General features: G+C 75.1%; 43 protein-coding genes, 3 tRNA genes and 1 other RNA gene (2 of these 47 cut by a window edge). 13 read left to right on the plus strand and 34 right to left on the minus strand.

The window, feature by feature from the left end; genetic code table 11:
* The 3 genes in view from ACR9E3_RS12225 to clpS are tightly spaced (at most 29 nt apart) and all read right to left on the minus strand, a layout consistent with a single transcriptional unit that may run on beyond the window.
* Positions 1-358 carry the 5' portion of a M67 family metallopeptidase gene (locus ACR9E3_RS12225; RefSeq protein WP_460380557.1) on the minus strand. 149 nt of this gene lie to the left of the window's left edge, so only the first 358 of its 507 coding nucleotides appear in the window; its start codon is at positions 356-358; the stop codon falls past the left edge of the window.
* A gap of 29 nt (positions 359-387) precedes the next feature.
* Positions 388-945: a DUF2017 domain-containing protein gene (locus ACR9E3_RS12230; RefSeq protein WP_460380558.1), complete on the minus strand. Its 558-nt coding sequence runs from the start codon at positions 943-945 to the stop codon at positions 388-390.
* A complete protein-coding gene (gene clpS, locus ACR9E3_RS12235) occupies positions 942-1,256 on the minus strand; it encodes an ATP-dependent Clp protease adapter ClpS (protein ID WP_460380559.1) in 315 nt (104 codons plus the stop codon). Before clpS ends, ACR9E3_RS12230 begins: the two co-directional genes overlap by 4 nt.
* A gap of 62 nt (positions 1,257-1,318) precedes the next feature.
* Here clpS and ACR9E3_RS12240 point away from each other — a divergent pair, with 62 nt between their 5' ends.
* Entirely contained in the window at positions 1,319-2,608 is a 1,290-nt protein-coding gene (locus ACR9E3_RS12240; RefSeq protein WP_460380733.1) for a nicotinate phosphoribosyltransferase, read from the plus strand.
* Positions 2,609-2,760: 152 nt separating this feature from the next.
* On the opposite strand, the gene ACR9E3_RS12245 is transcribed toward ACR9E3_RS12240, so the two are convergent.
* The 4 genes from ACR9E3_RS12245 to ACR9E3_RS12260 are packed head-to-tail and all read right to left on the minus strand — an operon-like array spanning position 2,761 to position 16,551.
* Positions 2,761-4,005 carry a lysozyme family protein gene (locus ACR9E3_RS12245; RefSeq protein ID WP_460380560.1) on the minus strand — a complete coding sequence of 415 codons (1,245 nt, stop codon included), beginning with the start codon at positions 4,003-4,005 and terminating at the stop codon, positions 2,761-2,763.
* Between the two features lie 4 nt (positions 4,006-4,009).
* Entirely contained in the window at positions 4,010-4,165 is a 156-nt protein-coding gene (locus ACR9E3_RS12250; protein ID WP_460380561.1) for a hypothetical protein, read from the minus strand.
* Between the two features lie 9 nt (positions 4,166-4,174).
* On the minus strand, positions 4,175-5,005 hold the full coding sequence (locus ACR9E3_RS12255) for a class E sortase (protein ID WP_460380562.1): 831 nt from the start codon (positions 5,003-5,005) through the stop codon (positions 4,175-4,177).
* On the minus strand, positions 5,002-16,551 hold the full coding sequence (locus ACR9E3_RS12260) for a hypothetical protein (RefSeq protein ID WP_460380563.1): 11,550 nt from the start codon (positions 16,549-16,551) through the stop codon (positions 5,002-5,004). The genes ACR9E3_RS12255 and ACR9E3_RS12260 overlap by 4 nt, the downstream gene beginning before the upstream one ends.
* 360 nt (positions 16,552-16,911) lie before the next feature.
* Between ACR9E3_RS12260 and ACR9E3_RS12265 the strand changes: the two genes are divergently transcribed.
* Together ACR9E3_RS12265 and ACR9E3_RS12270 are read left to right on the plus strand one after the other, a co-directional pair.
* Positions 16,912-17,481, plus strand: a complete 570-nt coding sequence (locus tag ACR9E3_RS12265) for an isochorismatase family protein (protein WP_460380564.1) — start codon at positions 16,912-16,914, stop codon at positions 17,479-17,481.
* 49 nt (positions 17,482-17,530) lie between these two features.
* Positions 17,531-19,573: an ATP-dependent DNA helicase gene (locus ACR9E3_RS12270; protein ID WP_460380565.1), complete on the plus strand. Its 2,043-nt coding sequence runs from the start codon at positions 17,531-17,533 to the stop codon at positions 19,571-19,573.
* On the opposite strand, the gene ACR9E3_RS12275 is transcribed toward ACR9E3_RS12270, so the two are convergent.
* A complete protein-coding gene (locus tag ACR9E3_RS12275) occupies positions 19,574-20,374 on the minus strand; it encodes a MerR family transcriptional regulator (RefSeq protein ID WP_460380566.1) in 801 nt (266 codons plus the stop codon).
* Positions 20,375-20,422: 48 nt separating this feature from the next.
* Here ACR9E3_RS12275 and ACR9E3_RS12280 point away from each other — a divergent pair, with 48 nt between their 5' ends.
* The gene (locus ACR9E3_RS12280; protein ID WP_460380567.1) at positions 20,423-20,710 is read left to right on the plus strand and encodes a nuclear transport factor 2 family protein; all 288 of its coding nucleotides are present in this window, start codon (positions 20,423-20,425) and stop codon (positions 20,708-20,710) included.
* 76 nt (positions 20,711-20,786) lie between these two features.
* Here ACR9E3_RS12280 and ACR9E3_RS12285 read toward each other — a convergent pair whose 3' ends face one another.
* The 4 genes from ACR9E3_RS12285 to ctaD all read right to left on the minus strand — a co-directional run bounded on the left by ACR9E3_RS12285 (position 20,787) and on the right by ctaD (position 25,445).
* A complete protein-coding gene (locus ACR9E3_RS12285; RefSeq protein ID WP_460380568.1) occupies positions 20,787-21,611 on the minus strand; it encodes an ATP-grasp domain-containing protein in 825 nt (274 codons plus the stop codon).
* An 8-nt stretch (positions 21,612-21,619) separates the two neighbouring features.
* A complete protein-coding gene (locus ACR9E3_RS12290; RefSeq protein ID WP_460380569.1) occupies positions 21,620-22,387 on the minus strand; it encodes a peptidyl-tRNA hydrolase in 768 nt (255 codons plus the stop codon).
* Positions 22,384-23,616, minus strand: coding sequence for a phosphoserine phosphatase SerB (gene serB, locus ACR9E3_RS12295; RefSeq protein ID WP_460380734.1), 1,233 nt, complete (start codon positions 23,614-23,616; stop codon positions 22,384-22,386). Before serB ends, ACR9E3_RS12290 begins: the two co-directional genes overlap by 4 nt.
* Positions 23,617-23,687: 71 nt before the next feature.
* Positions 23,688-25,445: an aa3-type cytochrome oxidase subunit I gene (gene ctaD, locus ACR9E3_RS12300; protein ID WP_460380570.1), complete on the minus strand. Its 1,758-nt coding sequence runs from the start codon at positions 25,443-25,445 to the stop codon at positions 23,688-23,690.
* A 297-nt stretch (positions 25,446-25,742) separates the two neighbouring features.
* Between ctaD and ACR9E3_RS12305 the strand changes: the two genes are divergently transcribed.
* Positions 25,743-27,014, plus strand: coding sequence for a carboxylate--amine ligase (locus tag ACR9E3_RS12305; RefSeq protein ID WP_460380571.1), 1,272 nt, complete (start codon positions 25,743-25,745; stop codon positions 27,012-27,014).
* Positions 27,015-27,480: 466 nt separating this feature from the next.
* On the opposite strand, the gene ACR9E3_RS12310 is transcribed toward ACR9E3_RS12305, so the two are convergent.
* From ACR9E3_RS12310 to prfB, 10 genes are all read right to left on the minus strand, one after another.
* A tRNA-Ala gene (locus ACR9E3_RS12310) sits at positions 27,481-27,556 on the minus strand.
* Between the two features lie 108 nt (positions 27,557-27,664).
* Complete coding sequence (locus ACR9E3_RS12315) at positions 27,665-29,266, minus strand: cryptochrome/photolyase family protein (RefSeq protein WP_460380572.1); 1,602 nt, start codon at positions 29,264-29,266, stop codon at positions 27,665-27,667.
* Positions 29,263-30,546, minus strand: a complete 1,284-nt coding sequence (locus ACR9E3_RS12320; protein WP_460380573.1) for an MFS transporter — start codon at positions 30,544-30,546, stop codon at positions 29,263-29,265. The genes ACR9E3_RS12315 and ACR9E3_RS12320 overlap by 4 nt, the downstream gene beginning before the upstream one ends.
* Before the next feature lie 277 nt (positions 30,547-30,823).
* The gene (locus ACR9E3_RS12325) at positions 30,824-32,329 is read right to left on the minus strand and encodes a protein kinase family protein (RefSeq protein WP_460380574.1); all 1,506 of its coding nucleotides are present in this window, start codon (positions 32,327-32,329) and stop codon (positions 30,824-30,826) included.
* Between the two features lie 135 nt (positions 32,330-32,464).
* Positions 32,465-32,841, minus strand: a transfer-messenger RNA (tmRNA) gene (gene ssrA / locus ACR9E3_RS12330).
* Between the two features lie 71 nt (positions 32,842-32,912).
* A complete protein-coding gene (locus ACR9E3_RS12335; protein WP_460380735.1) occupies positions 32,913-33,836 on the minus strand; it encodes an amidohydrolase family protein in 924 nt (307 codons plus the stop codon).
* On the minus strand, positions 33,833-34,339 hold the full coding sequence (gene smpB / locus ACR9E3_RS12340) for an SsrA-binding protein SmpB (protein ID WP_460380575.1): 507 nt from the start codon (positions 34,337-34,339) through the stop codon (positions 33,833-33,835). The genes ACR9E3_RS12335 and smpB overlap by 4 nt, the downstream gene beginning before the upstream one ends.
* 11 nt (positions 34,340-34,350) lie before the next feature.
* Positions 34,351-35,247, minus strand: coding sequence for a permease-like cell division protein FtsX (ftsX, locus tag ACR9E3_RS12345; RefSeq protein WP_460380576.1), 897 nt, complete (start codon positions 35,245-35,247; stop codon positions 34,351-34,353).
* A complete protein-coding gene (gene ftsE / locus ACR9E3_RS12350) occupies positions 35,248-35,937 on the minus strand; it encodes a cell division ATP-binding protein FtsE (protein WP_460380577.1) in 690 nt (229 codons plus the stop codon). It abuts the gene before it with no gap.
* Positions 35,938-35,998: 61 nt separating this feature from the next.
* Positions 35,999-37,114 carry a peptide chain release factor 2 gene (prfB, locus tag ACR9E3_RS12355; RefSeq protein WP_285655207.1) on the minus strand — a complete coding sequence of 372 codons (1,116 nt, stop codon included), beginning with the start codon at positions 37,112-37,114 and terminating at the stop codon, positions 35,999-36,001.
* A gap of 156 nt (positions 37,115-37,270) precedes the next feature.
* On the opposite strand from prfB, the gene ACR9E3_RS12360 reads away from it, so the two are divergent.
* Positions 37,271-38,128, plus strand: a complete 858-nt coding sequence (locus ACR9E3_RS12360; protein WP_460380578.1) for an NmrA family NAD(P)-binding protein — start codon at positions 37,271-37,273, stop codon at positions 38,126-38,128.
* 3 nt (positions 38,129-38,131) lie between these two features.
* Here ACR9E3_RS12360 and ACR9E3_RS12365 read toward each other — a convergent pair whose 3' ends face one another.
* The 5 genes from ACR9E3_RS12365 to ACR9E3_RS12385 all read right to left on the minus strand — a co-directional run bounded on the left by ACR9E3_RS12365 (position 38,132) and on the right by ACR9E3_RS12385 (position 45,420).
* Positions 38,132-39,466: an MFS transporter gene (locus ACR9E3_RS12365; RefSeq protein ID WP_460380579.1), complete on the minus strand. Its 1,335-nt coding sequence runs from the start codon at positions 39,464-39,466 to the stop codon at positions 38,132-38,134.
* A 64-nt stretch (positions 39,467-39,530) separates the two neighbouring features.
* Positions 39,531-41,690, minus strand: a complete 2,160-nt coding sequence (locus tag ACR9E3_RS12370; protein ID WP_460380580.1) for an elongation factor G — start codon at positions 41,688-41,690, stop codon at positions 39,531-39,533.
* Positions 41,691-41,844: 154 nt separating this feature from the next.
* Positions 41,845-42,954, minus strand: coding sequence for an acyl-CoA dehydrogenase family protein (locus ACR9E3_RS12375; RefSeq protein WP_460380581.1), 1,110 nt, complete (start codon positions 42,952-42,954; stop codon positions 41,845-41,847).
* Positions 42,955-42,973: 19 nt separating this feature from the next.
* Positions 42,974-44,146: an acyl-CoA dehydrogenase family protein gene (locus tag ACR9E3_RS12380; RefSeq protein ID WP_460380582.1), complete on the minus strand. Its 1,173-nt coding sequence runs from the start codon at positions 44,144-44,146 to the stop codon at positions 42,974-42,976.
* Between the two features lie 62 nt (positions 44,147-44,208).
* Entirely contained in the window at positions 44,209-45,420 is a 1,212-nt protein-coding gene (locus tag ACR9E3_RS12385) for a glycoside hydrolase family 3 N-terminal domain-containing protein (protein ID WP_460380583.1), read from the minus strand.
* A 39-nt stretch (positions 45,421-45,459) separates the two neighbouring features.
* Here ACR9E3_RS12385 and ACR9E3_RS12390 point away from each other — a divergent pair, with 39 nt between their 5' ends.
* Positions 45,460-46,404, plus strand: a complete 945-nt coding sequence (locus ACR9E3_RS12390; RefSeq protein WP_460380584.1) for an alpha/beta fold hydrolase — start codon at positions 45,460-45,462, stop codon at positions 46,402-46,404.
* Between the two features lie 3 nt (positions 46,405-46,407).
* Here the strand turns inward: ACR9E3_RS12390 and ACR9E3_RS12395 are convergent, their stop codons facing one another.
* Both ACR9E3_RS12395 and ACR9E3_RS12400 read right to left on the minus strand, forming a co-directional pair.
* On the minus strand, positions 46,408-47,004 hold the full coding sequence (locus ACR9E3_RS12395) for a class I SAM-dependent methyltransferase (RefSeq protein ID WP_460380585.1): 597 nt from the start codon (positions 47,002-47,004) through the stop codon (positions 46,408-46,410).
* 89 nt (positions 47,005-47,093) lie between these two features.
* Complete coding sequence (locus ACR9E3_RS12400) at positions 47,094-47,402, minus strand: YggT family protein (protein ID WP_285655188.1); 309 nt, start codon at positions 47,400-47,402, stop codon at positions 47,094-47,096.
* A gap of 184 nt (positions 47,403-47,586) precedes the next feature.
* On the opposite strand from ACR9E3_RS12400, the gene ACR9E3_RS12405 reads away from it, so the two are divergent.
* Both ACR9E3_RS12405 and ACR9E3_RS12410 read left to right on the plus strand, forming a co-directional pair.
* Complete coding sequence (locus tag ACR9E3_RS12405) at positions 47,587-48,102, plus strand: GNAT family N-acetyltransferase (protein ID WP_460380586.1); 516 nt, start codon at positions 47,587-47,589, stop codon at positions 48,100-48,102.
* A gap of 4 nt (positions 48,103-48,106) precedes the next feature.
* Positions 48,107-48,481, plus strand: coding sequence for a DUF952 domain-containing protein (locus ACR9E3_RS12410; protein WP_460380587.1), 375 nt, complete (start codon positions 48,107-48,109; stop codon positions 48,479-48,481).
* Positions 48,482-48,527: 46 nt separating this feature from the next.
* Here the strand turns inward: ACR9E3_RS12410 and ACR9E3_RS12415 are convergent.
* The 4 genes from ACR9E3_RS12415 to ACR9E3_RS12430 all read right to left on the minus strand — a co-directional run bounded on the left by ACR9E3_RS12415 (position 48,528) and on the right by ACR9E3_RS12430 (position 53,082).
* A tRNA-Met gene (locus ACR9E3_RS12415) sits at positions 48,528-48,601 on the minus strand.
* A 64-nt stretch (positions 48,602-48,665) separates the two neighbouring features.
* Positions 48,666-48,739 (minus strand) — tRNA-Met (locus ACR9E3_RS12420).
* A 93-nt stretch (positions 48,740-48,832) separates the two neighbouring features.
* Positions 48,833-51,865, minus strand: a complete 3,033-nt coding sequence (locus tag ACR9E3_RS12425) for a UPF0182 family membrane protein (protein ID WP_460380588.1) — start codon at positions 51,863-51,865, stop codon at positions 48,833-48,835.
* A 173-nt stretch (positions 51,866-52,038) separates the two neighbouring features.
* A complete protein-coding gene (locus tag ACR9E3_RS12430; protein ID WP_460380589.1) occupies positions 52,039-53,082 on the minus strand; it encodes a YlbL family protein in 1,044 nt (347 codons plus the stop codon).
* A gap of 139 nt (positions 53,083-53,221) precedes the next feature.
* Here ACR9E3_RS12430 and ACR9E3_RS12435 point away from each other — a divergent pair, with 139 nt between their 5' ends.
* The gene (locus tag ACR9E3_RS12435) at positions 53,222-54,688 is read left to right on the plus strand and encodes a zinc-dependent metalloprotease (RefSeq protein WP_460380590.1); all 1,467 of its coding nucleotides are present in this window, start codon (positions 53,222-53,224) and stop codon (positions 54,686-54,688) included.
* A 3-nt stretch (positions 54,689-54,691) separates the two neighbouring features.
* On the opposite strand, the gene ACR9E3_RS12440 is transcribed toward ACR9E3_RS12435, so the two are convergent.
* The gene (locus tag ACR9E3_RS12440) at positions 54,692-55,276 is read right to left on the minus strand and encodes a M48 metallopeptidase family protein (protein WP_460380591.1); all 585 of its coding nucleotides are present in this window, start codon (positions 55,274-55,276) and stop codon (positions 54,692-54,694) included.
* A 53-nt stretch (positions 55,277-55,329) separates the two neighbouring features.
* Between ACR9E3_RS12440 and ACR9E3_RS12445 the strand changes: the two genes are divergently transcribed.
* The 3 genes from ACR9E3_RS12445 to ACR9E3_RS12455 all read left to right on the plus strand — a co-directional run.
* Positions 55,330-56,397, plus strand: coding sequence for a ThiF family adenylyltransferase (locus ACR9E3_RS12445; RefSeq protein WP_460380592.1), 1,068 nt, complete (start codon positions 55,330-55,332; stop codon positions 56,395-56,397).
* Positions 56,398-56,519: 122 nt separating this feature from the next.
* On the plus strand, positions 56,520-56,834 hold the full coding sequence (locus ACR9E3_RS12450) for a hypothetical protein (RefSeq protein WP_460380593.1): 315 nt from the start codon (positions 56,520-56,522) through the stop codon (positions 56,832-56,834).
* Between the two features lie 37 nt (positions 56,835-56,871).
* Positions 56,872-57,671, plus strand: partial view of an ABC1 kinase family protein gene (locus ACR9E3_RS12455; protein ID WP_460380594.1) — the 5' portion only. The gene runs 514 nt beyond the window's last position; only the first 800 of its 1,314 coding nucleotides appear in the window; the start codon lies at positions 56,872-56,874; the stop codon falls past the right edge of the window.

Genomic DNA, 57,671 nt, shown 5'->3' on the forward strand with positions numbered 1-57,671 from the left:
GCGCGACGATCACGAAGTGCACCCCGGGCTGCAGGCCCATGTACTGGATGTCCTTCTCCGAGGGGTACGCCTCGGGCAGGCCCGTGTCGGTGAGGGGGCGCCGCGGCACCCGCGTGTGCGAGTGGAAGACGACGACCGGCTCCTCGCCGCGCTCCTCGCTCTCGCGGTGGACGCGCAGCTGCTCGCGGGAGTCGAACGCGTAGTCGCTCTCCACGGCGTCGGTGTTCGTCATCGGGACGTAGCGCTCCGGACGGTCCGAGCCCTCGGGGCCGGTGAGCTGCCCGCACGCCTCCAGCGGGTGGTCCCGACGGGCGTGCGCGACCAGCTCGTCGACGAGGTCGGCCCGGATCACCAGCACGGTGTCGAGGATACGGAACGCGCGGCGGCTCAGCCCGTCAGCGTCGTCACCAACGAGTCCTGCAACCACGTCAACCAGTGGTAGACGGGCAGGTGGTCGGCGCGGGGGTCGTCGGCGGGTACGTGCTCCGGCATGTCCTCGCTCACCTCGAGCGCGACCCCGAGCGCCAGGCGCACGTCGTTGACCGCGGCCAGCCACTCCTCGGCCTGCGGCGGCGCGAGCTCGACCCGCCCCCCGCCGGCGGGACAGGTGGCGAGCACGGTGGCGATCGCGTCCAGCTTGGCCTCGATGAGCTCGGGCTCGTTCACCGAGCGCATCGCCGCCGACAGCTCCCCCGCGTCGTCCTCGCCCGACGACGCGAAGTCGGGCAGCAGGCGCGCGAGCACCGGGTCGTCGGGCGGGGTGGACGGGCCGGTGCGGATGCCGGTGAGCGCGGCGAGCTCGTCCTCGGGGGCGGCGGCGTTGCGGCCGGTGAGCATCTGCTCGACCTGGCCCATGAGCCCGCGCAGCACCGACGCCTCCGGCCGCTCGAGCACCGCGACGTACCGGACGCGGTCGCCGCGCCCCTGCCGTCTCCAGGCCTTCAACTGGCGCGCTGCATCGTCGCCCAGAGGCCCGCCGCGTGCAGGCGCGACACGTCGCCCTCGACCTTCTCGCGGCTTCCCGACGACACCGTGGCGCGGCCCTTGTGGTGCACGTCGAGCATGAGCGCCGTGGCCTTGGCCTTGTCGTAGCCGAAGAGCTTCTGGAACACGTAGGTCACGTAGGACATGAGGTTGACCGGGTCGTTCCAGACGATGGTCTGCCACGGCGTGTCCGCCAGGGTCGCCTCGTCGACGGCCTCCTCGGTCCGCTCGTCGACGTCCGGCTCGGCCGGAGCGGACAGACGCACCTCCATGGGGACCATCGTGACACGGTCCGGCTCCGCGGCGCCGTGCCTCCCCATAGGCTGGGGTGGTGATGCTTCCGGGGCACAGCACCGCGCTCCTGACCGACCAGTACGAGCTCACGATGCTCGACGCGGCCCTCGCCGACGGCACGGCCGACCGCCGCTGCACCTTCGAGGTCTTCGCCCGCAGCCTCCCGCACGGCCGCCGGTACGGCGTCGTGGCCGGTGTGCCGCGGCTCCTCGAGGCCCTCGCGCGGTTCACCTTCGACGCCGACAGCGTCGCCGTGCTGCGCGACGCCGGCGCCGTGAGCGACCACGCCGCGGAGTTCCTCGCCGACCACCGCTTCGGCGGGGAGATCGCCGGCTACCCGGAGGGTGAGCTCTACTTCCCGGGCTCGCCGGTGCTGTCGGTGACCGGGACGTTCGCCGAGTGCGTGCTGCTCGAGACCCTCGTGCTCTCGATCCTCAACCACGACTGCGCGATCGCCTCGGCGGCCGCGCGCATGACCACCGCCGCGAACGGGCGCCCGCTGATCGAGATGGGCTCGCGGCGCACCCACGAGGAGGCGGCGGTGGCCTCGGCGCGCGCCGCGTACCTCGCCGGCTTCGCCGCGACGTCGAACCTCGAGGCCCACCGCCGCTTCGGCGTCCCGACCACGGGCACCAGCGCGCACGCGTTCACGCTGCTGCACGACAGCGAGGCCGACGCGTTCCGGGCGCAGATCGACGCGCTCGGCGTCGGCACCACCCTCCTGGTGGACACCTACGACATCACCCAGGGCATCGCGACCGCGGTCGAGGTCGCGGGCCCCGACCTCGGCGCGGTCCGCATCGACTCCGGCGATCTCGGCGTCATGGCCCAGCGCGCCCGCGCCCAGCTCGACTCGCTGGGGGCCACCGGGACGCGCGTCGTGATCTCCGGCGACCTCGACGAGCACTCGATCGCGTCCCTGCGCGCCGAGCCCGTCGACGCCTACGGCGTGGGCACGTCGGTCGTCACCGGCTCCGGCGCCCCGACCGCGGGCATGGTCTACAAGCTCGTCGACGTCGAGGGCCGCCCGGTGGCCAAGCGCAGTTCGTCGAAGGAGTCGCGCGGCGGCGCGAAGTCCGCGGTGCGCCGGCACAAGCCCACCGGCACGGCGGTCGAGGAGGTCGTGCACCGCCTCGACGCCGCCGTCGCCCCCGGCGAGTACGACCGCGTCGTCCCCGTGCCCCTGGTGGTCAAGGGCGAGCCGGTGGGCGACCTGCCGTCGCTCGACGAGGCCCGCGAGCACCTGCGCCGGGGCCTCGTCGCCGTGCCCTGGGAAGGCCTCAAGCTCTCCCGCGGCGAACCCGCCATCCCCACGACCTTCGCCCTGTAGGCGCGCCGGGTTCGTTGTCAGCCTGGCGTCCACGCTGACGTTCGGTATCAGGAAATCCACCACGATCACCCGCCGTCCGGGCAAGATCCGGAGTTGGTGAGCGGACGCTCCGCTCAGCGGAACATCCGCTCACCAGATCCGGATCTTCGGCGTCAGGGGCCGCCGAACAGGGGCGGCGTGGTGTCCGCGGCCGGCTCCGGGGGCGTCGACGCGCTCGTCGGCGGCGGTCCGGGACTCGCGGTCGTGGGCCCGGCCGGCGTCGACGCGACCGGGGGCGACGCCGACGTCGTGGCGGTCGGCCCCGCGCCGGGAGACGAGTCCTCGGGGGCCGGCACCTCGGGCGACGGCACCGGGCGCTCGGCCGGGGCGACGGTCCCGTCGGACGGAAGGGACGGCGCGCCCACGGCCGGTGCTCCCACGGCCGGCACGCCCGGAGTCGGTGCGCCCAGGGCCGGCGCGGCCGGAGGCACGACGGGCGCCGCCAGCACGTCCGGGGCCGGCAGCGCATCCGGGGACGACGCGACCGACGGCGGGAGCTCGGGCGCCGGGGCGCCCGCGGCGTAGGCGGCCTCGATCGCGAGGACCTGGGCCACGTAGGCGTCCGAGTGGTTGTAGGCGAAGACGGCCGCGGACCGCTGCGCCGGGTCGGCGAGGTCCGCGCCGCCGGCGCAGAGGTGGCGCCCGCTGGCGACGGCGGCGTCGTCGACGTCGTCGGGGTCGGTCGCGCCGTCGGCGTCACCGTCCGCGCCGTAGGTCACCCAGCTCGACGGCAGGAACTGCAGGGGCCCGACGGCGAGGTCGACGAGCGGGTCGCCGTCGAGGCGGCCCCCGTCGGTGTCCGTGAGGAACGGGTGCCCGCCGGTGCCGTCGAGGCGCGGTCCCCGGATCGGCGCGAGCGTCCGGCCGTCCTCGGCGACCGCCCCGCCGCCGGCGTGGTCGGACTCGACGCGCCCGATCGCGGCCACGAGCGACCACGGCAGGTGGCACCCCGGCGCGGAGGAAGCGAGCGCGCCCTCGGCACCCCGGTACGCCTGCAGGACACGCGCCGGGATGCCGGTCGCGTCGACGTCACCGCCCGCGGACACGGCGACCGCGGGCGGGACCCACGCGCCGGGCGCGACACCGGTCGCGCCGAGGGCCCCGGTGTCGACCGGCGCCGGGGCGACCTGCGCGGCCGGCCGGGGCGCCGGACGGTCCGCGCCGTCACCGCCGCCCGCGCCGAGCGCCAGCGACACGGTCACCGCGAGCACCGGCACCGCCAGCGCACTGGCGACGATCACCGCGGCACGGCGCCGCTCGCTGACCGGCGGGTCGGTCAGGTCGAGGTCGGCGGGCGGCCGCGCGTAGTCCTCCGGGAGGGACCGCCAGCGGGTGGGCGGTACCGGCGAGGGGGCCATCGCGTCACCCGAAGGCGACGTCCCCCGGCACGAGGAGCGTCTCCACGGCCGGGAACACGACGGTCATCAGCACCAGCACCACCACGGCGACCGCCACGACGGCGAGGACGACCCGCACCGCCAGGGGTCCGGGTAGCAGCGTCCAGAGCTTCTCGTACACGGATCCTCCTCAGCGCGCCGCGAGCTCGGGCGGCGCCCCTCCGCCGGGGACCCGGGGCACGAACCGGTCGAGCACCCCGTGCACGACCAGCCGCTGACGGGCCGAGAACTTGGGGTGACAGGTCGTCAGGGTGATCATCGGGGCGACGGCGGGCGCACCCGGGCGATGCGGCACCGGCGCGATCACGCCGACCTCGCGCGGCGAGACGATCTCCTGCCCGGGCGCCCCGTCGATCGGCGCGAGGCCCTGGCACCGCGGATCGCGGCCGCGCCCGGTGGCCCAGCCCGCGACCTCCTCGGCGTGCGGCAGCACCCGGTAGACCGCCCACCCCTGCGCCGTCTCGACGACGAGCGGCGCGCACGACGCGAGCTCCCCGAGGTCGTTGAACGGCGCCCCGCGCCCGACCCGGTGCCCGGCGACCGCGAAGTTGCCGGGGAGGCCGGGCTGGGCCGAGCCCTGGTAGTGCCCGGGGCCGGTGCGCAGGTCGTCCTGCGTCGTGCCCTCGACCACCACCCAGGAGTGGCCGGGGCCGAGCGACGGGATCGTCAGCCGGGCGGTCGGCGCCCCCTCGGCCGCGGGGGGCGTCGCCACGGGTCCGGGGGTCGACGACGTCGCGGGCGGCGCCCCGGCCCACTGCTGGGCGAGCTGCTGCGACGCGGCCTGCTGGCGGTCCTCGGTGAGCCAGTTCGTCACCCACACCTCGTAGACCACGAACAGCACGAGGACGACGCCGAGCGTCACCAGGATCTCCCCGGCCCACCGCAGCCGCCGGGTCGTCGGATCCGGTGGCCGGGCCACGGGCGCGGTGGCCCGGACCTCCTCGGTGGTCTGCTCCGTCATGCCTGCCTCCCCCTCCGGCGCCGCGCGATCAGCAGCAGCCCGACACCGCCGCCCACGAGCACCAGCCCCGTGATCAGGATCGGCAGCACCCACACGCCGGTGTAGGCCAGCCACCCACCCGGTGGGGTGATGCTCGGCGCGGGCGCAGTCGCCCCGGCCGCGGCGGTCGTCCCGCTCGCCGCCCCGGCGTCGCTCGAGGAGCCGCTCGAGGAGCCGCTCGAGGAGCTGGATCCGCTCGACGCGCTCCCGTCGCCCGACGACCCCGTCCCGGTCCCGGGCGCGGCGCCCGAGCCGTCACCGCCAGGACCGCCAGAACCGCCAGGACCGCCAGGACCACCGGGCCCACCGGGCCCACCAGGCCCACCAGGCCCACCAGGCCCACCAGGCCCACCAGGCCCACCGGGCCCACCAGGCCCACCAGGCCCACCAGGCCCACCAGGCCCACCAGGCCCACCAGGCCCACCAGGCCCACCAGGACCGCCAGGACCCCCGGGACCGCCCGGCGCGCACGGCGCGAACGGCCGGCCCGGCGGGCAGGGCGGCAGTGTGCCCGTCCCCGGCGCCGAGACCTGGTCCCCGTCCGGGGCGATCGCGACGGTGTTGGTGAGGTCGCCCGGCGTCACGACACGGGCGCTGAACACCAGGGTGCGGGTCTCCCCCACCGCCAGCGTGCCGATCGTCCACACCCCGCGGCGGGCGTCGAACGCCGGGCTGCCCGCACTGACGACCTGCACGGTCGCCTCGGGACCCGACGGATCCGACGGGTCCTGCACGCCGCGTCCCGGCAGGTCGTCGGTCACCGTGACGCCGGTGGCCGCGGACGGCCCGTCGTTGCGCGCCGTGACGGTCCAGGTGATCGTCTCCCCGACCGGCACGTCGTCGCGGTCGGCGGTCTTGGTCACCGACAGCGCCGCCTGCCGCCCGATGGCGTCGGACGTCGAGGCCTCGTTGTCCCCGAAGGCCGGGTCCGGGGTGGACGAGGTCACCGTGGCGCCGTTGGCCAGCCTCGTCGCCCCGGGGCCCGAGTCGACGGCCGCGGTGATCCGCACGGTCCGCTCCTGCCCGGCGGGCAGGTCGGCCAGCGGACAGCGCACGACACCGGCGGTGACGTCACAGCCGTCGTCGCCACCGGAGCCACCCGACCCCAGGTCCGTCCGGACCGCGCTCACCCCGGCCGGCAGCCGGTCGGTCAGCACCGGCGCCACCGCGGGGGCGGGGCCGGCGTTGCGCACGGTCAGCTCCCACGTGACGTCGGTGCCCGCGACGACCGGAGTCACCGCGCGCTTCGCCAGCGTCAGGTCCGACCGTCCGTCCAGCGCGACGGTCGTCGACCCGGCGTTGTTCGAGGGGTCCGGGTCGGCGGAGCCCGCCGCGCCGGCCGCGACGCCGAGCACCGGCGCCGCGGTGGCGTTCGGGGCGAGGGAGCCGCGCACGGTCAGCGGGACCGACACGCCCGGCGCGAGGCCACCCAGGTCGCACGTCACCCGCCCGTTGTCCACCGGCCCGCACGTCACCCCGGCGGGCGCCTGGACCGAGACGTCGGTGAGCCCGGCAGGCACGACCAGGTCGACGTACGCCCCGACCGCCGCCGACGGGCCCGCGTTGGCCACGGTCGTCGTCCACGACGCCTGCTGCCCGGGCGCCGCGGAGGGCGTGTCCGCCACCGTCGTGACGCCCAGGTCCGCCACCGGAGCCGTCGCCCCGGCCTGCGTGGTGGTGTTGTCGGTGAGGTCGGGGTCGGGCGTCGACGACGTCACCGTGGCGGTGTTCGTGACGGTGTCCGGCGCGGCGGCCGGGTCCACCGTCACGGGGACCTGGATCGTCACGGTCGCCCCGGGCGCGAGGTCACCCAGCGCGCAGCGGGCGAGGTCGCCCTCGAGCGTGCAGGTCCCGGCCGTGGTGATCGGCTGCTTGCCGCGCAGCCCGGCCGGGAGCCGGTCGGCGACCGCCACGTCGCTCGCCGTGGACGGCCCGCCGTTGGTCACCGTCAGCGTGTAGACGGCGGCCCGGCCCGGCACCAGCGGCGACGGCGAGACCACGCTCGTGATCGCCAGCCCCGCCGAGCGCACGATCGTCGTCGTGGTCGACGCCGTCGTGTCCCCGGGCGTCGGGTCCGGCGTCGAGGAGCTCACCGCCACGGTCGCCGGGCTCGCGCCCGTCGTGCCGGAGGGGTCGGCGGTCGCCGCGACCTCGATCGTCGGCGTGACGCCGGGGGCGACGTCGCCCAGGCGGCAGACCAGCGTGCCGGCCTCGACCTCGCAGGTGCCCTGCGACGGGCGCGCGGCGGTGATGAGCACGCCGGGCGGGTTCGGCAGGCTGACCACCACGTCGTCCGCCGTCGACGGGCCCCGCGTGGCCACCGACACCTGGTAGGCGAACGGGGTGCCCGCGGTCACCGGCCCGCTCGGGCCGACGATCGCCGTGGCCAGGTCGGCCGAGCCCGTCACCGGCGTCGCGAGGACGCTGCGGTTGTCGTCGGTGACCGGATCGGGGGTCGGCGAGGCCGCCGCGACGGTGTTCTCCACCTGCCCCGTCGTGCCAGGGGCGAGGGTGCCGGTGAGCACCAGCTCCACGGCGTTCTCCGCGCCGGGCGCGAGCGCCGGGATCGTGCAGCGCGCACCGGCGCACGTGACCCCGGCGGGCCCGCGGAACGTCACGTCCGTGACCCCCGCCGGCACGGTGTCGTCGACGACCACGCCGGTCGCGGCCGACGGCCCGGTGTTGGTCACCCGCACGGTCCACGTGACGGGACCGCCGGCGACCAGCGGGTCCGGCGCGACGGTCTGGGCGACCGCGATGTCGGCGCCCGGCACGGCCGTCCCGCCCGTGGTCCCCGTGTTGTTGCCGGGGTCGGGATCGGGCGTGGACGAGGTGGCCGCGGCGGAGGCCGCGACCGGGCCGGTCGCCGTGGACGGCAGCTGCCCGGTCACCGTGACGGTGATCGCCCCGTCGGGCCCGGGTCGCAGGTCGCCGACGGCGCAGGTCAGAGCGGCCTGGTCGCAGACGACCCCCGGCGGGGCGACGATCGCGACGCCGCCGAGCCCGGCGGGCAGGCCGAGGCGCAGCGCGACGTCGCGGGCCGTCGAGGGCCCGTCGTTGCGCAGCCCGACCGTGTAGGTCACGGCCCCGGGCACCGGGGCGGTCGGCCCGGCCACCGAGACCGCGACGTCGGCCGAGGTCGACACGGCCGTCGAGACCGTGGCGCGGCGGTCGTCGGGCGCGCCCGGAGCCTCCGGCGTCGGCGACTGCAGCGACGCCGTCGACGTGATCGTCCCGGCGGCGTCGGCCGTCAGCGTGCCGGCGGCCGTGACGACCACCCGCACCGCGGAGCCCGGCCCGACCGCACCCAACCGGCAGGTCAGCGTCTGCCCGGCGACGGTGCAGGTGCCCTGGGACGTGCTGACCGCGACCCCCTCGAGCCCGGCGGGCAGTTCCTGGGTGACCACGACGTCGTCCGCGAGCGACGGGCCGTTGTCGACGACGGTCGCCGTGTACTGCACCGGCTGCCCGGCGACGGCCGTGGCGGGGCCGCTCAGGGCGAGGGCGAGATCCGCCTGCGGGGCGACGGCGACGTCGAGGGTGACGGAGCCGTCGGCCGGGTCCGGGTCGGGCACGCCCGAGGTGACCTGCGCGCTCAGCGGGACCGACGGCCCGGCGAGGCCGGCGCCGACGGCGAGCGGGAGCTCGATCGGCAGCGACGCGCCCGGGGCCAGCGCCGGCACGTCACAGGAGACCGTGCGGCCCACGACGCGGCAGGCCACGCCGTTCACCGTCGGCGGCGCCGCGAGGTCGACGCCGTCGGGCAGCGTCACGGTGACCGTGCCGCCCGCGCTCGAGGGCCCGCCGTTGGCGACGGTGACCGTCGCCGCCGCCGGGCGCCCCGGCACCAGCGGTGTGGGCTCGACCACGGCGGCGACGCGCAGGTCGGCGCTCGCCCGCACGTCCGTCGTCGCCGGGGCGGTGTTGTTGCGCAGGTCGGGGTCGCTCGACGCGGTCGACACGCTCGCGGCGTAGGTCCGAGGGCCGGGTTCGGCGGCCGGGTCGACCCGGCCGGTCACCGTCGCGTCGATCCGCGTCCCGGCCGGGACGGTGCCCAGCGGGCAGACGAGCTGCGCGCCCGACACAGCGCACGTCCCCGGCGGGACCCCTGGGCCGGACACCGTGAGGTCGGTGAACCCGGACGGCACGTCGACGCGGACCACCGTCTCGCGGGCGTCGGACGGCCCGCCGTTGGTCACCGTGAGCGGGAGGGACACCGGCTGCCCCGCGACGACGTCGACCGGCGGCGCGAGGGTCACCGCCACGTCGGCGGTGTCGCCCACCGTCGACGACGCGGTGGCCTGGTTGTCGCTCGTGTCGGCGTCCGGTGTCGGGCTCGTCGCCGTGGCGGTGACCGCGACCGTCGTCGCGTCGGAGCGCAGCGTGCCGCGCAGCGACACCCGCACGGTCGTGCCGGCGGGCACCGCCCCCAGCTCGCAGCGCACCAGCGTCCCGGCCAGCGTGCAGCTGCCCTGGGACGTGGTCACCGAGCCGCTGTCGGGGACGATGTCCGCCGGCACCGTCAGCTCGACCACCGCGGCGTCCGCGGTCGACGGCCCGGCGTTGGTGACGTCGGCGTCGATGTCCACCGGGGTGCCGGCCGTCGGCGACGGCGAGGTCACCGCGGTGGCGACCCGCAGGTCGCTGATCGGGGTCACCGGCGTCGTGACCGTCGCGGCGTCGTCCGCCGGGGTCGGGTCCGGCGTCGACGACGAGGCCGTCGCGGTGTGGGTGAGCGGCCCGCCGGCGTACGCCGGGTCGAGCACGCCGGTCACGGTGACGACGGCGGTCGCGCCGGGCGCGAGGTCACCGAGCCCGCACGTGGCCGTGGACCCGTCGACGGTGCACGGGCCCGCGCTGCTCGTGGCGACCACGCCGGTGAGCCCGTCGGGCACGGCGTCGGCGAGCGACGCGGCGAGCGCGGTCGAGGGTCCCTGGTTGCGGATCGTCGTGGTCCAGGTGACCGGACGGCCCGGCACCCCCGGGTCGGGCGCGACGACCGTGCTCACGCCCAGGTCGGCGGCGGCCGCCTGCGGGGTGGTGGTGGTCGCGGTGTCGTCGGCCGGGTCGGGGTCCGGGGTCCCGGTGGCGACCGACGCGGTCAGCGTCGCCTCGGGGTCGGTCGAGGCGGGGTCGACGACGCCGTCGATCCGGATGGCCACCGGGGCGCCGGGGGCGACCGTGCCCAGCGGGCACGTCACCGTGCCGCCGCCGATGTCGCACGTGCGCCCGTCGACGGTCGCGGTGACCTTCGTCAGCGACGGCGGCAGGGTCACGGTCGCGACGACGCCGCCCGCGGTCGACGGGCCGGCGTTCGCGACCGTCACGGTCCACGTCGCGGGGGCGCCGGCGGTGAGGGCGGGCGGCGGTGCCACGGTGACGCCGACGCCGGCGCGCGGACCGGTCGCGCCCTGCCCGCTCGCGGCGTTGTTCGCGGTGTCGGGGTCGGGCGTGCCCGAGCGCACCGCGGCGTCGTCGGCGAGCGTGGGCGCGAGGACGTCCGGGGCGAGGCCGCCCTCGATGGTCACCGTCGCGCCGTCGCCGGGCCCGAGGTCGCCGAGCGGGCACTCGACGCGCTGCCCGCTGACGGTGCACGGGCGCCCGTCGAGGCTCGCCGCGGTGATCGCGACGCCGTCGGGGAGGGTGTCGGTGACGACGACCCCGCGGGCCGTCGAGGGGCCGAGGTTGTCGGCGCGCAGCGTCCAGGTCGCCCGGCCGCCGGGCACGAGCGGGTCGGGCGCCACGCTGCTGGTGATCCGCAGGTCGGCGCTGGTGCCGGTGGCGGTGGCGCTCTCCGCGGTGTCGTTCGCCGCCACGGGGTCGGTCGCGGTCGTCGCGACCGTGGCCCGGGTGGACACCTCGCCCGTGGTCAGGCCGGGGTCGACCGTGCCGATGACGGTGACGACGGTGGTCGCGCCGGCGGCGAGGTCGGCGAGCGTGCAGTCGACGCCCGTGCTCCCGGCGTCGGCCGCGGGCCGGCAGGTGCCGGCCCCGGCGGCGAGCTCGGCGCCGGTGATCCGCACACCGGCAGGCGAGCGGTCGGCGAGCGTCACGCCGGTGGCGCGCGACGGGCCGTTGTTCGCCACCGTGACCTGCCAGCGGACCTCCTGGCCCGCGGACGGGGTCCCGGCGACCCCGGTGACGGCCACGGCGAGGTCGGCCTGGGCCGTCACGGGCGTCGTGGCCGTGGCGGCGTCGTTCGCGGCGTCCGGGTCGGACAGGCGGCTGCCGGACGTGCCGCTCGTCGTCAGCGGCGTCCCGACGGCGTCGGCGGGGATCGTCACGGTGATGTCGACGCTCGCCGACTGCCCGACCGCGAGCGTGCCGTAGGTGCAGGAGACCTGGCCCTGCCCCGGGGTGCACGACCCGGTCGTGGGCGTCGCGGAGACCAGGGTCGTGCCCGCGGGCAGGCGGCTCGTCGCCCCGACCCCGGGGGCCACGGCGGGCCCGTTGTTGGTGGTGGTCAGGCGGTAGGTCACGGGCTTCCCGGCCACCGGCGGGCCACCGGTCAGGGCGACCGTCGTCGCGATGTCGGCCCGCGCGGTGACGGGCTGGGACACCGACGCGGTGTCGTTCGCCGCGACCGGGTCCGGCGTCGACGAGCCGACGGCGGTGGACACCCCGAGCGGACCGGTCTGCGCGGGGTCGAGGCCGAGGGTGAACTGCACGGTGGAGACCGCGCCGGGGGCGAGGCGCCCGAGCGCGCAGGCGATCTCGCCGCTCGCGACCGTGCACGTGCCGGTGCTGGCGGTCGCGGAGGTCACGGTGGTGCCGGCCGGGACCGGGGTCCGCGACACGGCGCCCACGGCGTCGGACGGGCCGTTGTTCACCACCGACGCCACGTAGCCCGCGGGCTGACCGGCCTCGGCGGTGTCGCGCTGCGGCGTGAGGGTGACGGCGAGGTCGGCGGCCGTGGTGACGGTCGTGGTGGTGCTCGCCGCGCGGTCGGCCGGGGTCGGGTCTGCGGTGGGCGACCCGACGCTCGCGGTCGCCGCGACCGGCCCGGCGGGGCGATCGGGCGGCACCAGCGCCTTGACGATCACCGGCACCGTGGTGCCGGCCGCGACGGTCCCGAGGGTGCAGCTCACCGCGCCCCCGTCGGCGGTGCACGTGGTGCCCGGCGGCGAGGAGATCCCGTTCGGGGCCACGGTGAACCCGGCGGGCAGCGGCATCGTGAAGGTCACGCCGGTGGCGTCGGACGGGCCGTTGTTCGTGACCAGCGCGGTGTAGGTCTCCGCGGTGCCGGCGCGGACGGGCTCGGGGTCACCGACCAGCGCGAGGCGCAGGTCGGCGGCGGTGGTCACCGGCAGCGTCGAGGCCGACGGGTTGTTCGCCGGCTGCGGGTCGGTCAGCGGCGACGCCGCCGTCGCCTGCAGCGTCAGGGGGCCGGCGGCGTTCGCGGCCACGTCCACGGTGAGGGTCGTCGTGGCGGCCGAGCCCGCGGGCAGCGCGTCGTGGGTGCACTGCACCTGCTGGCCGCTGACGGTGCAGCGGCCCACCGAGGGCGAGACGGCGACCGGGGTCGTGCCGGCCGGCAGCGTGACCGTCGAGGTGACCCCGCCGGCGTCCGACGGGCCGTTGTTGGTCGTCGTGACGCGATAGGTCGCGCGCGACCCGGCGACGAGCGCGCCGTTGCTCAGCGAGCCGGGGTCGGCGGCGATCGCGGTGGCCAGGTCCGCCGCCCCGGTGACCTGGACGGTCACGGTCGCCCGCGCGTCGGCCGGGCTGGGGTCGGGGACCGGCGAGGTGGCGGTGATGGCGAGGGTGACCGGGCCCGGCGGCGTGTCGGCGTCGGCGCGGGCCACGAGCACCACGTCGGCGGCGGCGCCGGGCGCGAGCGTGCCGACCGGGCAGGTGACGCGTGAGGCGGTGACGGTGCAGGCGGCCCCGTTCACGGTGGCCGAGACCGGGGTGAGTCCGTCGGGCAGGTCGTCGACGACGAGCACGGTCCCGGCGTCCGACGGGCCCCTGTTCGTGACCCGGACCGTGTAGGTCCCCGGGTCGCCCCCGGCGACGGTGGTGGTCGGCGCGGAGACCACCACGGCCGTGAGGTCGGCCCGCGTCACGACCGTCGTGGCGGCCGACGCCGCGTTGTTCGACGGGCTGGGGTCGGGCAGCGCGCTCGAGGCGACCGTCGCCGCGTCGGTCAGCGGCCCGGCCGCGCGGGAGGCGTCGACACGGACCCGCACGGTCACCGTGGCCGTGGCGTTCGGGGCGAGGTCGCCGACGCCGCAGGTCGCCTGCCGGCCGGACACCGAGCAGGTGCCGCCGGTCGCGCCGAGCACCGTGACACCGGCCGGCAACGTGTCCGCCAGCGTCACGCTCAGCGCGGTCGACGGCCCGTTGTTGCGCGCGGTGAGGGTGAACGCGGCCTCCGTGCCGGCGACGACGGAGGGCTGGTCGACGGCGGAGGTGACGGCGAGGTCGGCGGAGGCGTCGACGCCGAGCGTCGCCACGGCGGCGTCGTTGCCCGGCACCGGGTCGCTGCTCTGGCTCGTGATGCGGGCCGTCACGGTCGCCGCGCCGGGCGGGCGGGTGGGCGCCACCTGGGCGGTCACGGTGATCGGGACGTCCTGGTTGACCGCGAGCGTGCCGATCGCACACGACACCGCCTGCCCGGCGATCGTGCAGGTGCCGCCCGGGAAGGTGGCCGACTGCGGGACGACGCCGTCGGGCAGCGTGGACGTGACGACGGTCGCGGCCGCGTCCGACGGGCCGGCGTTGCGGGCGTCGACGACGTAGGAGGTCGACGTGCCGGCGGTGGCGGTCCCGTTGCCGGTCAGCGTGACCGACAGGTCCGAGACCCGGTTCACCGTGCTGGTCACCGAGCTCGCGTTGTTGGTGGTGCTCGACTCCGGTGTCGTGGTCGCGGCACGGGCGCTGGCCACCTGCTGGCCCGCGGGCAGCGAGGCCGGGGCGTCGGCGACGGCCGTGATCTGCGTGCTGGCGCCGGCGGGGATCGTCCCGAGCTGGCACCCGGGCGGGTTGGAGGTCAGCGAGCACGTCCCGGAGGTGGTGTCGACGTCCACCGGGATCAGGCGGGTCAGGGTCGTGTCGGTGAGGGTGACCTCGCGGGCGTCGGACGGCCCGTCGTTGGTCACGGTGACCGTGTAGGTCACCCGGCCACCGGCGGCGATCGTCGCCGGGCCGGACGCGGCGACGCGGATGTCGGCGAGCTGGGCCAGCGGGACCGTGGCGGTCGCCGTGTTGTTGGTCGCGACCGCGTCGGGGGTCGCCGAGGAGACCGTGGTCGTGCTGCCCAGCGTCGCGGTGGTGGTGCTGGAGACGACCCCGACGACGATGCTCGCGGCGGCCGAGGCGCCCGGCGCGAGCGCCGCGGAGAGGGTGCACGTCACCGTGCCGCCGGCGAGGGCGCAGGTGCCGCCCGGGACGGCCCCGGAGACGAACGTCGTCCCGGCCGGCAGCGGGGTGGACAGCACGACGTTCTCGGCGGTCGACGGCCCGTTGTTGGTGATCGTGCTGGTCAGGGTGGCGTTGCGCCCGGCCGTCACCGCGGTGCCGGCGGTCGGGGTGATCGCGGTGGTGACGCCGAGGTCGGCGTTGCGGCTGACCTGGGTGGCGGCCGTGGCGACGTTGTTGGTGCTGACGTCGTCGGCGGTGTCCGAGGAGACCCGCACCGAGTTCGTCACCGCCCCCGACGCCGCGCCGGGGGCGACCTGGACGGTGATCGGCACCGTGAGCGCGGCGTTCACGCCCAGCGCGCCGCCGGCGCACGTGACGGTCTGGCCCGCGGCCGAGCACGTCGTGCCGGCCGGCGCCGCGGCCGAGCGGTAGGTGACCCCGGCGGGCAGCGTGTCGACCAGGGTCGTCGTGCCGGTGGGGTTCGGCCCGTTGTTGGTGGCCCCGATGGTGTAGGTGACGGTGCCGCCGGCGGCCTGGGAGCCCGGGTTGCCGGTCTTCGTGGCCTGGAGGTCCGCGAGCGCGCTGACCGGCGTCGTGACCGTGGTGCCCGCGTAGGTGTAGTTCCGGTTGATCGTGCGGGCCTTGTAGTCGAGCAGCGGCGTGTTGGCCGGTGACGTGCCGGCCGCCGCCCGGTCGAGCGTCACGCGGAACTTGAAGGTCGCCGTCGCGCCGGGCGAGACCGTGCCGCCCGCGGTGGGCGAGGACCCCGTCCCTATCCGCATCCGGACGGTTCTGTCCCCGGAGGTGTAGTCGCCGACGTCGTCGCCCGCGGCGTCGGTGGTCGCGAGGGTGCCGGTCTGGCCCGGGTTCGCGGTGCGCACGAGGCTGCCCGGCACGTAGGTCTCGTTCGCCGGCAGGACGTCCCGGACGAGCGCGTTGTCCGCCGAGTCCAGCCCGGTGTTGGTCATCGAGACCGTGTACTCGAGGGTGTCGCCGGGCTGGGCCGGGCTGTTGCCGTTGACGTCGACGGCGGTCTTGCTGACCCCGGTGAACGACGGCGTGAACAGGTCGATCTGCGAGGTGACGATGCCCGGGTAGTAGTAATCGCCCGTGGTCGTCAGGCGCAGCGACGTCGACGTCGCGCCGTTGGGGATGACGTTGTTCGCCGAGACCCGCCCGACGTCGACACCGAAGTTGTTCGGGTAGCCCGGTGATCGCCCGGACAGATCCGTCCCCGAGTCACTGATCTTCGAGTCGAAGAAGTTGTTGGTGGCGCGGGTGTCGTCGGAGAGCGTCGTGCCGTTCAGCGACATCGCGTCGCCGGTGGTGCCCTGGTCGCCCTCCCAGGCGACGAGGCCGACCGAGGCGTTGACGTTGCCGGTGGTCGGGGTGAGGAAGCCCGAGATCGGGATGTCGACCGTGGAGTTGGCCGTCGAGGTCGTGGTGACGTCGGCGAAGCCCTCGAAGACGGTCAGGTTGCGCAGCGGCAGCGACGAGTTCCGGTAGGCCACCACCAGCGACCAGCCCGCGTACCGGTCCTGGCCGGTGCCGCCCACGATGTCGCCGACGGAGTAGACGCCGTTGCCGGCGGCCTTCACGGTGTCGGTGACGTCGAGCGAACCCTGGTAGGGCGCCCCGTCCGTCGCGGTCGGGGTCGTCGCCGAGAAGCCCTTCGTCGAGCCGGTCAGCGAGCTGTAGGCGCTCTGCCCCGGTGCCTTGAGCTTGACCGTCGCGGTGTTGCCGGCGGCCGCCGTCCCGCCGCTGCCCGCCGTGGTCCGCGCGCCCCACACGAGACGGGCGTAGAGCACCTCGGACCCGGCGGGCATGGCGAGCGTGCTCGTGGAGGAGTTCGCGGTCGCGGAGTCGCCGTCGGTGTCGACGAACTGCATCCCGTAGGTGTTGTTGTTCAGCGCGGTGCCGCTGGCGGTGCCGGCACGCGCCGCGGTGCAGCCGCTGGCGCTCGCCGGACAGTCCATGGAGCTGTTGCCGACCAGGGCGATCGCGCCGTTCTGCTCGGTGCTGTAGACGGCGTTGAACGGGCTCTGCACCGCCGCCTCGGCCGGCGGCGCGGCCGCGGGCAGCAGCGCGGGGATCGACACCCCCGCGCACGCGGTGGCGACCACCAGCACCAACCGCAGGACCACACCCGCCGACCGCCGCACACTGCCCCCCGCACCCCGCCGGACCTGACACGGTCCGTGACGTCTTGTTGCGGTGAGTGACGTTAGGAGGGCTGAGTGAGTGACAGACACTCACGTCACCGATCCGGGTGGCATATCCGCGCCGAGAAATCGTGGACACACGACGAACGGTCGACCGACGATCGAGTGGGCGTGTCGCGGTTGACGGCGACCGTTCACCGGGCCCGGCGTGTCGCGCGGAGTGTCGTTCGTCCGGGCTGTCGCTTGTTCGTGGGTCGTGGCGGCCGGCGTGGTGCAAGCCTGGCGTCCACGCTGACGTTCGATGACAGGAAAGGCCCCACGATCACTCGTAGGCTCGGCGCCATGACGACGGCGCTGATCGTGGTGGACGTGCAGCTCGACTTCTGCGAGGGCGGCTCGATGGGCGTCGACGGCGGGGCGGCGACCGCGTCGGCGATCAGCGCGTATCTCGGGACGTCGGTCGACCGGTACGCCCACGTCGTCGGGAGCCGGGACTACCACGAAGACCCGGGCGACCACTTCTCCTCGACGCCCGACTTCGTCGACACCTGGCCGCCGCACTGCCGTCTCGGGCACCCGGGCGCAGCGTTCCACCCCGGCCTCGACGTGAAGCACCTCGAGGAGGTGTTCACCAAGGGTCGGTTCGAGGCCGCCTACTCGGCGTTCGAGGGCCGGGCCACGGATGGGCAGCTGCTGGCCCCGTGGCTGCGGGACCGCGGTGTCGACGCCGTCGAGATCGTCGGGATCGCCACCGACCACTGCGTGCGCGCCACGGCGCTCGACGGGGCGCGCGAGGGCTTCGCCACGACCGTGCTCCTCGACCTCACCGCCGGCGTCCTGCCCGAGACGACCGCCCGCGCGCAGGCCGAGATGGCGGGCGCGGGCGTCATGCTGACCGGGACGCCGCGCTGAGCCGCGTCGGCGAGGGAACCGTGGGGGCTTCTCCGTAGTCTGAACCGTCGTGGGAGACACGATCACCGGGCCGCCCCCGGTGGCGGAGCTGCTCGCGGCGGCGGTCTCGGCGCTGGGCGGCAGCGAGCGCGAGGGACAGCAGGACATGGCCGCCGCGGTCGAGCGCGCGCTGCGCACGGGCGAGCACCTCGCGGTCCAGGCGGGCACCGGCACGGGCAAGTCGCTGGCCTATCTGGTGCCAGCGGTGCGGCACGCGCTCTCCGGCGAGCAGGCGGTGATCGTCGCGACGGCCACGATCGCGCTGCAGACCCAGCTCGTCGACCGCGACCTGCCGCGGCTGGCGAAGGCCCTCGAGCCGGTGCTGGGTCGCGCGCCGTCGTTCGCGATCCTCAAGGGCCGCGCCAACTACCTGTGCCGCCACAAGATCGAGTCGAGCGCGCAGGCCGAGGACCCCGTCGACGAGCAGCTGTTCGACCCGTTCCAGGTCTCGGCGCTCGGCCGCCAGGTCACGCGCCTGCACGAGTGGGCCGAGCAGACGAGCACCGGCGACCGCGACGAGCTCGTCCCCGGCGTCACCGACCGCGCGTGGCGGCAAGTATCGGTCAGCGCCCGCGAGTGCCTCGGCGCCGCGCGGTGCCCCGTCGCCGAGGACTGCTTCTCCGAGCACGCCCGCCACGCCGCCGGCGCCGCCGACATCGTCGTCACCAACCACGCCATGCTCGCCATCGACGCCATCGAGGGCCGCGCGGTGTTGCCGGACCACGACGTCGTCGTCGTCGACGAGGCCCACAACCTCGTCGACCGCGTGACGTCGGTGGCCACCGGCGAGCTGACCGCCGCGACGGTCACCGCCGCCGCCCGGCGCTGCGGCAAGCTCGTCGACCAGGCACTGTCCGACGCCCTGCTCGACGCCGGCGAGGGCCTCGACACGGTGCTCGAGGACGCCGTCCCCGGGCGCTGGGAGCGGATGCCCGAGGGCGTCGGGCGGATGCTGTCGTCGATCCGCGACGCGTCCTGGTCGTGCCGCCAGGCGCTGGGTCCCGATCGCGAGAAGGGCCGTGACGACGAGGCGACGAACCGCAAGTTCGCGCTGGCGCTCGTCGAGGAGGTGCACGACGTCGCCGGGCGCCTGCTGACCGCGTTCGACCGCGAGGACCCGGCGACGCGGCCGGACGTCGTGTGGCTGGCGGTGACCGAACGGAACTCGACGACGACGCGCACGCTGGCGGTCGCCCCGCTCTCGGTGGCCGGGCTCCTGGCGTCGCGGCTCTTCGGGCACTCCACGGTGGTGCTGACGTCGGCGACGCTCGCGCTCGGGGGCTCGTTCGACGCCCTCGCCCGGCAGTGGGGGCTGCCCGTCGGGGGCACCGAGCCGGCTCCTCCCGACGACGGGTCCGGCCACGGCAACGACCCCGCGACCAACCTCGTCTGGCACGGCCTCGACGTCGGTTCGCCGTTCGCGCACGGCAAGGCCGGCATCCTCTACGTCGCCCGCCACCTGCCCCCGCCCGGGCGCGACGGGCTCTCCCCCGCGATGCTCGACGAGATCGAGGGCCTGGTGCGGGCCGCGGGCGGACGGGCGCTCGGGCTGTTCTCGTCGATGCGCGCAGCGAAGCAGGCCGCCGAGGACCTGCGCGGCCGGTGGGACGGCACGGTGCTCTGCCAGGGCGACGACAGCACCGGGACGCTGGTGACGAAGTTCGCCGCCGACGTGGAGAGCGTGCTGTTCGGGACGCTGTCGCTGTGGCAGGGCGTCGACGTGCCGGGCGAGTCGCTGTCGCTCGTCATGATCGACCGCATCCCGTTCCCGCGTCCCGACGACCCGCTGGTCTCCGCCCGTCAGCGCGCCGTCGACGCGCGGGGCGGCAACGGGTTCCTCACGGTGTCGGCGACCCACGCCGCACTGCTGCTCGCCCAGGGCGCGGGACGGCTGCTGCGCGGGACGGGCGACCGCGGCGTCGTCGCCCTGCTCGATTCGCGCGTCGCCACCAAGCAGTACGGGGGGTTCCTGCGCGGTTCCCTGCCGCCGTTCTGGTCGACGCAGGACCCGGCGGTCGTGCGCGGGGCGCTGGAGCGGCTGCGGGACGCCTGATCAGCCCGTCCGGAACACCGGCCGGCCGATCTCGGTGCGCCACCGCGTCGGGTCGTCGGTGTCGCGGGGTCCGACGAGGTAGGTCTCCTGCACGGGCCCGTCGACGCCCACCGCGTTCTCGACGAGGTGGGCGCCGAGCTCGCCGTAGGTGACGTCGATGTCGTGGTGGGCGCCGACGTGCACGGCGACCGCGAGCTCGCGGGCGGGGATCGCGTACGGCCGGACGGCGCCCGTCTCGGGCGGGTCGGCGTCGGGGACGTAGACCACGGCACGGCCCCGGCCGCCGGTGAACAGGGCGTCGTCGTAGAGCCCGCCGGGCGGGCCCGACGGCACGAGGCCCGCCGCGTCGAGCTCGGCCATCGCCTCGCCGTACCAGGCGACCACCTGCGTGCTCTCGACGTCCGCGACGACCGCGGCGACGAGCCGGTCCGGCTCGGCGCGACGGGTGATCGGCGTGGGCGGGCGCTCGGGATCGAGGAGCCTGCGCAGGGCGCCGACCGCGTCGCGCGTGGCGGCGAGCTGGTCCTCCAGCCGGCGCAGGTGACCGGCGAGCAGGGTGTGTCGGGCCTCGACGTCGGTCGTGCCGACCAGCGCGGCGACCTCGGCCACCGGCAGGTCGAGCGCGCGGAACCGGCTGATCACCTGGGCCGTCGCGACCTGGTCGGTGCCGTAGTACCGGTAGCCGGTGTGCGGGTCGACCGCCTCGGGCGTCAGCAGACCCGCGTCGTGGTAGCGGCGCAGCGTCCGCACGGACAGGTGGGTCACCCGCGAGAACTCGCCGATGGTCATGCGCCCGGTCACGGAGTCCAGCCTGGACCCTCTCCCGGGGAGAGGGTCCACGGTCGGGCCATGGACATCATCGAGCGCTACTTCACCCTCGCCGCCACCGACGACGTCGACGCCTTCGTCGCGCAGTTCGCTCCCGGCGCCGTGGTCGTCGACGACGGCCACCCCGTCCCCGACCTGCGCGCCTGGCGCCGCGACGTCCCGGACGTGACCTACACCGTGACGGACGTGGACGGGACGAGCGCCGACGTCACCGTCGCCGGCGACTTCCCCGGCAGCCCCGTCGACCTGCGCTTCGCCTTCGGCGCCGACGGGGACCGCATCACGCGCCTCGACATCGCACCGCGGTGATCGTGGTGGCTTTCCTGACGTTGAACGCCAGCGTGGACGCCAGGCTGACACCACCCCGTGCCTCGCCCGCCCCGGCTCACCACAGGCGCCCGAGGAGGGCGTCGGCGAGGCGGGCGGGGGCGTCGGGGGCCCGGCGGAGGAAGAGCTCGGGCTCGATCAGTTCGAGCTCCATGACCACCGGTTCGCCGTCGAGGCGCACGAGGTCGACGCGCGCCGCGGCGAGGTCCGCGGCGGGCGCGCGGGCCAGGGCCGCCTCGGCGACCTCGACCTCGCGGGTCGTCGGGGTGTGGTCGGCGAGCGCGCCGCCGTACTTCTCGTGCACCAGGAAGCCGCCGGCGGCGGGGAGCTTGCGCACGGCGTGGGACCACGTGTCGCCGAGGCGGATCAGCGACACCTCGCCGTCGCGCCCGATGCTCTCGACCGCCGGCTGCACGAGCACGTCGCCGGCGGCGAGGAGCCCCGCGACGGTGTCGTGCAGATCCTCGGCGCGCCCCAGGTACGTGCCCCGCCCGCCCGCGGAGACGGCGGGCTTGACGACGACGGTGCCGCGCAGCTCCGGCGGGCGGGTGCCGGCGTCCAGCAGCGTCGTCGGCACCGTCGGGACGCCCGCCTCCGCGAGCTCCACCAGGTACCGCTTGTGGCTGTTCCACTCCAGGACGGCGCGGGGGTTCACGAGGCGGGTGGCCGCGTCGACCCGCGCCGCCCAGGCCAGGAAGGCGTCGCGGCGCTCGGTGTAGTCCCAGGTGGTGCGCACGGCGACGAGGTCGGCGCCGGCCCAGTCGACGGTGTCGTCGTCCCACGGGGCGTCGGCGGCGTCGACGCCGCGCTCGGCGAGCGCCGCGATCAGCGGGCGGGTCTCGGCGTCGGAGCGCTCGCTGCGCACGCGTGAACCCGCGACCACGATCCGGCTCATCGCGCGGCCACGCACGTGACCGTGCCGGGCGCCACCTCGGTGAACCCGGCGTCGCGCACCGGCACGACGCCGTCGGACTCCCAGGCCCGCTCGCCGCTGGGGTCGGCGGCGAGCGCGCCGGTCCACCGCGCCCAGTCGTCCCGGGACGCCGGGCGCACCGCGGCGTCGAGCGCCACGGCCGGCTCGCCCCCCTCCGCGGCGAGCACGGTCGCGAGGATCATGCTCGCGTGCCCGACCTGGGCGGCCGCCTTGCCCACGGTCTGCTCGACCTCCGGGCTCAGCCAGATCACGGGCACGCCCGGGGCCGGCGGGCCCGGCTCGTCGGGCGGGAGGTCGGTGCCGCCGATCTGGAGCCGGCGGACCTCGTGGGGCACGTCGTCGACCGGACCCGGCACCAGCGCGCGCACGAGCTCTCCGGCCGTCACGCCGTCGAACTCCTGCACCGCGCGCCAGTGCGCCGTGCGCGCCCGCCGGGTGAGCTTGCGGATGCGCCCCGCGCCCGCCCACGTCGCCACCGCGTCGTACCAGGGGCCCTCGGGCGCCGCCCGCTCGTCGAGGCACAGCGCGAGCGCCGCGGCGGCCGCGGCCTCGAGCACGGCCGTGCGGGTCGGCGCCTCACGCTCGAGGCGCAGGACGAGCGTCATGGCGCGCACGACGCCGTCCTCCGGCTCGTCGGTCTCCGGCGCGGGAGCGTCCACGAGCCACGGGCACACGCGCGCGGCCAGCGGGGCGAGCGCGGAGAGCGGCCCGGCCGACAGGGTCACAGCGGGACCCGGCGCAGCAGCCCTTCGGCGGCGTCGGCGACCTCGATCTCGTCGCGCGTGATCCCGAGGATGAACAGCACGGCGTCGAGGTAGGGGTACGACAGCGCGGTGTCGGCGGCGGCCGCGACCACCGGCTTGGCGTTGAACGCCACCCCGAGCCCGGCCGCGGCCAGCATGTCGAGGTCGTTGGCGCCGTCGCCCACGGCCACGGTCTGCTCGAGCGGCACCCCGGCCTCGTCGGCGAAACGGCGCAGCGCCTCGGCCTTGCCGGCGCGGTCGACGACCTGCCCGAGCACCCGCCCGGTCAGGCGGCCGTCGACGACCTCGAGGTCGTTGGCCGCGGAGAAGTCGAGTGCCAGGTCCTCGACGAGGCGGTCGATGATCGTGGTGAAGCCGCCGGACACGACGCCGCAGCGGTACCCGAGGCGCTTGAGCGTGCGCACCGTGGTCCGCGCGCCCGGGGTCAGCTCCAGCTCGTCGGCGACGTCGTCGAGGGCGCCCACCGGCAGCCCGGCGAGGGTCCCGACGCGCTGGTGCAGCGACTCCGCGAAGTCGATCTCGCCGCGCATCGCCGCCTCGGTGATCGCGCGGACCTCGTCCTCGGCCCCGGCGCGGCGGGCGAGCATCTCGATGACCTCGCCCTGCACCAGCGTCGAGTCGACGTCGAAGACGATGAGCCGCTTCGTGCGCTGCGCGAGACCCACCCGTTGCACCGCGACGTCGCACTTGGCGCGGCGGGCGGCCGCCGCGAGGGCCTGGCGCAGCGCGGCGTCCGTGGGCGGCTCGTCGGCCGGCATCGAGACCCGCAGCTCGAGTCCCGTCACCGGGTAGTCCGCGATCCGCCGGACGCGGTCGATGTTGACGCGCAGCGCGGCCAGTCCGCGGGCGACCTCGGCGAAGTTCGCCGCCGTGATCGGGCGGCCCAGCACCAGCACGACGTGGGTCGAGAACGGGTGCACCGCCGACGCCTCGCCGCCGGTCTCGACCGTGACCGACAACCCCAGCGACGGCATCGTCAGCTCGAGGGCCGCCTCCAGCCGCGCCGGGTCGCCGGGCAGCGTGACGAGCGCGGACAGCGTGATCCGCCGGTGGATCGTCGCCTGCTGCACGTCCAGCATCGCGGCCTCGTGCTCGGCGAGCACCGCGAACAGGGCGGCGTTGACCCCGGGGAAGTCCGGGCCCGTGACGGTCACGAGGACCGGCACCGCGTCCGGCTCCGCCGACGCCAGCCCGTCCAGGGAGGGCGCCGCGTCCGAGGACAGGAGGTCCTCGGGGTACGGGTCGTCGGGGACGGCCCGGGTCACTTGTTCCGGGGGTCGGAGCCCGGGAGGTGCTCCTGGCCGGTCTGCCCGGCGGCCGCCTCACCGATGCTCTCGTGCCCGCCGCCCACGTGGGCCTCGAGCCGGATGCGTTCGGTGAGGTGCGGGTAGTGCAGCTCGAACGCCGGGCGCTCGGAGCGGATGCGGGGCAGCTCGGTGAAGTTGTGCCGCGGCGGCGGGCAGGAGGTCGCCCACTCCAGCGAGTTGCCGTGGCCCCACGGGTCGTCGACCTCGACCGGCCGGCCGTAGCGCCAGCTGTGGAACGCGTTCCACAGGAACGGCAGCGTCGAGGCCCCGAGGATGAACGCGCCGATCGAGGAGATCGTGTTCAGCGTCGTGAACCCGTCGGTGGCCGCGTAGTCGGCGTAGCGGCGCGGCATGCCCTCGTTGCCCAGCCAGTGCTGCACGAGGAACGTCATGTGGAACCCGATGAAGGTCATCCAGAAGTGGAACTTGCCGATGCGCTCGTCCATCATCCGGCCGGTCATCTTCGGGAACCAGAAGTAGATGCCGGCGTAGGTGGCGAACACGATCGTGCCGAAGAGCACGTAGTGGAAGTGCGCCACCACGAAGTACGAGTCGGACACGTGGAAGTCCAGCGGCGGGCTCGCCAGCAGGACGCCGGTGAGGCCGCCGAAGAGGAAGGTCACCAGGAAGCCGACCGAGAAGAGCATCGGCGTCTCGAAGGTGAGCTGCCCCTTCCACATCGTGCCGATCCAGTTGAAGAACTTGATGCCGGTCGGCACGGCGATGAGGAACGTCGTGAACGAGAAGAACGGCAGCAGCACCGCCCCGGTCGCGTACATGTGGTGGGCCCACACGGCGACCGACAGCGCGCCGATCGACAGCGTCGCGTAGATCAGCGTCTTGTACCCGAAGATCGGCTTGCGGCTGAACACCGGGAAGATCTCGGTGACGATGCCGAAGAACGGCAGCGCGACGATGTAGACCTCGGGGTGCCCGAAGAACCAGAACAGGTGCTGCCAGAGGATCACGCCTCCGGCCTCGGGCGCGAACAGCTGCGCGTCGAGGTGCCGGTCGGCGGCGAGGCCGAGCAGCGCGGCGGTGAGGATCGGGAACGCCAGCAGCACCAGGATCACCGTGACGAGGATGTTCCAGGTGAAGATCGGCATCCGGAACATCGTCATGCCCGGCGCGCGCATGCAGACGATGGTCGTCGCGAAGTTGACGCCGCCGAGGATCGTGCCGAGACCGGAGACGACCAGGCCGACGATCCAGACGTCGGCGCCCAGGCCCGGCGAGTGCACGACGTCGGAGAGCGGCGTGTAGGCGAACCAGCCGAACGCGGCCGCGCCGTCCGGGGTGAAGAACCCGGAGACGACGATGATGCCGCCGAAGAGGAACAGCCAGTAGGAGAAGGCGTTCAGCCGCGGGAACGCGACGTCCGGGGCGCCGATCTGCAGCGGGACGATGTAGTTGGCGAAGCCGAAGAGGATCGGCGTCGCGTACAGCAGCAGCATGATCGTGCCGTGCATGGTGAACAGCTGGTTGTACTGGTCCACCGACAGGATCTGCAGCCCCGGCTGGGCGAGCTCCGCGCGCATGAGCAGCGCCATGAGCCCGCCGACCAGGAAGAACCCGAACGACGTGACCAGGTACAGGATCGCGATGTCCTTGGGGTCCGTCGTCTTGAGCATCCGCCCGATGAACGACCCCCGCTTCGACTCCCGCGCCGGGTACGGCGTGGTCGCGATCGGCTTGGGTGCGACGGCGGTCACGAAGGCCTCCTGCTCACGGTGCGTCTCCTCCACCTCGGCGGCCGTCGGGCCGCTTCTGCGGACGCAGGGATCGTAACCGCCGCGCGGGCCCGGGGCTCGCCGGGTGAGGGCTCAAACGACGATCGGTCGTAGACCAGGCGCGGGGGCGCCCGGAGAGGCCCGCGCGCGCCGTCGGACGAGCCCTGTGTCACACCGCTGACGGGTCGTGCTCCGTCCGTGTGACTCGTCCGGACCCTGACGGCGGAGCCGAGGCGGACATGGGGGACACTCCGCGCACACCCGATCACGAGGAGCCGCATGGCTGTGTCACCCGCCGCCCGGGCGGCGGCACCCGGGCGGGTGGATCTCGATCGCGACGTCCCGGCGCTCCTGCTCAAGCTGGGGCGCTATCCGTTGCACCACGGCGGCCTGGGTGTGGTCCGCAGCCTCGGGCGCGCGGGCGTCGCGGTCCACGCGGTCACCGAGGGGCCCCGCACCCCCGTCGCGGTGTCCCGCCACCTCACCGGCCGCCTGAGCTGGCCGACCACCGGCACCGAGGACCCTGCCGAGCTGGTCGACGGGCTGCTCGGCCTCGCCCGGCGCATCGGGCGGCCCTCCGTGCTGGTGCCGACCGACGACGAGGCCGCCGTGGTCGTCGCCGAGTCCGCCGACGCCCTCGGCGACGCCTTCCTCTTCCCCCGCTGCGACGACCCCGGGCTGCCCCGGCGGCTGGCGAGCAAGCAGGGACTGTTCGAGGTCTGCCGGGCGCACGGCATCCCCACCCCCGACGCGGTCTTCCCCGCGGGCCGGGCCGAGGTCGAGAAGTACGCGGCGAGCGGGCCGTTCCCGGCGGTGGTCAAGAGCCGGGACGCGTTCGGGCGGCGGCGGACGCCGACGGTGCGCAGCAGCACGGTCGTGCGCTCGGGCGCGGAGCTGCGGGCCCTCGCGGCGACGTGGCCGGACGCCCCGGCCGTGATCCTCCAGGAGTACGTGCCGCGGGAGAGCGCCGCCGACTGGTTCTCCCACGCGTGGACCGACCGATCGAGCGGCGGCCGCGGCGTCACCTTCACCGGCGTCAAGGTCCGCTCCTGGCCGCCGCACGCCGGGATGACGACCTACGCGCGCGCGACCTGGAACCCCGAGCTCGCGGCGCTGACCGAGGCGCTGGTCGCGGCGGTCGGCTTCGCCGGCATCGCCGACCTCGACTGGCGCCTCGACCACCGCGACGGCCGCTACAAGCTGCTCGACTTCAACCCGCGCGTCGGGGCCCAGTTCCGCCTGTTCGCCGACGCCGCCGGGGTCGACGTGGTCCGCGCCCAGCACCTGGCCCTCACCGGGCGGGCCGTCCCGCCCGCACCGTTCCCCGAGGGGCGGCGGTTCGTCGTCGACGACCTCGACCTCGCCGCCCGCGTCGCCTACCAGGACGCGGTCCCGCCGACCGTCCCGGGTCCCCGGCACACCGAGCTCGGGTGGTGGGCACTCGACGACCCGCTGCCGTTCCTGTCCCTCGCGGCCGCCCGGCTCGGCCCCGCCGCGCGGCGTCTGCGGACGGCGACCGCCCGGCTGCGCCGCCGGGGCTGGACGGCCTGAGCCGCGACACTTCCGCGACGCTTGATAGCTCTAGTTACACCTGATAACTTCGCGTTCGGCGAGGGGATCGACCATGTGCGGCATCACCGGATGGGTGTCCTTCCACACCGACGGCATGCGGGAGATCTACTCGGGCATCGAGCGGCCCGGCGTCGCGGTCTTCGAGGGCATGCGGGAGCTGCGCCCCGGGCACACGCTGCGCCTCGACCGCGAGCGTGCTGCGCGCCGCCGTCGGCCGCTACCTCCCGGCGTCGATCACGGCCCGCACCAAGAGCCCCTACCCGCGCGGCCAGGACCAGGGCTACGTCGTGAAGGTGCAGGACCAGGTGCGCGAGGCCCTCGACACGGGCGACGCCCGGCTCGGTGAGCTGATCCACCGCGACGGATGGCGATCGAGCGACTGCTCGACTTCCAGATCTGGCTGGACCAGCACGACCCAGTCCTCGACCTGGCCTGAGAGAAGACCTGGTGGAGCTGAGGGGACTCGAACCCCTGACCCTCACACTGCCAGTGTGATGCGCTACCAGCTGCGCCACAGCCCCAACGCGACGCAACGCTACACGCCGGTGGCCGCCGTCCGACGCGGGGGGTGCGGCCCTCGTACGTGAGCGAACTTCCGGGCTATGGCCCCGAAGTTCGCTCACATGGGGTCAGAAATCCCGCCGGCCGTGCTCCTGCTCGAGCACCGCGTCCAGATCCTTCAGGCGGTCCATCGTCGCCACGGCCCGGGCGGTGCGCTGGTTGCCGCGCAGACGGTCCTGGTGGCGGTGCACGAACTGCCAGTAGCCCGCGGTGAAGGGGCACGCCTTCTCCCCCACCCGCACCTTGGGGTCGAAGGCGCAGTCGCCGCAGTGGTCGGACATCTTGTTGATGTAGGCCCCGCCCGAGGCGTACGGCTTCGTCGCGAGCTGCCCGCCGTCGGCGTGCTGGCTCATGCCGACCACGTTGGGCGGCATCACCCAGGCGAAGCCGTCGACGAACGACGTGGTGAACCACTCCGAGAGCGCGCTCGGCCGGTACTCGCGCTGCAGCGCGTGGTTGCCCAGCACCATCAGGCGCGGGATGTGGTGCACCCAGCCGCGGTCGCGCACCCCGTTGAGGGTCGCCGAGAGGCAGGCGGCGGTGACGCCGTCGCCGTCGAGCTCGGTCCACCACGACGGGAGCTTCGTGCGGTGGTCCATCTCGTTGCGGCGGGAGTAGCCCTTCCCGAAGTGCCAGTAGAGGTGCCAGATGTACTCGCGCCAGCCGAGGATCTGGCGCACGAAGCCCTCGACGGAGTTCAGCCGCGCGGTGCCGTCGTGGTACGCCTGCTCGGCGGCGTGCACCGCCTCGAGCGGGTGCAGCACGCCCAGGTTCTGGGGCACCGAGAGCAGCGAGTGCGCCATCCACGGGTCGCCGGCGAGGATCGCGTCCTCGTAGGGCCCGAACGGGTCGAGGCGGTGGTCGATGAACCGCCGCAGGGCCTTCTGCGCCTCGGTCGGCGTCACGGCGAACAGCCGCGGCCCGTCCTCGCCGACGGTCGGCAGGTCCATGTCATCGAGGTCGCGGCGCACCTGCGCGTCGATCTCGTCCTCGGTGGGCCACCAGGGGTCCGGCACGCCCAACGTCTCGGCGTCCTTGGGCGGGGACTCCCGGTTGTCGTGGTCGAGGTTCCACTTCCCGCCGACGGGGCTCTCGCCCTCCATGAGCACGTCGAAGCGACGGCGCTGGTTGCGGTAGAAGTTCTCCATGGTGAACGACTCGCTGTGTCCGGCCTTCGGCGCGTCAGCTCCGCTGCGCTCCGTGCCGCCTGCCGCCCAGGCCTCGAACTCCGCGCGCGGGCGCGCGAACATGGTCGGCGGCAGCACCGCGGCCACGAGTCCGTCCTTGCGCAGGCGGTCGACGAACTCGAGGGCCGTGTGCGACGTGGGCTGGTGCACGACGACCGGGCGCCCGACCTTCTCCAGCGCCTCGCGGTAGGTCTCGGTGCGGTGGTACGTGGCGCGGTCGCCCAGCTCGTCGGCGAGGTGGCGCATGCCGGAGAGCACGAGGTGCAGCTTCTGACGGTGGTAGCGGCGCCGGCGCAGCACGGCCGCGGACTCGACGAGCACGACCTCCCGCTCTGCGTGCTGCGGCAGCGCGTGCACGGCGGGCCCGAGCTGGTCGCCGAACACCCACAGCGGCGCGTCGGGCGGGGCGCCCGCCTCCTCCAGCGCGGCGTCCACGGCCTCGGTGTAGGTGTCCTCGACACCGGCGGGAACGCTGCTGCTCATGCGCGGCGGGTGCCCGCCTCCCCCACGGGCGAACCGCTGCCCGGGCGCGCCCACGCGATCAGAGCGACGAGGGCGACGCCGGCGCTGAGCACGAACGCGACGGGGAACGACGCGCTCTCGGCGAGGGCCCCCGCCGCGATCGGGCCGATGATGGCCCCGACGTCCGCGGCCATCTGGAAGCCCGACAGCGCCGGTCCCCCGCTGCGCCGGGAGCCGACGAGGTCGGCGACGGCCGCACCTTGCGCGGGCTGGAGGAGCCCGGCGCCCGCCCCGGCGACCGCGGAGGCGACGAGCAGGATGACGAGGCCGGCCGTCCCCCCGATCCCCGCGACGGCCAGCGAGGCCGTGCCGACGACGACGAGCGCGAGGCCCGAGATCACCACGGGGCGGCGGCCGCGCCGGTCGGACAGGCCGCTCGTGGCGAGCAGGACCAGCCCGTCGCCGACGGCGAAGACGGTGAGCGCGATGCCCGCCCAGATCGGGGGGCGGCCGAGCGCCACGGCGACGAACAGCGGCACCAGGGCGACGCGCACCCCCTGCACCGCCCACCCCGTCGCGAGGCTCGACACCAGCGCGGACCGGTAGGTCGGCAGGCGCAGCGCGGCGCCGATGGTCAGCGGTGTCGTGCCCGGGTCCGGGGGCTGCACGCCCACCTGCCGCGAGCGGGCCAGCAACGCGCCGACGACGAGCGTCGCGAGCACCAGCGCGAGCGCGTAGACCACGAAGGGGGCGCGCAGGTCGACGGCCACGAGGGCGCCGCCGAACGCCGGGCCGGTGACGCCGCCGAGGAGGAACGCGCCGGTGAACAGCCCGCTCGCCTGCCCGCGGCGTCCCTCCGGGGCGAGGCGGAACATCAGCGAGAACGCGGAGACGGTGAACATCGTCGACCCGATGCCGCCGAGCCCGCGGAAGACGAGCAGCTGGGTGTAGCTCGTCGCGAGCGCGCAGGCGCCGGTGGACGCGGCGACCACGAGCAGGCCGGCGAGGTACATCGTGCGCTCGCCGGTGCGCGCGACGAGCCGCCCGCTCACGGGCGCGAACAGCAGCCGCATCACCGGCAGCGCGCTGACCACCGCCGACGCGGCCGTGACACCGACCCCGAAGCTGCGCGCGAACACCGGCAGCGCCGGCGCGACGATCCCGTAGCCGGCGGCGACGAGGAAGCTGCCCGCGAGCAGCGCCCACACCTCCCACGGCATGGTCGCGGGGGCCGGCGCCTCGTCCTCCGGGCCGCAGGAGGGGTCGCCGGACGCGTGGTCCCGCTGCGGTGCGGCACCCATGGGGGTTCGTCAGGCTCCTCGCGCTCGGGGTCCGGGGGCCACCTCGCAGTCTGCCCCTCCGCGAGGATGCGCGCCGGTGCAGGTTCCGGGGTCGGCGGGTCCGGGGTGGAGCGAGGGACGCCCTGGGTGCGTCCCATGCAGCGAAGGTGACCCTCGCTCCCACGCGGCGCGCGCCGGGCTGTGGAGCGAGGGACGCCCTGACTGCGTCCCACGCAGCGAAGGTGACCCTCGCTCCCACGCGGCGCGCGCCGGGCGCCCGGCGCCGGGCGGCGCAGGGTCAGGGCGCGGCGAGCGTGGCGCCGTTGCGGGCGGCGCCGCGAGGCGTGGTGGTCGTCGTCGGACCGGTGGTCGGATCCGTGGTCGGGCCGGTCGTGGGCTGCGTGGGCTGTGTGGGCGCGGTGGTCGGTGCGGTGGTGGGCACCGTGGGCGGGACGGTCGGCGGCACGGGCGCGACGGTGGGGCCCGGGCGCGTGGTGACGTCGTTCGTGATCGGGCTGCGGGTCGTGGTGTCGCGGACGGGGGTGTCGTCGCCGTCGTCCGAGGACGACGCGGTGTCGTCGGACGACCCGGTCGAGCTCGACGACCCGGCCGGCGGGGCGACCGCCACCGGCGGGCCGGCGGGGCGCTCGGGGGTGGTGAGGCCGGAGACGCCGACCTCCTGCGGCGTGCCCGCGTCCTCGGTGGCCCAGAGCACGAAGCCCGAGGCGGCCGCGAGCGCGATCGCAGCGCCGCCCAGGGCGGCGAACGGCACGCTGCGCCCGACGCGGCGCGCCCGCCGCGACCGGCGACCGCCCCCGTCGCCGACAGCGGTGCCGGCGGCCCCGGCGGCGCCCGCTGGACCCGCGGCCGGGGCGCCCGCCGCCGCGCGCGGCGCGGGGACGGGCGGCGACACGGCCGGGCCGGCGGCGTCGGTCGTCACGGCGTCGGGCGCCGCGTCCGCGCCGCCCCCGGGCACGACGAGCGGGACGATGCCGGTCTGGTCCTCGTCGACGTGGCGCAGCGCCTCCGCGACGTGGGCGAGCGACTCGGCCGCGGTGCGCGCCGCGACCCGCCCGGCCGCCATGTCCGCGAGCTCCTGGTCCAGCGCCGGCGCCCCGGGCACGCGGTGGTCGAGGAGCGTGAGCAGGGCGCGGCCGAGGTCGGCCACGTCGTCGCCGGGGTGCGGCGGGCGCGCGTCCGGCACGGCGGGGTCGGTCGGTGGGGCCGGGCGCAGCGCGGCGGTGAAGCCGGTGAGCCAGGCGTAGGGCGCGCCCGGCGTGCCGCCGAAGACGACGCTCGCGGGGCCGATCCCGCCGTGCACGACGCCGCGGGCGTGGGCGTGGGCGAGCGCGGAGGCGAGCTGGGCGCCGATCTCGGCCAGCGCGAGCGGCGACCAGCCGGCCCGGTCGACCGCGGGATCGAGCGGGCGCCCGGCGACGCTCTGCAGCACCAGGGTGCTCTCCGCGCCCTCGGCGAGGCCGTCGACGTCGAACACCTCGACGAGGTGGGCGTGGTGCAGCCCGGCGAGGCGGCGGACCTGCTCGGTGCGCACCACCAGGTCCTCGCCCCGGACCGGCGGCAGGGTGACCATCGCGACCTCGCGACCGAGGACCGCGTCCAGGCCCCGGGTCGCGGCGTCGACGGCGCCCGGGATCTCACTCTGCGTACCGGACGCTGGGCCGACCGTGGCGGCTCCGTCGCTCGTAGGGATGCCCGTGCCGGGGGTGTCGGGGAACGGCGCGTCGGACTCCGTCGCCACCTCGCATCCCCTCCCCTGGTCGTGCTCCACCGGACGAGTGAGCATCGGGATCACGGTAGCGCCTGAGGTCACGCTCAGTCGACCGGCCCATCGGAGAGAGCCGACCAGCCGAAAGGACGAGAGCCGCCCCCGAAAGTCGAGGGGCCCGGGAGCTGCTGCTCCCGGGCCCCTGGCCCCGCGTGGTGGAGGTGCCGGGAATCGAACCCGGGTCCTCCGATCAGCAATCAGGACTTCTCCGTGCGCAGTCCGCCTCGTCTCTGCTCGGATCCACCGGGCCTGCGGACGGGCCGGTGTGACGATCCCAGTCGCTGTGAGGTGTCCCGCCGGACCCCGCGACCGGGTCCGACGGTGGAGTCACCTAGCTGATGCCGGCGACCGGGGCGGTGACGAACCCGGGCCGACAGACTTCCCTACCCGCTACTTACGCAGCGAGCTGGAAGTCGCGCTGAGAACTCTCGGCGCTTATATCTTTGCGACGGATGGTTAACGAGATCATCGTCGCCTTCCTCGGCACGCTTCTCCTGATGAACCACTCGGAGTCGAAACCAGTCACCCCCTCGGCGCCCGCACTCTGCGGACGGCCACCGATCATAACGCGCGCGGGCGCCCGGTTCATCCCGCCCGGGCGTCAGGCCACGCCGAGCAGCCGCGCCGGCACGTCGTGCAGCACCGAGCGCAGGAACGGGGCGCCGAGCCGGTCGTCGGCGGCCGCCCAGCCCGCGATCGTCGCGAGCTGCTCGACGTAGCCGTAGGGGATGTTGGGGAAGTCGGTGCCCAGCGCCACGCGGTCGGCGACGTCGGCCAGCCGCGCCGGCCAGTCGTGCGGCACGGGCGCGAAGGTCTGCGTGTAGGGCGTGCCCACCATCGTCGTGTCGATGTGGACGTTCGGGAACCGGGCGAGGAGGTCGAGGGTCTTCTCGTACTCGGGCAGCCCGGCGTGCGCGATCACGGCGGTCAGGCGCGGGTGGCGCTCGAGGACCTCGACGAAGACGTCCATCCCCGTCCAGGTCCCCTGGCGCGGGCCGTCGCCGCAGTGCACGATCGCGGGCACCCCGGCCTCCGCGATCAGCCCCCACGCCCGGTCGAGCAGCGGGTCGCGCGGGTCGTAGTCGCCGACCTGGACGTGCACCTTCACCGCCCGCGCCCCGGCCTCGAGGGCCTGGCCGAGGTAGGTCGTCACCGACTCCTCGGGGTAGATCGTCGCGGTCGGCACCGCCTCGGGCACCTCGGCCGCCCACTCCAGGGCCCACGACGTCAGCCACTCGCCCATGCCGGGCTTGTGGGGGTACACCAGCGGCGCGAAGGTCCGCACACCGAACCCGCGGAGCAGGTCGATCCGGGTCTGCTCGGGCTCGCGGTAGTGGATGGGCCACGCCCGGCCGTAGTGCTCCTCGGCCTTGTCGAAGAACGCCCACACCTTCTGCAGCATCCGGTCGGGCAGGAAGTGCACGTGCAGGTCGACCAGGCCGTCGATTCCGGTGGACGCGACCCAGGCGGGGATGTCGGCGTCGTCGACCGGCGGCGACCCCAGGGGGTCGCGAGCGGGGCTCACCACCCCTTGATCCGCCGACCGACGATCCGCTCGGCCTCGCGCTTGGCGTCGCGCTCGGCCATCGCCTCGCGCTTGTCGTGCTTCGCCTTGCCGCGCACGAGCGCGAGCTCGACCTTGCACAGCCCGCCGGAGAAGTAGAGCGACAGCGGGACCAGCGTCAGGCCGGTCTCCCGCGTCTTGCCCACCAGCCGCGCGATCTCGCTGCGGTGGAGCAGCAGCTTGCGGGCCCGGCGCGGCTCGTGGTTGGTCCAGGAGCCGAAGTCGTACTCCTGGATGTGCAGGCCACGCAGCCACACCTCGCCGTCGGTGACGGTGGCGTAGGCGTCGTTCAGCGACACGTGGCCGGCGCGCAGGCTCTTGACCTCGGTGCCCTGCAGCGCGACGCCCGCCTCGTAGACGTCGAGGATCGTGTAGTCGTACCGCGCCTTGCGGTTGGTCGCGACGACCTTGCGACGCTCGTCGGGGCGGTTGCTGCTGGCCTTGTTCGGCAGGGTCTTGGCCACGACAACCTCCTCTACGTGCGGACGTACAGCCTCAGGGTGACGTACCCCGTGGCCGTGGCGATCACCGCTCCGACCACCACCAGTACAGGTCCAACGTAACCGAGCACGTCGGTCATCCCGATCGGCGGGATCGTGTTGGCGAGCAGGCGTCCCGACAGCAGCCGGTCGAGGAAGAACACCTTCGCGGCCACGAGCCCGCCGGTCGCGAGGACGGCCCCGACGACGCCGGTGACGACCGCCTCGATGAGGAACGGGACCTGTGTGTACCAGCGGGTGGCGCCGACGAGGCGCATGATCCCGACCTCGGTCCGTCGGGTGAACGCCGAGAGCTGGATGGTGTTGGAGATCAGCAGCAGGGCGGCGACCGCCTGCACCACGGCGAGCCCGAACGTCACGTTGCGCACGCTGCCGAGGAACGAGAACAGGTCCGCGACCGTGCTGCGCTGGTCGACGACGTTGCGCACCCCGGGCTTGCCGGTGAACTGCTGCACGATCTCGGCGCCGCGCAGCGGGTCGTTCATCGTCACGCGCAGGGTCGCGGGCAGGCTCTGCGGGCGCACGAGCTGCAGGATCGACTGGCCCGCGTAGATGCGCTGGAAGCGCGCGAACGCCGCGTCCCGGCTCTCGTACTCCACCGACGCCACCAGCGGGTCCGCCTCGAGGTCGCGCCGCAGCTCGGTGCACACGGGCGTCGAGCAGTCCGGGTCGTCGGCACTCGTCGGCTCGTCGAGCGCCACCTGCACGGCGATGAGCGAGTAGTAGAGGTCCTCGGTGCGGTCGATCGTGCGGACCGCGAGCAGGCCTGCGCCGAGCAGGCCCAGCGAGATCGCGGTCGTGATCACCATCGCGATCGTCATCGTCAGGTTGCGCCGCAGCCCGACGAGCGCCTCGCGCCACACGAAGAGCATTTACCGGACCACCCCGTAGACGCCCCGGTCGTCGTCGCGGGCGAGCTTGCCCGCCGAGAGCTCGACGACCCGCCGGCGCATGCTGTCGACGATCTGGCGGTCGTGCGTGGCCATGAGCACCGTCGTGCCGGTGCGGTTGATCCGCTCGAGCAGCGTCATGATCCCGGTCGACGTCTCGGGGTCCAGGTTGCCGGTGGGCTCGTCGGCCAGGAGAACCAGCGGCCGGTTGACGAACGCTCGCGCGATCGCGACCCGCTGGGCCTCGCCGCCGGAGAGCTCCGAGGGCATCCGGTCGGCCTTGCCGGCGAGGTTGACCATCTCGAGGACCTCGGGCACCACCGTGCGGATGGTGTGCCGCGGCTTGCCGATCACCTCGAGCGCGAACGCGACGTTCTCGGCGACCGTCTTGTTGGCCAGCAGGCGGAAGTCCTGGAACACGCAGCCCATCCGCTGGCGCAGCCGCGGCACCCGGCGCCGGGCGAGCCGGCCGACGTTCCAGTTGGCGACCCAGACGCTGCCGCCGGTGGGGACGTCCTCGCGCAGCAGCAGGCGCAGCAGCGTCGACTTGCCCGATCCCGACGGGCCGATGAGGAAGACGAACTCGCCCCGCTCGACCTCGACGCTGACGTCGTCGAGGGCCGGCCGCGTGGAGGTCGGGTAGACCTTCGAGACGTTCTCCAGCCGGATCACGGACCGTGATGCTACTGACGGCCCGTGATCTCCCCGGCCGGGGTCAGGACGGTCAGGGTCGTCAGGCCGCGGACTCCGTCTGCTTGCGCCAGCGGATGCCGGCGTCGAGGAAGTCGTCGATGAACCCGTCGAGCACCTGGCTGGTCTGCGAGGTCTCGTGGTTGGTCCGCAGGTCCTTGACCATCTGGTACGGGTGCAGGACGTAGGACCGCATCTGGTTGCCCCAGCTGGAGCCGGAGTCCTTGAGCGAGTCGAGCAGGGCGCGCTCCTCGGCGCGGCGGCGCTCGAGCAGCTTCGCGGCGAGCACCGTCATGGCGGTCGCCTTGTTCTGCAGCTGCGAGCGCTCGTTCTGGCAGCTCACGACGATGCCGGTGGGCAGGTGGGTCAGGCGCACCGCCGAGTCGGTGGTGTTGACGCCCTGCCCGCCGGGACCGCTGGAGCGGTAGACGTCGACCCGGAGGTCCTTCTCGTCGATCTCCACGTGGTCGGTGGACTCGACGACCGGCGCCACCTCGACCCCGGCGAAGCTCGTCTGGCGCCGCCCCTGGTTGTCGAACGGCGAGATGCGCACGAGCCGGTGGGTGCCCTGCTCCACGCTCAGGGTGCCGTACGCGTAGGGCGCCGAGACCTTGAACGTCGCCGACTTGATGCCGGCCTCCTCCGCGTAGGAGGTGTCGTAGACCTCGGTCGGGTAGCCGTGGCGCTCGGCCCACCGCAGGTACATGCGCAGGAGCATCTCGGCGAAGTCCGCGGCGTCGACGCCGCCCGCCTCGGCCCGGACGGTGACGAGCGCGTCGCGCTCGTCGTACTCGCCCGAGAGCAGCGTGCGGACCTCGAACGACGCGACGTCGGCCTTCAGCGAGCCCCGCTCCTCGTCGGCCTCGCCGCGCAGCTCGGTGGCGTCCGAGCCCTCGGACTCGTCGGCCATCTCGTAGAGCGTGCCGAGGTCGTCGAGCCGCGAGCGCAGCGACTCGGCGCGGCGCAGGTCGGCCTGCTTGTGCGTGAACGCGCTGGTGAGCTTCTGCGCGGTCTCGACGTCGTCCCAGAGGTCCGGCGCCGCGACCTGCTGCTCGAGCTCGGCCACCTCGCGCCGCAGACCCTCGAGGTCCATCGCCGCCTCGACGCTGTCGAGGGAGGCGGCGAGGTCCTTCAGCTCGGTCGCGGTCGCGTCGTCCACTCCCCCAGCGTAATCGCCCGGGGTGACGGCACCGCCGACACGGGAGGAAGGAAGCGAGAGCAGTGCTCTTGCCACGAGGACGGAGGCGTGGCACCGTTCCGTAGTGCGAGAGCACTGCTCTCGACATGGAGCACCGATCTCGGAGGAGGACCGACCATGACCATCCTGATCACCGGGGCCACGGGCGCCACCGGTGCCGCGACCCTCGCCGCGCTCGGGACCACCGACGCGACACCCCGCGTCATGGTCCGCACGCACGACCAGGCACAGCGTTTCGCCGGGTCCGTGACGGCCGTCGCCGACTTCGACGACGACGCCGCCCTGCGCCGCGCGCTCGACGGCGTCGACGCCGCCTACCTCGTCACCCCGTCCTCGGAGCGGGCCGCCGAGCGCCAGGTCCGCTTCGCCGACGCGGCCGTCGCCGCCGGGGTGCGGCGCCTGGTCGTGCTGTCCCAGTACGCCGCCGCCCCGGCCTCGCCGGTGCGCTTCCTGCGCTGGCACGCGGAGGTCGAGGGGCACCTGGCGACGCTGCCCGTCGAGCGCGTGGTGCTGCGGCCCAACCTCTTCTTCCAGGGGCTGCTCGCGTTCGCCGGGGCGATCGCGCGCACCGGGCGGTTCGGGGCACCCGTCGGCGACGCCGCCGTCAGCGCCGTCGACGTCCGCGACATCGGCGCCGTCGCGGCCGCGGCCCTCGTCGAGCCGGGCCACGCGGGTGCGACGTACACGCTGACCGGACCCCGGGCCGTCACCCACGCCGAGATCGCCGACGCGCTGGGCGCGGCCACGGGACGCTCGGTGGCCTTCGACGACGTCGCCCCGGACACGTTCGCGGCTGCGCTGTCCGGGGTGGTGCCCCCGTGGCAGCTCGAGGGTCTCGTCGAGGACTACGCCCACTACGCCCGCGGCGAGGCCGCGACGGTCGACCCGGCCGTGCAGCAGGTGACCGGCCGCCCGGCGACCGACGTCGGGGACTTCGCCCGCGACCACGCGGACGCGTTCACGGCCGCGGCGTAGGCGTCAGGCCTCGCCCAGCACGAACGCCTCGCGCTCGGCCGGCGTCCCCTCCCGCAGCGCCAGCACGGCGGCGAGGGTGATCAGGCAGACGACCACCATGTACACCGACACCGACAGCGAGGTGCCCGTGGCCCCGATCAGCGCCTGCGCGGCGAGCGGGGCGAAGCCGCCGCCGATGATCGCGCCGAGCGCGTAGGCGAACGAGGCGCCGCTGTAGCGCACGTCGGCGGGGAAGAGCTCTGCGTACGCGGCGGCCTGCGGTCCGTAGGTGAGGCCGAGACCGACGCCGAGCCCGGCCACGGCGAGCAGCATGAGCGGCAGCGACGCCGTGTCGAGCAGCAGGAAGAACGGGAAGCACCAGACGAGCAGGGCGATCGTCCCTATCAGGTAGACGCGCTTGCGGCCGACGCGGTCGGACCAGGCGCCGCCCCACACGATCACGATGCCCCAGACGACGGCCCCCACGATCCCGACGGCGAGCATCGTCGCGCTGGAGAGCTTCAGCGTGCGGGTGCCGTACGAGGTGATGAAGGCGATGAGCAGGTAGCCGATCATGTTGTTGGCGATGAACAGCCCGATCGCGATCAGCAGGGCGCGGGGCTGGTCGCGCAGCACCGTCAGCATCGGCGCCGAGCGGCGGGCCCGCTGCTCGCGCAGCCGGGTGAACACCGGGCTCTCGCCGACCCGGGCCCGGACGAACAGCCCGACCCCGACCAGCAGGATCGACAGGAGGAACGGGACCCGCCAGCCCCAGGCGAGGAACTGGTCGCGGCTCGTCACCGACGACGCCACGAGGAAGACGACGTTGGCGAGGATGAGCCCGAGCGGCACCCCGATCTGCGGGTAGGTGCCGAAGAAGCCGCGGCGCCCGGGCGGGGCGTGCTCCACGGCCATGAGAGCGGCCCCGCCCCACTCGCCGCCCGCCGACAGGCCCTGCAGCAGGCGCAGCGCGAGCAGCAGGATCGGCGCCGCTACACCGATGGACGCGTAGGTGGGCAGCAGGCCGACACCGGTGGTCGACAGACCCATGACCAGGAGGGTCGCGACGAGCATCTTCTTGCGCCCGACCCGGTCGCCGAGGTGGCCGGCGAGGATCCCGCCCACCGGGCGGGCGACGAAGCTGACGCCGATGGTCGCGAAGGATGCGAGCAGCGCGGTGCTCGGGTCGAGCGCGGTGAAGAACAGCTGGGAGAACACGAGCCCCGCCGCGGCGGCGTAGATGAAGAAGTCGTACCACTCGATGGTGGTGCCGACGAGGCTCGCGAGGGCGACCCGGCGCACCTCGGCCGGTGACGGCTCGGCGGGGCTGCCGGTGGTGCTCGACGGGCTCTGCGACATCGCGGACTCCCTGAGGTGGTCGGTGCGCGGACCGTAGCCAGACGCACCGACCACCCGGAAGGGATCAACCGCCCGCGACGGGCTCGTAGCGGCTGAAGCGCCGGGTGAAGCTCGCCGTGCCCGAGGTCAGCGCGCGCAGGTCCACCGGGTAGCGCAGCAGCGCCTGCTCGGGCACCTCGGCCCGCACCCGGGTCGAGCCCGGGTCTCCCGGCTCGGTGCCCACCACCCGGCCGTGCCGCGACGCGAGATCGCCGAGCACCGCCCCGAGCTGGGCGTCCTCGACGGTCACCTCGACCTCGTACAGCCGTTCCATGACGACGGTGCCCGCGGCGGCGACCGCCTCCTTGATCGCCATCGAGCCCGCGGTCTGGAACGCCTGGTCCGACGAGTCGACGCTGTGCGCCTTGCCGTCCACCAGCGTGACGCGCACGTCGACGACGGGCCGGCCGGGCGTGACGCCCGCGTCGAGCTGGGCGCGCACGCCCTTCTCGACCCCGGGGATGTAGGCCCGCGGGATCACCCCGCCGACGATCTTGTCGACGAACTCGACCCCGGACCCCCGCGGCAGCGGCTCGATCTCGATGCGGCAGACCGCGAACTGCCCGTGCCCGCCGGACTGCTTGACGTGCCGCCCGAGCCCGGCCGCGGGGCCCGCGACCGTCTCGCGGCCGGGCACCGCCACGTCGGTGACCTCGACGGTCGCCCCCGCCGCCCGGAGGCGGGCGAGCACGACGTCGGCGTGGGCCTCGCCGGTGCACCACAGCACGATCTGGTGGGTGTCCTCGTTGCGCTCGACGCGCAGCGTGGTCTCGGTGGCGGCCAGGCGCGCCAGCCCCCGGGCCATGGCGTCCTGGGCCGACCGGTCGGCCGCGGTGACGGCGACGGGCAGCAGCGCCTCGGGCAGCTCCCAGCCGTCGAGGCCCACGGGGTCCTCGGCGCCGCACAGGGTGTCGCCGGTGCCGGCCGCCCCGAGCCGGGTCAGGGCGCACACGTCGCCCGCGACGCACCACGGCACCTCCCGCAGGGTCGCCCCCAGCGGCGCGTACACCCGGGAGACGCGGATGGTCTCGCGGGACGCGGCGGCGGCCGTCTCCTCGCCGGTCGGGTCCTCCCCGTCCCGCGGCGCGGGCACGCGCAGCGGGTCGCCGCACACCGTCAGCGTGCTGTCGGGACGCAGGCGCCCCGAGAACACGCGCACCAGCGAGACACGGCTGCCCTGGGCGTCGGTGCCGGTGTGCAGCACCTCGGCGACGACGGGCCCGTCGAGGTCCGGCAGCACCGGGTCGTGGCCGGCCCCGTCCGGGCCGTGGGCGGGCAGCGGCCGGTGCGCGGTGGGGGGCGGGACGGCGTCGACGACGAGGTCGAGCAGCGTGTCCAGCCCGGCGCCGGCCGGCGCGCTCACGCCGGCCACGGGGATGAGGGACCGCCGCGCGACGGCGGTCGCGAGGTCGTCACGCAGCGCGGCGAGCGACACCGGCTCCCCGGAGATCCAGTTCTCGAGCAGCGCCTCGTCCTCGCTCTGCTCGATGAGCGTCTCGACGAGCTCGCGCCGCAGGTCGTCGTCGTCCTCGGCCGTCGGGTCGGGACCCTCGGGGTCGAGCAGGGGGCGGACGGCGGTCACGGCGCCGTCGGCGCCCCGCTCGGTGCGGGTCACCGGCACGAGGACCTCCCCCGACCCGGCGGCGACCTCACGGCACGTGGCCAGCGCGGCGGCCTCGTCGGCGCGCGCGTGGTCGAGGCGGGAGAGCACCAGCATCGCGGGCAGTCCCGCGCGCCGGCACTCGGCGAGCAGCGCGGAGGTCGGTGCGGCCACCCCGTCCGCGGCGTCCGCGGTGCCCACGACGAAGAGCACCGCGTCCGCGGCGCGCAGACCCGCCCGGACCTCGCCGAGGAAGTCGGGGCATCCCGGGGTGTCGACGAGGTTGACCTTGATGTCGCGGTGGGCCAGGGACGCCACCGACGGCGCGACCGACCGCTGCTGGCGGCGGGCGTCCGGGTCGTGGTCGGTGACCGTCGTCCCCGCGGTCACCGAGCCCGCGCGCGGGATCGTGCCCGTCGCCGCGAGCAGCTCCTCGATCAGCGTCGTCTTGCCCGAGGCCATCGGCCCGACGATCGCGACCGAGCGCAGGGCGGCCGGGTCGTCGGGCGCGGGATCGCCCCCCGAACCCCCCGATCGCCCGTTGCGTGCTCTCCGGGCGCCGTCGCCCGCCTTCGTTCCGCTCATCTCGATCACCCCGGCTGCGGCTCGGTGCCGGCGCGCCATCGCGCCGACACCGTCAGTTCACCGGAGTGACCGAGATCACGACAAGGGGCAGTCCCGGATGGGTCGAGCTCCGTCTCCCTGGTCCATGGGTCGAGCTCCGCTCCGCTCCGTCTCCCTAGTCCATGGTCAGCACCGCGAGTCGCTCGCGATGCTCCGCCGCCGAGCCGAACAGCGGCGCCCGACGGCGGGCACGCTTGTAGAAGAAGTGCGCCTCGTGCTCCCAGGTGAAGCCGATGCCGCCGAAGAACTGGATCATCGCGCCGGTCGCGTCCCACGCGGCGTCCGCGGCCTTGGCCTTGGCCACGGCCACCGCGACGTCGGCGCCGGGGTCCCGGGCGTCGAGCGCGTGCGCGGCGAAGAGCACGGCGTGCTCGGCCATCGTCACCCCGACGTGCAGGTCGGCCATCGTGTGCTTGATCGCCTGGAACGACCCGACCGGGACGCCGAACTGCTTGCGGTCGCGGTCGTAGTCGATGGTGCGGGTCAGCGCCTCGCGCGCGACACCCACGAGGTCGGCCGCGGTGAGCACCGCGCCGCGGGCCATCAGGGCGCCGACGGCCGCGGCGCCGGACAGCGGGCCGCCGATGAGGGGTTCGGCCGGGGTGTCGGCGAGCTCCACGGCGCCGACCCGGGCCGTGCCGTCGTAGGTGCGCTGGTCGCGCACCGCCAGGCCCGACGCGCCCGCCTCGACCAGGTAGAGCCCGGGGGCGCCCTGCGCGTCGGTCGCGGCGACCACGACCAGGCCGGCGACCGCGGGGTAGTCGACGGGCGAGGCCGTGCCCGACAGTCGCTCGCCGGACGCGTCGACGGTGATGCCCCTCCCGTCCCACGTCCCGGCCTCGCCGCGCAGGGCGACGGTGCCGACGGTCTCGCCGGCGGCCAGGCCGGGCAGCCAGGCGGCCTGCTGCTCCGGCGAGCCGGCCAGCCGCAGGGCCTCGGCGGCGAGCACGGACGTGGTCCACGGGCCGGGGGCCACGGCACGCCCGAGCTCGCGGGCGATCACCTGGGCGTCGAGCAGCCCCAGGCCCAGCCCGTCGTGCTCCTCGGGCACGAGGACGGCCAGCGCGCCCTGGTCGGCGAGGCCCTTCCACAGCGTCAGCGGGTGGCCGTCGCCGTCCGGGTCCTCGACCACGGCCCGGACGGCGTCCAGGTCGAAGCGGTCGGCGACGAAGTCGCGGACCGTCTCCGCGAACGCCTGCTGTTCGTCGGTCAGCGCGAAGAACACGCGAGCTCCTCTGCGGTGTCTACCGAGGCAGGCCGAGCACGCGCTCGGCGACGATGTTGCGCTGGACCTGGGACGAGCCGCCCCAGATGGTCACCGACCGCGACCACATGGCCTGCGCCTGGAACGGCGTGAGGTCGACGTCGGGCCGCGGCGCCGCGAGCGAGGCCTCCGGGCCGAGGACGTCGTCGAACGCCTCCCAGAGGTCCTGGAAGGTCTCCGACCACTGCAGCTTCGTCATCGACGACTCGGAGCCGAGGTCACGACCCTGCTCGACCTGGGTGAGGATGTGCATCGCGTGGTAGCGCAGGCACTCCAGCTCGACCAGGCAGCTCGCGAGCTTCTGGCGGGCGACCGGGTCGTCCGAGCGCCCGAAGCGCTTCGCCTGCTCGACGATCTCGTCGTACTGGCGGCGGAACTCGGTGTACTGGCCGACGCCCGACGCGCCGCGCTCGAAGGAGAGCAGCAGCATCGCGGTGCGCCAGCCCTCCCCGATCTCGCCGAGGCAGTCCGTCGCGGGGACGCGGGCGTCGGTGAAGAACACCTCGCCGAACTCGCTGGCCCCGCTCATCTGCTTGAGCGGGCGGGCCTCGACGCCCGGCTGGTCCATGTCGATCAGCAGCATCGACAGGCCCTTGTGGCGCTCGGAGCCCGGCTCGGTGCGCACGATCGTGAAGATCTTGTCGCCGTGCACGGCGTTCGTCGTCCAGATCTTCTGGCCGTTGACCACGAAGTCGTCGCCGTCGCGGACGCCGCGGGTGGACACGGCCGCGAGGTCGGAGCCGGCGCCCGGCTCGGAGAACCCCTGGCACCAGATCACCTCGTTGCGCAGCATCGGCCCGATGATCTCGGCCTTCTGCTCCGGGGAGCCGATCGCCATGACGGTCGGCGCGAGGAAGGTCAGCCCGAGGGTGTTGACGGTCTGCGGCGCGTGGGCGCGGACCATCTCCTCGTCGTAGATGGCCTTCATGCCCGGGGTGCCGCCGCGCCCGCCGTACTCGGTCGGCCACTGGATGCCGGAGAAGCCCGCCGCCGTCTTCGACGCCTCCCAGTCGCGGCGCAGCCGGAACGACTCGGCGTCGTCGAGGGAGCGCCAGAAGCCCGGCTGCGTCCACTCCTGCGGGATGTTGGCCGCGAGCCAGGTCCGCAGCTCGGTGCGGAACTGCTCCTCCTCGGCGGTGTAGCTCAGGTCCACGGCGCCACTCTGGCAGAAGCCCCCGCGACTCCGCAGGGCCGGACTACCGGTGGGTAATCACGTCAGGGCCGGCAGCGCACGAGGCCCCGGTCGGACTTCAGGGCCAGGATGCGCCGCGCGCTCTCCTCGAGCCGCCCGGCGAAGGCCGGGTCGCGGTCGGCCTCGGCGCTCAGCGCGTCCACCATCGGCGCGACGTCGGACGGCTTGATGGTGAGGACCTGGTCGCCGCCGGCCTCGACGAACCGCACCGCCCGCTGCCCGACCGGCACGTCGCTCACCGCGGCCGCCGCCCCGACGTCGTCGGTGGTCACGACGCCCCGGAAGCCGAGGCGGCCCCGGAGCAGGTCGGTGATCACCGCGCGGGAGAACAGTGCGCGGTTGTCGGGGTCGATCCGCGCGTAGATCGCCGACGACATCATGACCGCGGGCGCGCCCGCCGCGATCCCGGCGCGGAACGAGGCCAGCGCGGGGTCGTCGACGGTCGTGGCGCGGTCGGTGGCCCCGGCGAAGTCGGTGTTCTCGCGGACCTTGCCCAGGCCCGGGAAGTGCTTGAGCGTCGTGCCGACCCCGCCCTCGCCCATCCCGCCGACGAAGGCCGACACGGCGTCGCCGACCCGCGCGGGGTCCGTGCCGAAGCCCCGTCCGAGGGCGCCGACCGGCTCGTTGGCCTGCCCCAGGTCGGGGTCGACGACGTCGGCGACCGGCGCCAGGTCGAGGGTGACGCCGGCGGAGGCCATCTCGCGGGCCCAGTCGCGGGCGTCGGTGCGCAGCCCGCCGACGTCGCGGCCCTGGGTGACGGCCGGCGGGATGCGGCTGAAGCCCTCGCCCGCGAGGTCCTGGACGCGCCCGCCCTCCTGGTCGACGGCGATCGTCACCGGGATGCGCGCGGCCGCCTGGATCTCCCGGACGGTCCCGGTCACCTGCGTCGCCGAGGCCTCGCCGCCCGCGGCGTCGGTGAGGATCACCCCGCCCGCGCCCTGGGCCAGCGCCGTCCGCCCGGCCGCGGTGAGCCCGTCCGCGGGCACTCCGGCCATGATCAGCTGGGCGGCGCGTCCCCGGGTGTCGAGCCCCGCCACCACCCGGTCCACGCACGCCGCGGCGGGGTCGGCCGGTGGTTGTCCCGGCGGGGTGGCGGACCGCGCACTCGGGCCCCCGGCGTCGGCCGGTCCGGTGGTCGGGGCCGGCGCGGGCGGCGCCGGCTGCTGCCCGCACGCGGCGAGGACCAGCAGGACGGCGGCGGCGGCGACGGCGAGCAGGGCGCGGCGGGCGGGCATCGGGGCGTGATTGTGCCGGAGGGGCGAGGATGGTCCGCGATGACCGCCACCCGCCAGACCCGCACGCTGCACGGCGCCCGGATGTCCTACGTCGAGGCGTGCCCCGACGCGACGGCGGGCGACGGCGATCCCCGCGACCCCGAGGTCGTCGTCCTCGTCCACGGCATCGCGGGCAGCGCCGAGACCTGGGACCCCGTGCTGCGGTCCTACGAGCGCACGGGCTGCGACCGGCTGCTCCTGGCTCCCGAGCTGCTCGGGCACGGCGAGTCGGCCGGCATGGGCGGCGACTTCTCGCTCGGCGCCTACGCCAACGGCCTGCGCGACCTGCTCTCGGTGCTGGGCCACCGCCGGGTCACCGTGGTCGGGCACTCGCTCGGCGGCGGCGTCGCGATGCAGTTCGCGTACCAGTTCCCCGAGATGTGCACCCGGCTGGTGCTCGTCTCCTCGGGCGGGCTCGGCCGCGGGGTGAGCCCGCTGCTGCGCCTGGCGTCGCTGCCGGGCGCGGAGTGGGTGCTCCCGGCGCTCGCCTCCACCGGGGTGCTCGGGCTCGGGGCGGGCGCGCTGCGGTTCGCCGCCGCCCTGCCGTCGTTCGGGGAGGAGGCGGTGTCGCTGCGCGAGACCGCGCGCCACGCCGCGTCGCTGACCGAACGGGCGCACCTGGACGCGTTCGTCGACACCGTCCGCGCCGTGATCGGCCCGCGCGGGCAGCGGGTCAGCGGCACCGAGCGGCTCTACCTCACGGAGGGCCTGCCGACCATGATCGTCTGGGGTGAGCGCGACCCGGTCATCCCCGTCGGCCACGCCCACCGGGCCGCCGCGCTCGTCCCCCACGGCCGTCTCGAGCTCTTCGGCGGCGCGGGGCACTTCCCGCACTGCGACGAGCCGGAGCGGTTCGCCGCGCTGCTCACCGAGTTCTGCGACACGACCGCGCCCGCCGAGCTGGACGTGGCATCCATCGGCCCGCGGGTCGCGTCGCGGGGGTGAGCGCTAGTCCCGCGGGTGCCGGCACTGGTAGGCCAGCGCCGGCGGGAGGTTGCGCCACACCGTCGGGGTGACGGTCACCTCAGCGAACTCCTGCTCCAGCACGGCGCGGAAGCGGCGCTGGGTCGGGAAGCGCGTGACGTGGCTGTAGGCGAACGTCGTGAACGGCGCGCCCGGGGCGAGCACCCGGGTGACCTGCTCGATGATCCCCCGCTGCGCCGACTCCGGGAACAGCGTCCAGGGCAGCCCGCTGATCGCCGCGTCGACCCGGTCGACCCCGACGTCCGCGAGCAGCTTCTGCAGGTCGGCCGCGTCGCCCTGGAGGACCTCGAGCCAGGGCCGGGTGCGCCGCAGGTGCTCGACCATCCCCGGGTCGATCTCGACGGCGAGGTGCCGCGCGCCCTCAGGGAGACGCCGGCGCAGGGCCGCGCTCACGACGCCGGTCCCGGGGCCGAGCTCGACGACCACGGGGTGGCCCTCCGCGGGCGCCACGGAGGCCAGGAGGTCGGACAGCGCCCTCCCGCTGGGGGCCACGGCACCGATGACGGCCGGGGCCCGCACGGCCGAGGTCACGAAGGTCATGAAGTCGCGGACGGGACTCACGATGGACACAGTGGCAGCTCCACGCGGGGGACGCCCAGCCGGGAGCCCGGGGTGCGCAGAGCGCCACACCTTCCCGGCGGTGGCGCGGCTCACCCGACGCGGAACGGGGACTCGATGAGGCCGTCGACCACGCGCATGAGGATGAACGTCACGAGCAGCAGGATCATGATCGACAGGTCGAGGCTGATGTTGCCGATCCGGACCGCCGGGATGAGGCGTCGCAGCAGCTTGACCGGCGGGTCGGTGACCATGAACAGCACCTCGAGCCCGGCGGCCGTGGCCCCCGCGGGCCGCCAGTCCCTGGCGAAGCTGCGCACGATCTCCACGACGAGCCGGCCGACCACGAAGAGCCACAACAGGAAGAGCGCGTAGTACACCACGAGCCACACCGCGTCCATGTGCTCCAGAGTGCCTCATCCGCCGACGGGACCGGCACGCAGGGACCGGGCAGGACGGGACGCGGCGGGACGGTCCGGGCACGTCACAGGGGTGTCGGTGCGGCGATGGGTGCGTCGGCTCCCGCCCGGACACCGGATTGGCTACGGTCGGCGGTCGCTGCCGGGAATCGCCGAAGGAGGAGACGTGGTCGTCCTGGTGCCCGTCGACGAACGACTGACGGGCCCCGGTGCACCCGGGCTGGCCGAGGTCCGCACCCTGGGTGTCGAACCGCTGGTCGACGCCGTCCTGCGCTCCGAGGCCGAGACACCGGCCTGCCCGGGCCCGGCGACGACCCCGAAGCAGCCCCGGACGTTCTTCGCGGTCGACCCGCGCGACCACCAGGTCGTCGGCACCTGCGGGTTCCAGGGACCCGTGCGCGCCGGCCGGGTGGAGATCGCGTTCTGGACGTTCCCGCCGTTCGAGGGCCGCGGCTGGGCGACGGCCATGACCCGCGCGCTCGTGGCGAAGGCGTTCGCCGACCCCGACGTGCAGACCGTGGTGGCCCACACCCTGCCCGAACGCGCCCCGGCGGCGAGCGTGCTGACGGCCACCGGCCTCGTGCGCGTGCAGTCGCGGCGACGCGACGAGTCCGGGAAACGGGGGCGTGTGTGGCGCTGGGAGGCCCATCGCCCGAGCCGTCCGACCGTCCCGGTGGGGTGAGCCGGTGATCCTGCACCTCTGCACGGCCGCCGAACTGGAGGCCGCCCGAGTGGACGGTGCGCGCCGGCCGCCGTCGCTCGACGAGGTCGGGTTCGTGCACTGCTCGGACCCGGGCACGGTGCACCTGCCCGCGGGGTACCTCTTCCCGGGGCGCACCGACGTCGTCGTGCTCGTCGTCGACACCGACCGTCTCGCGGCGCTCGGTGTCGCGGTGCGCTGGGAGCCCGGGGTCGGCCCGCAGGGCGGCGAGGACCCGCGGGGGCCGTGGTTCCCCCACGTCTACGGCCCGCTGCCCCTGGACGCCGTCGTGGCCGTGCACGCGCTGGTGCCGCAGCCGGACGGGACGTTCCGCCCGCCCCCGGAGATCGCCGGGCCCTGAACGAGGAACGGCCCCCAGGACCGTGTCCTGGGGGCCGTATCGCGCGTAGCGGGGACAGGATTCGAACCTGTGACCTCTGGGTTATGAGCCCAGCGAGCTACCGAGCTGCTCCACCCCGCGTCGGGTGGCCCGTCGCCCTGGGCCGGGGGATCCCGACGGCCGGATCACTCCGGCGCCGGTGTCGTAGCGGGGACAGGATTCGAACCTGTGACCTCTGGGTTATGAGCCCAGCGAGCTACCGAGCTGCTCCACCCCGCGCTGCGTTGTATCCGTGACTCTACAACCCGGCCCACCGCCCGCCGGGACGGGGGGTCCCCGGTGCCGCGTGGCACCGGGGACCGGCCCCGAGGGTCAGCCCCCGGTGCCGGCGGCGGCGCCGGCCGGGGTCGTCGGCGTCGCCGGTGCGGCCCCGGTGGCGGAGCGGAACTGCGCGATGGCGGCGTCGAGCGCGGCCTCGGCGTCGCCGATCCCCCGGAAGTCCCGGGCGGCCTGGGCCGTCGAGAGCCGGTCGAGGGCGTCGTTCATCGCCGTGACGGCCTCGGTGAGCTGCGGGCTCAGCGCCTGGCCCGGTGTCCCGGCCGGCAGCGGACCGCCGCCCGTGTTCGCCCCGGGCTGCGGCGTCGGCGTCTGCTGGGCCGTGCCCAGCCCCGGCACGGTGAGCCCCGGCGGGAGCGGGACGCCCTGGAAGGCGGCCTGCAGCGCGCCCTGCAGCGTCGGCGCGTAGCCGATGTCGCCGTTGTTGAACCGGGCGATCACGCCGAACAGCTGCGGGAACGAGGTCTGCGCGTTCCGCTCGACGTAGATCGGCTCCACGTAGAGCAGACCGCCCGCCACGGGCAGCGTGAGCAGGTTGCCGTACTGCACCTGGACCGGCGTGCCGGACTGCCGCAGCGTGAACAGCCCGCCGTTGACCGACTGGCTGGTCAGCAGCTCGGCCTGGACCTGCTGCGGACCCTGCGGCCCGCGTTGGTCGCCGGTGAGCTGGGCCGGGAGCTCGAGCACGGTCATCTGGCCGTAGTTCTCCGGCTCCGAGCTCACCGACAGGTACGCCGAGAGGTTCGGCCGGGACAGCGCCAGCAGCGTGCTCGTCATCTGGAACTGCGTGTCCGGCGGCGCGCCCGGGCGCGGATCCCCGGCGAGCAGGTAGTACGGCGGGATCGCCGCGTTCGCCTCGCGGGTCGGGTCCTCCGGGACGGTCCAGAAGTTCTGGGTGGAGAAGAAGTCCCGCGGGTTCTCGACGTGGTAGCGCGTCAGCAGGTCGCGCTGGACCTTGAAGATGTCCTCCGGATAGCGGAAGTGCGCCCGCAGGCTCGGCGGGATGTCCGCCGACGGCTGCACGACCCCCGGGAAGACGCCCATCCAGGTCTTCAGCACCGGGTCCTGCTCGTCGACCGCGTACAGCTTCACCTCGCCGCTGTAGGCGTCGACGGTCGCCTTGACCGAGTTGCGCATGTAGCCCACCGAGCCGGCCGCGGACGCCGGCCGCAGCGAGTCGTCGGTGGCCTGCCCGAGGTCGACCTGCTGCGCGTACGGGTAGCGCGGCAGGGTGGTGTAGCCGTCGACGATCCACTGCAGGCGGCCGTCGACGACCGCGGGGTACGGGTCGACGTCGGTGCGCAGCCAGGGCGCGACCTTCTCGACGCGGTCGACAGGCGTGCGGTTGTACATGATCCGCGAGTCGGAGCCGATCGAGCCGTTGAACAGGATGTTCCGCTCGCCGTAGGCGGCGGCGAAGATCAGCCGCTGCGCCCAGTTGCCCAGCGGCACGCCGCCGGCACCGGTGTAGGCCGACGCCGGGCGCCCGGGCCCGTCGTACTCGCCCGGGGTCGAGCCCGGGTTGCCACCGACGATCGCGTAGTCGTCGGCCCCGCCGAGGAACTCCCCGTAGTAGATACGCGCGCCGTCGGGGCTCAGGTTGAACGGCCCGGGGTTGCTCGAGTCGCTGACCTCGAACGCCGGCAGGCCGCCCTGGCTCGCCTCGGCGTTGCTGGGCACGTTGACGCGGTCGGCCGGTGCCGACACGAGGCCCTGGCCGTGGGTGTAGACGAGGTGGCGGTTGATCCAGTCCTGCTGGTTGCCGATCAGGGCGTCCGGGTTGATCTCGCGGGCCGCGAGCACGAAGTCCTGGCGCTGGTTGTTGACCGTGTAGCGGTCGATGTCGAGCAGCGGCGAGAACGCGTAGAAATTCGTCAGCTGCTGCTGGACGGCGAAGGTGCGGTTGAGCCGCGACGGGTCCTGGATGCGGATGTTGTTCAGCGTCGCCTGGCTGTTGGCCACGTCCTGCGGCGGGACGGGCGTGCTCCCCGCCGCCGTCGCGACCTGCGGGGCGTAGGGCACCGTCGTGACGTTGCCCAGGTTGAACGCCTGCTGGGTCGCCGTGATGTTCCGCGAGATCGACTCGGCCTCGCGGTCGATCGCGTTCGGCCGCACCGAGAACTGCTCGAGCACCGCGGGCCACGCCGCCCCGACCAGCACGCTGGAGAGCACGAGCAGGGCGAGCGCGATCGCCGGGATCTGCAGGTTGCGCAGCACCACGGCCGAGAAGAACGCCGCGGCGCAGATCACCGCGATGATCAGCAGGATGAGCTTGGCCGGCATCGCCGCGTTGAGGTCGGTGTAGGTGGCGCCGAAGAAGTTGGCGCCGCCCTCGGCGGCCTTGCGGTCGGAGAAGAGCAGTTCGTAGCGGTCGAAGAAGTAGGCGACGGCCTTGAGCAGCACGAACGTGCCGGCCAGCACGGCGAGGTGGGCGCGCGCCGCGGGGGCGACGGCGCCGCTGCGCCCGGCCAGGCGGATGCCGCCGAAGAGGTAGTGGGCGACGAGCGCGGCCACGAAGCTCACCGCGATCGCGACGAACAGCCAGCTCAGCAGCCACCGGTAGAAGGGCAGCTGGAAGACGTAGAACGAGATGTCGTGGCCGAAGACCGGGTCCTGCACGCCGAAGGGCACCGAGTGCAGGAACGTCTGGACGGTCTGCCAGTCGGCCTGCGCGGAGAGCCCGGCGATGAGCGCGACCACCGCCGGGATGCCGATCGCGAACCAGCGCGGCCGCGCGAGCACGACCGTGCGGTAGCGGGCGACGGGGTCCTCGGCCGCGGTGCCGGCCACGGGCACGAACACCGGTCGCACCCGGTAGGCGATGACGAGGTTGAGCGCGAGCAGCCCGCCCATGAGCACCGCCGCGACGACGAACTGCAGCACGCGGGTCCACAGGATCGTCGTGAAGACGCCCCGGAAGCCGACCTCGCCGAACCAGGCCCAGTCGACGTAGACGTCGACCAACCGCGCCCCGCCGAGCAGCACGACGAGCGCCACCGCGCCGACGATCAGCAGCGTCTTCGTCCGTCGCGACAGCTGGGGGGTCGCCGTCGGGGGCCGGTTGGCCACGGGGTCACTCTCCAGGACTTGCCAGATCAGGGGCGGGACACGGGTGCCCGGGGCACGCGTGCGACCGCCACTCTACGAACACAGTGTGGGGTCGCCGTGGTCCGCATGTCCGGATCCGCTCGCGCCCTGCTCCGGCAGGGTGTCACGGCGCGGCGGGTCCGTCGTCACGGCCGTCAGCAGGGTGTGGGGGTGCGCCCGTCGTGGACCGCCTGCAGTGCGGCGATGCCCTCGGCGAGGGTGCCGACGCGGGCGAGCTGGAGGCCGTCCGGGGCGTCGCCCTTGGCCTCGGCGCAGTTGCCGGCGGGGACGAGGAACACCTGCGCCCCGTCGTGACGCGCGGCGTCCATCTTGAAGCGGATGCCGCCGATGTCCCCCACACGGCCGGTGGCGTCGATGGTGCCGGTGCCCGCGACGACGTGCCCGCCGGTGAGGTCGCCGGGCGTCAGCTTGTCGACGATCGCCGACGCGAAGACCAGACCCGCGGACGGGCCGCCGATGTCGCCGAGGCTGATCCGCACGTCCACCGGCGAGTCGACGATGTTGGTCGGCGTGACGCCGAGGAACCCGCGCGGATCGCCGTCGGGGCGCGCGGCGGCGACGATCGTGACGTCGGTCGGCGGCCCCGGGGCACCGAGCGGGCCGCGCTCGACGGTCACCGTCACGGTCTGCCCGGGCCGGGTGGGGGCGAGCGCGTCGACGACCTCCTGCGGCGTGGTGACCGGGCGGCCGTTCACCGCGACGATCCGGTCGCCCGGGGCGAGGCGCCCCGCCGAGGGCGAGTTGTCGAGCACCGATCCGACCTGCACGGCGGTCGGGTAGCCGAGGTAGCGCAGCGCCGCGGCCTCCGCGTCGGTCTCCGACTGCGCGAACTGCCGGGTGTTCTCCTGGTCGACCTGCTCGCTCGAGCGCCCCGGCGGGTAGACCGACTCGCGGGGCAGCACCTGCTGGTTCCCGGACGCCCACATCGCCATCGCGCCGAACAGCGTCACCTGGGTGGTCACCGCCACCGTGGTCATCCGCAGCTGGCCCGTCGTCGGGAAGACGGGCGCCGGTCCGCTGATGTCGACCACGGTGCGCCCGTCCTGGCCGGTGCCGAGGACGTCGAACGTCGGGCCGTCGCCGAGCGCCACGAACGGCACCCGCACCGTGGCGCCCAAGAGTCCGAGGACGCCGGCGAGCACGAGTCCGAGCGCCAGCGTCGCGCGCAACCGGGTCACGGCCGGACAGGGTAGTGATCGCCGGTGTGCCCGCCGTGCGGGGACGGTTCCTGGGAGGAGTCTGGGCGTTCGCCGTGGGCTTCCCGCCCGCGGCGCTCGGCGGCCCCGATCAGCCCAGCGGCCGCGTACCGTCGGGACCATGAGTGACCTGCCCTTCGGCTTCGGGCCGTCCGACCCCGACGACGAGTCCCGGCGTTCCGGGTCAGGTGGCGCCGGCGGGCAGGGCGGCAACTTCGGCTTCGGCCTGCCCGGCATGGGCGGCATGCCGGGCGGCGCCGGCGGCGCGGGCGGCTTCGACATGAGCCAGCTCGGGCAGATGCTCACGCAGCTCGGGCAGATGTTGTCGCAGTCGTCCGGGCCGGGCGCCGAGGGCCCGGTGAACTACAAGCTGGCCTCGCAGATGGCGCACCAGCAGCTCCCGGCCACCGGACGCACGGCGCCGACGAGCGAGCAGCAGCGGGCGGCCGAGGAGTCGGTGCGCCTCGCCGAGCTGTGGCTCGAGGACGCCACCACGCTGCCCTCGGGGGCCTCGCAGGTCGCCGTCTGGTCGCCCGCGCAGTGGATCGACACGACGATGCCGACCTGGCAGCGGCTGTGCGACCCGGTGGCCCAGCGGGTCGCCGGCGCCTGGGTCGAGGGTCTGCCCGACGAGGCCCGCCAGATGGCCGGGCCCATGCTCGGCATGATCTCGCAGGTCGGCGGCATGGCGTTCGGCTCGCAGCTCGGGCAGGGCCTGTCGCAGCTGGCGCAGGAGGTCCTCACGTCCTCCGACGTGGGGCTGCCGCTCGGGCCGGAGGGCACCGCCGCGCTCCTGCCGGGCGCCATCGCGACGTTCACCGAGGGCCTCGACCGCCCGGCCGGCGAGGTGCTCGTCTTCCTCGCCGCCCGCGAGGCCGCCTACCAGCGCCTGTTCGGGCACGTCCCCTGGCTGCGGCAGCGCCTGCTCGCCACCGTCGAGGAGTTCGCCCACGGCATCCAGGTCGACACCTCCCGCATGGAGGAGCTCGCGCGGGAGGTCGACCCGACCAACCCGGCGTCCCTGCAGGAGCTCATGAGCTCCGGGATGTTCGAGCCGCAGACCACCGACTCGCAGAAGGCCGCGCTCCGCCGGCTGGAGACCCTGCTCGCGCTGGTCGAGGGCTGGGTCGACGTCGTCGTCATCGACGCGGTGGGCGACCGCCTGCCCGGCGCGCAGGCCCTCGGCGAGACGCTGCGGCGGCGCCGCGCGTCCGGCGGGCCCGCGGAGCAGACCTTCGCCACGCTCGTCGGGCTCGAGCTGCGGCCGCGACGCCTGCGCGAGGCCGGCGACCTGTGGCGCCGGCTCACCACCGAGCACGGCGTCTCCGACCGGGACGCCGTCTGGGCGCATCCCGACCTCATCCCGACCGCCGACGACCTCGACGACCCGTCGGCCTTCCTCGGGCGCCGGCGTTCGGTCGAGGGCGGCGACGGCGAGCAGGGTCAGGGCGAGAGCTTCACCGACCTCGACGACCCGCTGGCCCGTCTCGAGGCCGAGATGAAGGCCGAGCAGGAGGCGAAGTCGGAGAAGCCCGAGAAGCCGGAGTCGCCCGAGGAGGGCGACGAGGGCACGGGCCCCTCGGCCTGAGGTCTAGTCCTCCCCGGTGCCGTCGTCGGCACCCTCGTCCGTCTCGCCGATCGCGAGCCCGGCGCCCGCGGAGAGCCCCTCCAGGTAGCCGATCGCGCGTTCGCTGCGCGGGTAGCTGGCCTCCGCGGCGCGGAAGGCCGGCCCGTGGGACGGCTCGCGCAAGTGCACCAGCTCGTGCACGAGCACGTGGTCGAGCACCCAGCCGGGCACCTCGCGCAGCCGCTCGCTGACCCGGATGGTGGCGTCCGCGGGGGTGCAGGACGCCCAGCGCGTGCGCATCGGCCGCGTCCAGCGCACCGACGCGGGCCGCGGCCACGCGCCGTCGGGGGCGATCGGGTCGAGGTGCGCGGCCGCGAGCTTCCCGGCGCGCTCGACGAGGTCGGCGTCGCCGGCCCGGCGGCCCGGACGCCGGCGGGCGTCGGCGCGCTCGAGCCGGCGCAGCATCTCCTCGACCCAGTGCCGCTCCTGCGCCAGGGACATCGACGCCGGGATGTTCACGACCACCGTCGCGCCCTCGCGGTGCGCGTCGACGGTGCGCTTGCGCCGCGCGCTGCGACGGACCTCGACCTCCGGGCGGGACTCAGCCACATCCGGAGCGTAGGTGGCGGATCCTGCGGCCGCTCCGCTGCGTCGAACCAGGTGTGCTCCCAGCTCCCGCCACCGCTCCCCCGTCACCCGTCGCCGCGCTGCTGCCCGACCGCCCGCGGCTGCGCCTCCCGCCGCTGCACCGCGCCGCCGGCGCGCTGCAGTTCGGCGCGGACCCCGCCCGGGCCCTCGTCGTCGACGGCCTGACGCCCCCGCTCGCACGGATGGTCGAGGCGCTCGACGGCTCACGGCCGATGGCGCGGGTCCTGGCCGACGCGGCCGCGGCCGGTGCGTCGCCGGGCGTCGCGCGCGGCGTGCTCGAGCGTCTCCACGCCGCGGGGCTGCTGGCGGCCGGCGACGAGCCCGGCGCCCTCGACGGCCGTCGGGTGGTGGTCCGGGGCGCGGGCCGGGTGGCGGTCGCGGTCGCGTGCCTGCTCGCGACGGCCGGCGTCGGTCGGGTGCTCGTCGAGGCCGAGGGCACGGTGTGTCGCGCCGACCTCGGCACCGGTCTCGTCGCGGACGACGTCGGCAGGCCCGCGCGGCTCGCGATCCCCGACGCGGTCGCCCGTGTCGCTCCGGGATCGCGGGCACCGGGCGCGCCCTCGGCGCGCCGCTGGCTGACCGCGCGCGCGGACCTCGTCGTCCTCGCCGACGCCGACCGGCCCGACCCCGTGGCCGCGACGCGCCTCGTGCTCGCCGGCCGCGCCCACCTCCCGGTGGCGCTCGCCGCCGGCGTCGGCACGGTGGGCCCGCTGGTCGTGCCCGGGCGGACACCCTGCCTGCACTGCGAGGACCTGGTGCGCACCGCGGAGGACCCGGCCTGGCCGCGCCTCGCCGCCGAGCTCGCCGGGCGGCGGTCGCCGGCACCCGTGGCGCTCGCCGCGGCGACCGCCGCCCTCGCCGTCGCCGAGGTCCTCGCGGTGCTCGATCCCGCCGGCGTCGCCGCGGCGTGGGGCGCGACGCTCACCCTGGCCGCCCACGGCGCGCGCGACCGGACGCCGGCGCGCCGCCATCCGGACTGCGGCTGTGACGTGCACCTCGGGCCGTCCGAGCGGCCCGGCCCCGCGCGCCTCGGGCCGGCGCCGGCGGGACCGCAGGTCACGCCGTCGGCCGGGGCGGCGTGACCACGACCGGGCGGGCGGCACCGCCCGGGACCGTGCCGGTGGACGCGCGTCACACCCGGCAGCGAGGCCGTGGGGCGGGGGGTACCCATCGCGGGCAGGGGGACCCGTTGAAGGAGACCGCGATGAGCACGACCACCTTCCCCTCCGCGCACCCGATCGACACCAGCGGCCACGACCCGCTGACGACCGTCTTCGGGGCGGAGAGCGCGACCTACCCCTGCCCGGACCTGGCGGCGGTCGACGCGCACCTCGCGAACCTGTGCCGCCGCCTGGAGCTCGCCGCCCCCCGCTTCCCCGCGCTCGTCGCGCTGTTTCGCTCGGAGATCGACCTCCTGCTCGACCGCCGCCGGTGGCTGGAGCTCACCGCGGAGGTCGCCGCGGACGGCGCCGCAGCCGTCGCCGCGGCGGCGCGGACGGCCCCGTCCGGCCGCCCCTGATCGCGCCGTTGCCGCGTCGAGAGGGGAGAATGGTCGCGTGACCGATGACATCCCCCGCCGGTCGGTCCAACGGTCGGCGCGGCTGGCCTCGCTGCCGCTGGGCTTCGCGTCCCGCACCGCCGCGGGATGGGGCCGGCGGATCGCCGGGGGCGACCAGGGTCAGATCTCCGCCGATGTCGCGCGCCGCGGGGCGGAGCAGCTCTTCGCGGTGCTCGGTGAGCTCAAGGGCGGGGCCATGAAGTTCGGCCAGGCCCTGTCCGTGTTCGAGGCCGCGGTGCCGCCCGAGCTGGCCGAGCCCTACCGCGAGGCGCTGACGAAGCTGCAGACCGCCGCGCCCCCGATGCCCGCGGCACGCACCCACCGCGTGCTCGCCGAGCAGTTCGGCCGCGGGTGGCGCGACCGCTTCCGCGAGTTCGACGACACCCCGGCGGCGTCGGCGAGCATCGGGCAGGTCCACCGCGCGGTCTGGCAGGACGGGCGGGACGTCGCGGTCAAGGTGCAGTACCCGGGCGCCGACGAGGCGGTCATGGCCGACCTGCGCCAGCTGCAGCGGTTCAGCCGCATGGTGCAGCCGCTGGTGCCGGGCATGGAGATCAAGCCGCTGCTCACCGAGCTGCGCGACCGCATGGCCGAGGAGCTGGACTACCGCGACGAGGCCGACGCGCAGCGGGCGTTCGCGACGGCGTACGACGGCGACCCGCACGTCGTCGTCCCGCGGGTCGTCGCGTCCGCACCGCGCGCGATGGTCACCGAGTGGGTCACCGGCACGCCGCTGTCGGCGATCATCCGCGCCGGCGAGCCCGAGGAGCGCGACCGCGTGGGCCAGCTGCTCTCGAG

It is taken from the genome of Actinomycetospora sp. C-140 (assembly GCF_054796175.1).

What these genes read in the sequence shown, in the direction of transcription:
- clpS (WP_460380559.1), bottom strand. Translation starts at nt 1,256, where the DNA reads ATGGAGGTGCGTCTGTCCGCTCCGGCCGAGCCGGACGTCGACGAGCGG.
- ACR9E3_RS12240 (WP_460380733.1), top strand. Translation starts at nt 1,319, where the DNA reads ATGCTTCCGGGGCACAGCACCGCGCTCCTGACCGACCAGTACGAGCTC.
- ACR9E3_RS12245 (WP_460380560.1), bottom strand. Translation starts at nt 4,005, where the DNA reads ATGGCCCCCTCGCCGGTACCGCCCACCCGCTGGCGGTCCCTCCCGGAG.
- ACR9E3_RS12255 (WP_460380562.1), bottom strand. Translation starts at nt 5,005, where the DNA reads ATGACGGAGCAGACCACCGAGGAGGTCCGGGCCACCGCGCCCGTGGCC.
- ACR9E3_RS12265 (WP_460380564.1), top strand. Translation starts at nt 16,912, where the DNA reads ATGACGACGGCGCTGATCGTGGTGGACGTGCAGCTCGACTTCTGCGAG.
- ACR9E3_RS12280 (WP_460380567.1), top strand. Translation starts at nt 20,423, where the DNA reads ATGGACATCATCGAGCGCTACTTCACCCTCGCCGCCACCGACGACGTC.
- ACR9E3_RS12305 (WP_460380571.1), top strand. Translation starts at nt 25,743, where the DNA reads ATGGCTGTGTCACCCGCCGCCCGGGCGGCGGCACCCGGGCGGGTGGAT.
- ACR9E3_RS12315 (WP_460380572.1), bottom strand. Translation starts at nt 29,266, where the DNA reads ATGAGCAGCAGCGTTCCCGCCGGTGTCGAGGACACCTACACCGAGGCC.
- ACR9E3_RS12320 (WP_460380573.1), bottom strand. Translation starts at nt 30,546, where the DNA reads ATGGGTGCCGCACCGCAGCGGGACCACGCGTCCGGCGACCCCTCCTGC.
- ACR9E3_RS12325 (WP_460380574.1), bottom strand. Translation starts at nt 32,329, where the DNA reads ATGCTCACTCGTCCGGTGGAGCACGACCAGGGGAGGGGATGCGAGGTG.
- ftsX (WP_460380576.1), bottom strand. Translation starts at nt 35,247, where the DNA reads ATGCTCTTCGTGTGGCGCGAGGCGCTCGTCGGGCTGCGGCGCAACCTG.
- ACR9E3_RS12360 (WP_460380578.1), top strand. Translation starts at nt 37,271, where the DNA reads ATGACCATCCTGATCACCGGGGCCACGGGCGCCACCGGTGCCGCGACC.
- ACR9E3_RS12365 (WP_460380579.1), bottom strand. Translation starts at nt 39,466, where the DNA reads ATGTCGCAGAGCCCGTCGAGCACCACCGGCAGCCCCGCCGAGCCGTCA.
- ACR9E3_RS12370 (WP_460380580.1), bottom strand. Translation starts at nt 41,690, where the DNA reads ATGAGCGGAACGAAGGCGGGCGACGGCGCCCGGAGAGCACGCAACGGG.
- ACR9E3_RS12385 (WP_460380583.1), bottom strand. Translation starts at nt 45,420, where the DNA reads ATGCCCGCCCGCCGCGCCCTGCTCGCCGTCGCCGCCGCCGCCGTCCTG.
- ACR9E3_RS12390 (WP_460380584.1), top strand. Translation starts at nt 45,460, where the DNA reads ATGACCGCCACCCGCCAGACCCGCACGCTGCACGGCGCCCGGATGTCC.
- ACR9E3_RS12400 (WP_285655188.1), bottom strand. Translation starts at nt 47,402, where the DNA reads ATGGACGCGGTGTGGCTCGTGGTGTACTACGCGCTCTTCCTGTTGTGG.
- ACR9E3_RS12435 (WP_460380590.1), top strand. Translation starts at nt 53,222, where the DNA reads ATGAGTGACCTGCCCTTCGGCTTCGGGCCGTCCGACCCCGACGACGAG.
- ACR9E3_RS12450 (WP_460380593.1), top strand. Translation starts at nt 56,520, where the DNA reads ATGAGCACGACCACCTTCCCCTCCGCGCACCCGATCGACACCAGCGGC.